Below are 57,671 nucleotides of genomic sequence, written 5' to 3'. Positions count from 1 at the left end.
CTTCGATCGGGAGCAGATCCTGGTGCAGAGTCCGGGCATGGCCCAATGGCTCAAGCTGGAGCTGGCCAAGGCCTTCGGCATCGCCGCCAATATCGACTTTCCGCTGCCCGCCAGCTTTATCTGGGAGATGTTCACCCGGGTGCTGGCGGATGTACCGCGCCAGAGTCCCTACAACAAGGGCTCCATGAGCTGGCAGCTGATGACCATTCTGCCCGCCTTGCTGGATCGCCCCGCCTTTGCCCCGCTCGCCGCCTATCTGGGCGGGGGAGATGAGGAGGATCCTGCCAAGGATCCCGAGCAGGTGCGGTTGTGGCAGCTCTGCCAGAAGGTGGCGGATCTCTTTGACCAGTATCTGGTCTATCGACCGGACTGGATCGCCCGTTGGGAAGAGGGGGAAGGATTGAGTCAGGAGCTGGCCGGGGTGAGCGGTCAGGATTGGCAGCCGGAGCTGTGGCGCGAGCTGGTGGCTCGCACTCTGGCACTCTCTCCGAGCGGTTACCACCGTGCCAACCTCTACGAGGAGTTTATCCACGAGCTGGCGCGTACCGCCGATCTGCCGGGCAAGCTGCCGCAGCGGGTCTTTGTGTTCGGCATCTCGGCGCTGCCGCCGCGCTATGTGGAGGCGCTGTTGGCCCTCGGCAGCCGGCCGGAGGTGGAGGTACACCTGTTCGTCACCAACCCCTGTCGCTACTACTGGGGGGATCTGCTGGATCGCAAGACCCTGGCGCGCCTCGAAAACAAGCTCAAACCCGGTACCGATATCGAGACGTTGCAAGGCCCCGCCAACCCGCTGCTCGCCTCCATGGGCAAGTTGGGGCGCGACTACCTGCATCAGCTGATGGAGCTGGAGGTGCCGCAAATCGAGGCCTTCGTCGATATCGACGAGATGGATGGCAAGGGCAATATCAAGCTGCTGCATGCCATCCAGAAGGATGTGCTGGAGCTGGCCGAGCGAGGCGCCGGTCAGTTCGATCTCGACAGCAGCCATCACAAGAGCCCCATCGATCCGGCGGATGGATCCCTGCAGATCCACGCCTGCCACGGCCCGATGCGCGAACTCGAGGTGCTGCATGACCGGCTGCTGGCGCTGTTCGAGCAGGACCCGTCCCTCACCCCGAAAGATGTGGTGGTGATGATGCCGGATGTGAACAGCTACGGCCCCTACATTCAGGCGGTGTTTGGCGCGCGCGGCCAGATCCCGTTTGCGGTCTCGGATCGGGCGGCGAGTCAGGAAAGCCCGCTGCTGCAGAGCTTCCTCGCCCTGCTCAGGCTGCCCAATGCCCGCTTCGGGGCTGGCGAGCTGCTCGCCATTCTCGAGGTGCCCGCCGTGCTGCGCCGTTTCGAACTGGATGACGACGAGTTCAACCAGCTGCGGGTCTGGGTGCAGGAGACCGGCATTCGCTGGGGGCTGGACGACGGCTATCCCGTCCGTTTCGATCTGCCGCCCATGTCCGGCAACAGCTGGCTGTTCGGTCTGCGCCGCATGTTGCTCGGCTTTGCCATGGGGGATGGCGAGCCGGTGGCGGGCATTCTGCCCTACGCCGATATCGAGGGTCAGCAGGGGCTGGCACTCGGCAAGCTCGCCTGGTTTGTCGACTCGCTGGCCGAATTCCTGCCCCGCCTGCAACAGGCACAGCCGCTGACCGAGTGGAACGCCTGCCTGCTGGCACTGCTGGAGCGCTTCTATCTGGCCGACGAAGATGAGGAGCGTCAGCTTCAGCTTATTCGCAGCCAGCTGGCCGAGTGGCAGACCCGGCTCGGCGAGGCTCGCTTCGAGCAGCCCATCACCGCCGATCTGTTGCAGGATTACCTCGGCAGCGTGCTGGGGGAGTCCCGCTCCAGCCAGCGTTTTCTCGCCGGTCAGGTCAACTTCTGTACCCTGATGCCGATGCGCTCCATCCCCTTCAAGCAGGTCTGCCTGCTCGGTATGAACGACGGCGTCTACCCGCGCACCCTGGCCCCCATGGGGTTCGACTTGATGGCGGTGGCGTCGCGGCGGGGGGATCGCTCCCGTCGTGATGATGACCGCTACCTCTTCCTCGAGGCGCTGCTCAGCGCCCAGCAGGGGCTCTATATCAGCTATCAGGGTTTCAGCGCCCAGGACAACAGCGACAAGGTGCCATCGGTGCTGCTGGCGGAGCTGATCGACTATGTGCGGCAGGGCTTTGTGCTGGCGGGGGATGAGGATCTGGACGACGAAACCTCCGGCAAGCGGCTGCTCAACCACCTGATGGTGGCGCATCAGCTCACCCCCTACAGCCGCAACTACTTCTACCCGGAGCCGGGTTCGCGCCTCTTTACCTATGCCGCCGACTGGTTGCCCGCCCTCAATCCGGTGCGCGGCGCGGCCAACTTCCAGAGCGGCGAGCTGCCTTTACCTCCCGAATGGGGCAAGGAGCAGGGTCTGGAGCTGGCGGAGCTGCTGCGCTTCTATCGCCAGCCCACCAAATATTTCCTCAATCGCCGCCTCAAGGTGTGGTTTGAGCTGAACGAGGCCAACATCGAGGACAGCGAGCCGTTCGAGCTGGATGGCCTGCAACATTATCAGCTGAAAGATCTGCTGCTCGATGCCCATCTGGCGGAAGGTGAAAGCACCGAGCGTCGCGAGCGGTTGCAGCTTACCGGCCTCTTGCCGCAAGGGTGGTTCGGCAGCCTGCTGCTGGACGATCTGGATGCCGAGATGGGCAAGCTGGCGGATCGGCTGCGGCCATGGGTTGCGGCCAATGAGTCAGAAAAGCAGGCGGTGGAGATCGATATCTCCCTCACTCAGGGTCAGCTGCAAGGGTGGATCGACACCCAGAAGGGGCGTTTGCTGGTGGTCAAACCCGGCAGCTTCAACGGCAAGGATCTGCTGCTGGGCTGGATCCAGCACCTCTGCCTCTCATTGAGCGGCGCCCCCGGCGACACCCTGCTGTTCGATGCCAAACAGAGTCTGCGGTTAGCCAAGCTCGCTGCCGACGAGGCGCGGCCCAAGCTGGCGGCGCTGGTGGCGTGCTGGGCGCAGGGGATGAAGCGGCCGCTGCCCTTCTTCCCCAACACCGCCTGGGATTGGCTCAAGGCGATCGAGAAGGATCCCGACAAGCCGGAGGCGGCCGACAAGGCGGCTCTCACCCGTTTCAACGGCGGCTGGATGATCAATGGGGAGGGGCAAGACGTTTACGTCGCCCGCTGCTTCCCCGAACTCGATGACGAGGTGCTGGGGCAGTTGCAGGCGCTGGCCCGCGAACACCTGACCCCGCTGCTCAAGACCCTGGAGGAGCTGAAATAATGGCTAACCCGCTCAATACCCTGCGTTTTCCCCTCCATGGTGAACGACTGATCGAAGCCTCCGCCGGTACCGGCAAGACCTACACCATCGCCGGTCTCTACCTGCGCCTGCTGCTGGGCCACGGCCCGCTCATTGAGGAGGGGGCCGATGCCGGTCAGCCGAGTGCCCACGAGCGGCCGCTCTCGGTGACCGAAATTCTGGTGGTGACCTTTACCGAAGCGGCCACTGCCGAGCTGCGCGGGCGGATCCGCGGGCGCATCCACGAGGCGCGGCTCGCCTTTATGCGCGGTGAGAGCAAGGACGCCCTGCTGAGCCAGCTGCTGGCCGAGGTGGAGGATCACGAATTGGCGGCCCGTCGCCTGCTGGCCGCCGAGCGGCAGATGGACGAGGCGGCGGTCTTTACCATCCACGGCTTCTGCCAGCGGATGCTGAAACAGAACGCCTTCGAGTCGGGCGCCCTCTTTGAAACCGAATTTCTTACCGATGACAGCCAGCTCAGGCTGCAGGCGGTGAGCGACTACTGGCGCGCCGAGTTCTATCCGGTGGATAAAGCCCTCGCCAGCGCCGTGCGCGCGCTCTGGCCAAGCCCCGCCGCCCTGCTGCGGGAGATGGGCAGCTGGCTCGACAACAGCGAGCTGGAGATCCACCCCGCGCTGGGGGATGAGACCCTCGCCGCCCGCCATCAGGCGGCCATGAGCCGCATCGCGGCGGTGAAGAGCGAATGGCTGGCGCAGATGGACGAGATCCGCCGCCAGACGGATGGGCAAGTAAGCCGCTACACCGGCAAGAACTACGAAGGGTGGCTTGCCAAGATAGCCGACTGGGCGCAGGACGAGAGCAGTGGCTACGCCATTCCCAAGGAGCTGGAGCGCTTCGGCCAGACAGTGCTGGAGGAGAACCTCAAGAAGGGGGGCGCGGTGCCGACCCTGCCGCTGTTCAGTCAGATAGACGAGCTTCTGGCCAGCCGCCCCGGTATTCGCGATCTCATCCTGCAACGGGCCGCCAAGGTGGTGCGCAGCCGGATGCAGGCGAGCAAGCGGCAGGCTCATCAGCTCTCGTTCGATGACCTGCTCAAAGATCTCGACGGAGCGCTTGGCTCCAGCTTGGGCGAGCGGCTGTGCGAGCGGATTCGCGCCACCTACCGGGTGGCGATGATCGATGAATTTCAGGATACCGATCCCCAGCAGTACCGCATCTTCCATCGGCTTTACGGTGGCCACACAGACACGGCGCTGTTGATGATCGGTGACCCCAAGCAGGCCATCTACGGCTTTCGCGGCGCCGACATCTTTACCTACATTCAGGCGCGGCGAAATGTGAGCGCCCACTACACCCTCGGGCGCAACTGGCGCTCCAGCAGTGCGCTGGTGGGGGCGGTCAACGGCCTGTTCGAGCGGGCCAAGGATCCCTTTATCTACGAGGCGGATATCCCCTTCCTGCCGGTGGAGGCGCAGGGCAAGAGCAAGGCGCTGCTGCTCGATGGTGCCACCGCGCCGGTGCTCCACTGCTGGCAGTTGACCGGCCAGCCCACCTTCAATCGGGGGGATTACCAGAGCAAGATGGCTCGTGCCACCGCCGCCGAGATCCACCGCCTGCTGACCCTGGCCCGCGAGGGCAAGGCGCAGATCGGTGACAAAGCGGTGAAGGCCGGGGATATCGCCGTGCTGGTGCGCACCGGCGCCGAGGGCAAGCTGGTGCAGCAGGAGCTGGCACGGCTTGCCATCGCCTCCGTCTACCTGTCGAACCGCGAGAGTGTGCTGGAGCAGGTGGAGGCGCGGGAGATTTTGCTGATTTTGCACGCCTGCCAGAACCCGAGCGAAGAGCGCAGCCTGCGGGCGGCGCTGGCCACCGGCCTGTTTGATCTCGACGCCAAGGCGCTCGATGGGCTGGCCAGCGACGAGCGGGCGTGGGAGAGCGCGGTGCAGGAGTTTATGGAGTACCGCAAGATCTGGCACCGCCGCGGCGTGCTGGCGATGCTGCGGGCCCTGCTGCACCGGCGCAATCTCGCCTCTTCGCTTTTGGCGAGCCCCTACGGCGAGCGGCGGCTGACCAACTTCCTCCATCTTGGCGAGCTGCTGCAACAGGTGAGCAGCGAGCTGGACGGGGAGTACGCCCTGCTGCGCTGGCTGGGGGAGGCGGTGAGCCGCCCCAACGGGCAAGATGCGGAGCAGGTACTGCGCCTCGAATCCGAGCGGAAATTGGTGCAGATCGTCACCATCCACAAATCCAAGGGGCTGGAGTACCCGCTGGTATTCCTGCCCTTTATCTGCAGCCACAGAACCGCCGAGACCCCGCTCTATCACGAGGCGGACGAGGCGGGCAATCGCACCATTCTCGATCTGACCGGCGCCGACTCGTCGCTCGCCGAAGCGGACAGGGAGCGCCTTGCCGAAGACCTGCGGCTGCTCTATGTGGCGCTGACCCGGGGCGTCTACGCCACCTGGCTGGGGCTGGCGCCGGTGCGGGCGGGAGCGGGCAAGTCGGAGAAGACCGACCTGCACCACACCGCCATCGGCTACCTGCTGCAAAAGGGCGAGGAGGGGGATGCCGAAACCTTGGCGACCGCCCTGACCGAGCTGGCACAGGCGCTGCCCGGGGTGGCCGTCGGTGAGCCCTCGCTCACCCGTCCGGCCCCGCTGCCGCCAGAGGAGGAGCAGCTGGGCGAGCCGCAGGTGCGCCACTTTACAGGTTCCCTTGAGCGGGACTGGTGGATCAGCTCCTACTCCGGGCTGGCGGCGCAGGGCCACGGTCACAGCAAGGGCGTACTCGCCAATCCTGGTTTCGATGACGAGGTAGTGACCGAGGCGGCTGCATTGGCTGCCGAGCAACCGGACGAGGCGCCCCAGCCCTCCATCTTCACCTTCCCGAAAGGGGCGCGCCCCGGCACCCTGCTGCACAGCCTGTTCGAGACCATCGACTTTCAAAGCGCCGCGGGCGAGCCGCTGGCGGAGCATATCGCCGCGCTGTTGGCGCAGGATGGTTTTGACGAGAGTTGGGCCCCAGTGCTGCAACAGCAGGTGGAGGCGGTGCTGGATACCCAGCTCGATACAGGCTTTGGCGAGCCGGTGCGGCTGCGGGATCTGGCCCCCGAGCGCAAGCAGGTGGAGCTGGAGTTCTTCCTGCCCATGGGGCGGGTGACGGCCCCGGCGCTGACCGCCCTCTGCCAGCAGCATGACCCGCTGTCGCGGGGCAACAAGCCGCTCAGCTTTGCCACTGTGCAGGGGATGCTCAAGGGCTTTATCGATCTGGTGTTCGAGTGGCAGGGGCGCTGGTATCTGCTCGACTACAAATCCAACCACCTCGGCATGAGCCCCGCCGATTACAGCCGTCCGGCGCTGGAGCGGGCGATGGCGGAGCATCGCTACGACCTGCAATACCAGCTCTACTCGGTGGCGCTGCACCGGCTGCTCACTTTGCGCCTGCCGGGCTACGACTTCGAGCAGCACTTTGGCGGCGTTTTCTATCTGTTCCTGCGCGGCATGCCGCAGGGGGGCATTTTCCATACCCGCCCGAGCCGTGAACTGGTGCTGGGGCTGGATAAGTTGTTTAGCGAAGGTTGTGAGACACCCACAGCAGGATCTCATCCATTGAACGAGGTAGAGACATGATCGGCACCATGATCAGCACCGCAGCCAGCACCGCAGCCAGCACAATGATGGTTGAACGGCTCAAAACACTGGCGCTGGCTGGCCGCATCCGCCAGCTGGATCTGCAATTTGCCAGGCTGGTGGCCGACCTTGGCGGCAGCCCCGAGCTGGTGCTGGGGGCGGCGCTCACCTGCTTCGAGCTGGGGCGCGGCCATGTCTGTTTGCCGCTTGAAATGTTGACTGCCGGATCCCTGCGCCCGTTCGGGCTGGATCCCCAGCAGAGCCGGGATCTGCTGGGGGATCTGGCGGATCCTGCCCGCTGGCCCGCCCTGTTTGCAGAGAGTCCCCTGGTTGGTACCGAACAGGATGAGGGGCCTGCCCCGCGCTGGCTGCTGCGGCTGTGGCGCGGGCGGCTCTACCTCACTCGCTACCACGATCATGAGCAGGGGGTGGCCCGCCATCTGCGCGCTTTGAGTGAACGTGCCGAATGGCCGGAGATAGCCCCGGCTCTGTCGCGGCTGTTTGCCCGCGACTACGGGCTGGTGTTCGCGGCGCTGCTCAAGGCCCGCCTCGCCCCCGACTTCTCGGCCCGCCACTTTATCGAGAAGTATCTCGATCTGGTGTTTCCCAATGAAGTGGATTGGCCCGCCATCGAGGCGCTGCTCGCCAGCGCCCAGGCGGCGAGCGACTTGAGCAAGCTGGATACGCTGGTGCCCGAGGCGCTCTGCTGCAACGGTCAGAAGCTGGCGGCGGCCACCGCGGCGGCGCGCCCCTTTGCGGTGATCTCCGGCGGCCCCGGCACCGGCAAGACCACGACTGTGGCCAAACTGCTCGCCATTCTGGTGGAGACCGGCCTGCAAGCGGGCAAGGCGCCAGCGATCCGGCTGGTGGCCCCCACCGGCAAGGCGGCGGCGCGCCTCACCGAGAGTATCGGTTCTGCCCTGCAGGCCCTCGATCTGCCCCCCGAGTGGGTGGAGGCGATCCCCACCGAAGCGGGCACCCTGCACCGGCTGCTCGGGGTCATTCCGGGGCGCAGCCAGTTCCGCCACCACGCGGGCAACCCGCTGCACCTCGACTTGCTGGTGGTGGATGAGGCCTCCATGGTCGATTTGCCGATGATGGCACGGCTGCTCGATGCACTGCCGAGCCACGCCCGCCTGATCCTGCTCGGCGACAAGGATCAGCTCGCCTCGGTGGAGGCGGGGGCCGTGCTCGGCGATATCTGCAGCTTTATCGAACAGGGCATCAGCCCGGCGCAGGCGGAGTGGCTCTCCCGCCAGACCGGCTACCGCCTGCAGGGCACGCCCGCAGGGGCTCCGGTGCGTGACAGCCTCTGCTTGCTGGCCAAGAGCTGGCGCTTTGATCAGCACTCCGGCATCGGCCAGCTGGCGCGCGCCTGCAACAGCGGCGATGCCACGGCGGTGGAATCAGTCTGGGGTATGGGCTTTGCCGATATCAGCCTGCATCCCTGGGCCGGGGAGGCCTACGACGCCCTGATTGCCCAGGGGGTGGCCGGCTACGGTGCCTATCTGAAGGCGGCCCGCGCGGGGGAAGCGCCCGCCGCCGTGTTCAAGGCATTCAACAGCTTCCAGATCCTCTGCGCCCTGCGCGATGGCCCGTTTGGCGTGTTGGGGCTAAACGAGCGGCTGGAACTGGCCCTGTCACGGGCAGGCCTCATTGCCCGCGATGGCGACTGGTATGCCGGTCGCCCGGTGATGGTGGTGCGCAATGACCACGGCGTTGGCCTCTATAACGGCGATATGGGGCTCTGCCTGCCCGACGAAACTGGCCGGTTAAAGGTATGGTTTGAGCAGCCGGATGGCTCTCTGCGCGCCCTGCTGCCAAGCCGATTGCCGCCCCACGAGACGGTCTACGCCATGACCATCCACAAATCCCAGGGTTCGGAGTTTGCCCATACCGTGCTGGTGTTGCCCGACAGCCCCAGCCCGCTGCTGACCCGCGAGCTGGTCTATACCGGCATCACCCGCGCCAAGGCCCGGCTCGATCTCTACGGCGATCGCGCCCTGCTGGCCCAAGCGGTGCGGAAAAAGACTGAGCGTTATTCCGGATTGGCGGAGAGGTTGGGGGAGTAAGCGATTGGATGGCGGTAAAGGGAGTTGCCGCCGTTTTAATGTCATTCACTAATTGAAAATTCAGAGGGAGGATTTATTTGCTCAAAAACCCACTCCGAAAAAACTTTTTCAACATCCCATCTATTATAATTTTCGTCAGGGTAACGCTTTCTCATTAAATCTGACTTACAGGAATTAAACTCATGATATTTTTCCATGAATTTCTTGGACAGTTCATTTAGTTCACTGTCACTGTTAATTATAAAAAATGGCAATTTTATTATGGGTGGTTTCAGTTGGGTTGTGATTGGTGTAGACAGTGTTTGATATGTATCACAATGCACTTCACTTTTTCTTATGTGTTGAAATAAACTATATTCAATAGTTCCTTTTTTATAATAGTAAATCTCACAGTAAAATTCGGCATTTAACCCATCTTGAGCTTCTGGATAGGTAATAAACTCAATGCTTGGGAATGGTATAGTCAAACCCTCATTGTAGTAATTAACAACAGGCAAGGTCTTAATAATTCTGTTCTTATATTTTAAGTGGTAGTCAAACTGTCTTGTATTCTCAAAATATTGGTTTTGCCACCAATAATTACCCCCCTCATGTTCTACATTTCCAATCTCAATAGTGAAATCAGGATCATTAGAATAGAAGGCTTGGCTAATACCGTCATAGTCCCAACATTTGGCATCTTCTAAAAGAATGGAGAATCTATCAGGGGCTTTTAGGTTGAGGCCGAATCTTTCACGCCACATCGTTCTGACGTCAATTGGATTGGCACATGAATCTAATGGCGTATTAGCATCATTTGTCCGTGAATAAACAACACCAGCTCGTATGGATTTACCTTGATAACTGTATTCTTTTGTCAGGTAATATGGTTTTAAAGGCTCATTAAATATTGTTAGGATTGCTAACTTGGCTTCATTAAATTGTAAAAATTCAAGCTGAATGTTTGGGATGTTATCTTCACTAAAACTTAGTCTTCTAAGCGCAGTGATAATATCTGCTTGAGTATATTTTTTATCACTGTCATTTAATCCAACTACTTCTAATGAATCAGATATTCCGAAAGCTATGTATCTATTCCCATTGTGAATTACATTAGCCATACATAGAATATCATGGACCATTGCAGCCATATTGTTGTGGAATTTTTGTTTGAAGTCCCACCAGAGACCTTCTTTACCTTTTGAGAGTAAGTCATTAATAATGCTGTTCATTTAATAAAACCATGAAGTAATGTAAATTGTATTTTGCAATTGTCGTCAGTTTACCTTCAAATATGACCGCAATGGAACTATTTACATGCTTATAAGCTGAACTCGCATGTTGGGCTTCGCAGGCTCAGCACCAACCTACCGATTGTGTAGGTTGTGGCTGAGCGTAATGAAGCCCAACGTTTACCGCGTAATCTCTTTTTCCTTCCCCTCATCCCCGACCCTTCTCCCGCAAGGGGAGAAGGGAGATTCGGCTTCGTGGATATACACGCGATTGCCAACCTCATATCCCCGATGCTGATTTATTCCCTCTCCCTCCGGGAGAGGGCGGGGTGAGGGGTAGGGTGCAAAGAACGAAGTGAATTGCACCGCTGCTATTTATCTGCCAAAAGGTGTAATGCGCTGCGCTTATTACACCCTACATCCAACCCACACATGACAGGATGTCATTGCTTGAAACTTGAATTTAACACCATCGATCTGGAGCGGGATTACGAGCTCTGTGTGCAGGCGCGCAGGGATGCCTATTTTTGCAGCTTTCATACCCATGATGGTTTTGCCGACTTTATCGACGGCTATCGGGAGCGGATCCGCGAAAGGCTGGGGCAAGCGCAATGGCACTACCTTCATGTCTGGGCGGGTGAACAACGGGTGGGCCAGCTGGAGTTTCGCAGCTTTTCCGATGAGCCCGAGACCGGTTATGTGCAGCTGATTTATCTGTTCCCCGAATATCGTGGCACCGGTTTGGCTGCCGTGTTGCAGGCCTATATTCGCCAGCAGTTGCTGGGGGCGGGTTGTAAATGGGCGATGCTCTCCGTGAGTCGCACCAATGTGCGGGCCTTGAATCATTACCGGCGCTGTGGCTGGGTATTTCTGCGCCCCAATCCGAAACATCAGGAGACGGATTTTTATCGACTGACTCTGGCCGAGTGACCTCTGTGGTTGCTCCAGCGTATCCCCTCATTTATTCCCATCCCCCAAATGACTGAATCGTGAGTTAAATCCGGTAAATGGGGCGCGCTTGAGCCACACTTATGGCCACCCTGATTCAGCCTGCGCCGTGAGTGGCCGATAACCGGGGAAACGGTGGTGCGGTGGGGTTCTGGCTGACAGTTCTGTTGCAATATGCCAAGGTAGCGCCTCACGACAACAGCACGATTCCCCGTGGTGGCGCGGGGCGGAAGAACAAGGATAACTGCTATGGTGCAGGACAGTGACACGATCAGGATCTCGGATGTCAGCGAGGCCGTGGTGCATGGCATTCTGGAGGTGACCAGCGATGGCATCTGGGATTGGCATGCCAATACCGGTTTTGTCTATCGCAACCCCGGCTGGTACCGGATGCTGGGTTACGAGCCTCACTCCCTCGGCAATACCGTCTTCACCTGGGAGAACGTGATCCACCCCGACGATCTGGCGGCAGTGATGGCGAAGTTCGATCTCTGTCTGAGCGGCAGCGCCCATGAGTATCGTGCCGAGTACCGTTGCCGCTGCCGGGATGGCAGTTACCTCTGGATTGAGGATTGCGGCCGCATCATTGAGCGCAATCCCGACGGGTCTGTAGCGCGGATGATCGGCGCCCATCGCGATATCCACGCCAGCAAGTTGTTGCTGGAACAGCTGGAGCGGCGCAATCAGTCGCTGGAGCAACAGGTTGCCGAGCGCACCGCCGAGCTGGTGCGACTCAACGAGGCACTGCAACAGAAAGCCGAGGAGAACCGTCTGCTGGCAGAGACCGATGCCCTGACTGGCGCCGCCAGCCGCTATCGGCTGGAGCGGGCGTTGCAGCTGGAGTGCGAGCGGGCGCGCCGCTTCCATCAGCCGTTTACGGTGATCGCCATGGATGTGGACAACTTCAAGCAGATCAACGACAGCTATGGCCACAACGCCGGGGATCAGACTCTGATCAACATAGTGGCGCTGGTGCGCCGCCATATCCGCGAGATCGATCTGCTGGCCCGCTGGGGCGGTGACGAGTTTATGGTGTTGCTGCCCAACACCGGCCGCGAGGATGCGCTGGTGGTGGCGAGCAAATTTCAGGCATTGATGGCGAGCGAGCCCATCAGCCCCCATGCGCCCGCTACCATGAGCTTCGGGCTGGCGGAGTATCAGCAGGATGAGCAGAAGGAGAGCCTGATGGTACGTGCCGATCGGGCGCTCTATCAGGCCAAGCAGCTGGGTAAAGACCAGATCTGCTAACGCGGGGTACGGAAAAAGAGCAGTAAAAAGGGCCGCAGGTTTGAAACCTGCGGCCCTTTTGTATTGTTACTGACTCGGCGCGACTTAGAAGTGGTAGCGCAGACCCAGCTTGAAGGTATCCAGAGAGTAGTGCTCGTCACCCAGGCTCAGGGCGTCGAACTGGCGCTCGTAACCGATACCGGCAGAGAAGTGGTCGTTGAAGGCGTAGTCCAGACCTACTTCCAGATTGGGGTGTACCTTGCTCTTGGTTGCGCTCTTGCTTCCCTGACCGCTGAAACCGAGGAGAGTGGCGTTGCCGACAACTTCCACTTCGGTGCGGGTGTAGGCGATACCCGGTTTGGCATAGGCGCTGAAGCCCCAGGCCAGCGGCTGGCTCAGCTTGGCGGCCAGGCTGATGCTGCGGGTTTCGATGGTGGTGTCGGCAAAGCCGGTTGCAATCGGGGAGGTCACCCAGACCAGCTGATCCATCTGTTGGGCGTGCAGGCCACCTTCAACGGCTAGCCAGGGTTTGAAGCTGTAACCCACGATCAGGCTGCCGCCGTCGAGTTGGTCATCGATGAGCTTGGCGTCATAGACGTCTTTGGCAGCACCATCGAGATCCATCTTGGAGGTGGTCAGATCCAGACCTGCATACCAGCCTTCGGCATGGGCGCCGCCATTCATGGCCAGAGCAAGCAGGGAGAAAGCGGCAATTTTATTAAACTTGTTCATGGATAAATAACCTTGTGTTGCGTGAACTGCGTGTGATTTATATTGCTCAATCCATGAAGCTTTTTATATTTCCGTCATCGCTCTGCTTTCACAGAGGGGCCGCAGTATAGTCAGCGAATTTCTGAATAACAAGAGAGTGATTTCCCCATTCTTCTAAATATGACTGGCTGCAAGCAGGGGCATTTTGTTTAATAAATGGTGTTATTAGAGTTTTAGCTTTATTGAGGTTTAAATAATTAACTGGTGAGGCAAATGACAGGCTGTGAGTTCGATTTTGATTCTATATGATTGATTTATATCGGCATTTAATTTTTATTCGAGAGTGACCATGATGAGCTGTCTAAAAATTGGCATCTCAGATGTCACTCACAGGCGTCAGGCTCTTTTCGATGATTTTTTGAACGCCTCACAAGGTGAAACCGTGAGAAAAAAATCTATCTTTTTGCCTGTTTTTTGCTCTTTTTGAGGTTTGGGATTGTTCCCATTGAGGGTTTTGGTGGTCTTTTGAGGCTGTTTTTACGTGGACCATGTTGCCCATCAGATACGCGAATGGGCGCTTGTGGGTGGCTTTTCTCTTCACCCGGCCGCAGTTGTTGGGGTGGGCATGAGGCGCGATAAGCAGATATGGGTCGTGCGGCCTGATTAATTTTGTTTGCTTATATACACAAGCCATTTAAAAGATAGGTTTTTGGAGTTTTAAATAACTTTATTATATTCGTTTTTATATTTAATGAAGCTTTCCAATCAAGCCATTTAAATATATTGAATGGCAATAACACGGTATTGATGGCCGTTTAGGATACCTTGCCAGAACGGTCGTGGTGACTGGCGCATCAGTGGGCGGCGGGTGGCCTGTGACACTTCCCCTTGCCGAGGCCCTTGACCTGACCTGCGAATTCAGGGAAAAGAAAAGGGCGGTGCTATCAGCGCCGCCCAATGCCAGGAAAGAGAAAAAACCTTACGGTTTAAAAGATAAAAATTTGGAAGCAAACAATCGATTTCTCAACCAGGAAGGGTCTTGAATTCGATACGTTTCGATTATGCGCGATGTTCTATGCAGCACTAGCAAAATGTTTGCGGGTTGAAAGATATGCACTGTCTGGTGTCAGATTTTGAGACCTCATCGTTCAACTGGTCTGTCCTGATGGGCGTTGTAGGCGATTTTTTCTCTAGGCTGTTTTTTCGGTGTCAATATCTGAGCCTTGAAGGTAAAAACAGGTCAGAAGCTGACTCGGCATAACCATGCAATGAAAGTGCGATAACAAGGAAGAGTGGCATGACCTACAGCCAGACCCTGGCCAACAATATTCTCGACACCCTGAAGAAGACCCTGACCGACAAGGGGATCCGCTATCAGACCCTGGCAGAAGCCATGGGTGTCTCCATCGCGACCGTGAAACGGATGATGAACAAGCCCTCGCTGCCGTTCGATACTCTGCTGGAGATCTGCCATTTGGTGGGGCTCTCGTTCGAGGAGTTGCTGGATCGCACTCAGGACGCCCAGAGCCGCCGCGCCGTCTTCACTCAGGAGCAGGACGAGGCGTTTCACAACGAGCCGGGGCTTTACGCCTTTCTCGCTAATATCTTCTGGCGCGACAAGACGCTGATCGATCTCAAGCGGGAGTACGGCCTGACCGATGCCTCCTGCTATCTCTATCTGCGCAAGCTGGAGAAGCTTGGCATTTTGCAGCTCGGTATCGACAACAGTTACCACTTCCTCATCAGCGAGCGGATCAGCTTCGAGCAGCACAGCCGTTTCGCCCGTCAGCAGGCGCGGCAGGCAATGTCGGTGCTGGGGGAGTATCTGGTGGAGAACATGCACAAGTCGAACAACTATATGGCGCTCTGCCAGCTGCACCTCAACGAGGGAGAGGCGATGGCGCTGATCGACCGGATGAAGGAGTACTGGCATCAGGAGATCAAGCTCAACCGCCCCGCCATCGGCCAGCAGGAGCACGCCAAGACCTACACCATGTCGCTGCAACTGGCCGACTGCGGCTACCAGAGCTTCGATGACATGATCCCCAATATCGACAACTGATCCCGGCGGATCCTGCGGGATCCGCTCTGTTGGCTGGAGTCTAATCGGCGACCCGGGTTTGTTGCAGCTTGCCTGCGAGCGGCTGCAATGCTCGCGTATCCAGACAGATGCGGATCGCATCCGGCCGCCAGTGCTCGATATCGCAATCCACCAGACCGCCTCGCTCGTCGTAATTGACCCGCACCAGCCGCAGTACCGCGCTCCCCTCCGCCAGATTGAGGGCGCGGGCGATGGCGCCCCGCGCCGCCGAGGGGGTGATCTCGAGACTCGCCCCGCCCTGGCCTATGCCATAGCGCTGCTGATAGAGCTCGGTGAGGGAGCTGGCCAGCGGCGCGCTGGCGATATCGGGAAAGCGGCTCGCCAGCAGGTGGTGGCTGACATGAAGCACCGGGCGGCCGTCGATCAGCCGCTGGCGGCGGATCTCATAAAGTGGAGTGAAGGGTTCCAGCCCCATCCAGCGGCACAGTTCGCTGCTGGCAAGTTCGCTGCCGTGGGCCAGCACCCGGGTTTCGGCGGTGCGCTGCTGCTCGCCGATCCACTGGTGAAAGTGGGTGTGGATGGCGGGATCGTAGGTGAGGCGGGGTGGCGCCACAAACCAGCCGCGCCGTTCGGCACGGTAGATAAGGCCGTCTGCTTCGAGGCTGGAGAGCGCCTCCTTGATGGTGATGCGGGTGGTGGCGAAGCGTTCGCTCAGAGCCCGTTCGGCGGGCAGCTGCTGCCCGGCCCCCAATTGGCCGCTGCCGATATAGCGGCGCAGGGTCTGGCAAATCTGTTCGCACTTGGAGGAGACGCGGCCATCGGCCATGCTCTGTTCGTTCACTCTCTGCTCGCTCAATCTCGGCTCGGTCACACTCTTGTCCCTGTTGCTTATTCAGAAGGCGGGTGGCTGGCCAATCCCTTACTGGAATAGTCCAGCCTCACTCGGGTTCAGAGTTGTAACCGCTGTGGATGACAGCGCCATGACAGGGTGATTGTCATCAAACTGCCATTAAAGCGCCCCGCCACCGTCACAATTCCCCTCTAGCATCCCTCTCGAACCTTAACTGACCTAGTCCAGAGGGATGGGATGATGAAAAGCGTGATCGCAAGTGCACTGGCCATGGTGGCCATCAGCCAACCGTTGTTTGCCACAAATAGCTATGCAGCCGAAAATATCGCGGATCTCGAAAAGGCCGCCCGTGGCGAAGGCCAGCTCCACAGCATCGGTATGCCCGACAGCTGGGCCAACTGGAAGGATACCTGGCAGCAGCTGGGCAGCATCTACGGCATCAAGCATCAGGATACCGACATGAGCTCGGCGCAGGAGATCGCCAAGTTCGCCGCCGAGAAGGCCAATGCCACCGCCGATATCGGCGACGTGGGTGGTGCCTTCGGCCCGGTTGCGGTCAAGCAGGGTGTTACCCAGCCCTACAAACCTTCCACCTGGGCTGATATTCCCAACTGGGCCAAGGATGCGGACGGTCACTGGATGCTGGCCTATACCGGCACCATCGCCTTCCTGATCAACAAGGATCTGGTCAAGGCAGCCCCCACCAGCTGGCAATCCCTGCTGGGTGGTGACTACAAGGTGACGCTGGGTGATGTGGGCGTTGCCTCCCAGGCCAACAACGGCGTGCTGGCGGCGGCCTATGCCACCGGTGGTAGCGAGAAGAATCTCAAGCCCGCGCTGGAGTTGTTCGGCCAGCTGGCCAAGCAGGGTCGTCTCTCCCTGAACGATCCCACCATCGCCAACATCGAGAAGGGTGAGGTGGAAGTGGGTGTGCTGTGGGACTTCAACGCCCTCAACTACCGCGACCAGATCGACCCCAAGAAGTTTGATGTGGTGATCCCGAGCGACGGCTCCGTCATCGCCGGTTACACCACCATCATCAACAAGTGGGCCAAGAACCCCAACGCCGCCAAACTGGCCCGTGAATACATCCTCTCCGATGCCGGTCAAATCAACCTGGCCCGCGGCTACGCCCGCCCGATCCGCAGCAACGTGACTCTGCCGGATGATGTGAAGGCCAAGCTGCTGCCAGCCGAGCAGTACGCCAATGCCAAGCCGGTGCAGGATCACGCCGCCTGGGAGCAGAGCTCCAAGGCCCTGCCGCGCCAATGGCAAGAAACCGTCATGATCAACATGCAGTAAGGGAATCCAGTGCAACACAAGGTGATAGTGGTACTTGTGGATGGTCTGGCAGCCGAGGTAGCTCACACCATGGGCTACCTCGGTGGCATGGTGGAGGCGGGGCGGGGCCTGCATACGACCCTGAATGCTGCCCTGCCGTCTCTCTCCCGACCCCTCTACGAGTGCATCCTGACCGGCGTGCCGCCGGTGGTGAGCGGCATCACCCACAACGGGGTGAGTCGCCTCAGTCTGCATGACTCCATCTTCCATCTGGCCCGCGCTGCGGGCAAACGCACCGCAGCGGCGGCCTACCATTGGGTGAGCGAACTCTACAACCGTAGCCCCTGGCTGGGTGCCCGTGATCGCTTTACTCATGACGAGCAGTTGCCGATCCAGCACGGCTGCTTCTACTGGGATGACAACTATCCCGACAGCCATCTGCTGATGGATGGCGAGTGGCTGCGCAGCCAGTACGATCCCGATTTTCTGCTGATCCATCCGATGGGGGTGGACGATGCAGGCCACAAGTTTGGCCTCGATTCCCGCCAGTACCGCAATCAGGCGTGCCGGATGGACAGCCTGTTGGCCGATCTGCTGCCCCAGTGGCTGGCGGAGGGGTATCAGGTGGTAGTCACCTCGGATCACGGCATGAACAACGACCTGAGCCACGGCGGCACCCTGCCGGAAGAGCGCACCGTGCCACTCTGGCTGTTTGGCGATGCCTTTATCGAGCGCTGGCCGGATGGAGTGGCGATTGCCCAGACCCAGCTCTGCGCCCTGATGGCGGATCTGCTGGGCATCCCCCACGACAAGCCGGCGGCGCCACCGCTGCTCAAGGCCGCTTTTATGCGCGAGGTGCACTGATGATGCCTGCCACCACCGAGATCCTCGCGGATCAACCCGTGGCCACCAAGCTCCGGGTGCGCCGCCACTGGCTGCCCGCACTGGTATTGCTGCCGTTTATCCTCTTGATGATCCTGTTCCAGCTTGCCCCCATGGTGTGGGTGCTGGTGGGCAGCTTTCAGACCCCCGATGGCTGGGGCCTCGACTACTACCGGGAGATTTTGAGCTCCCCCTTCTACCTGCAATCGTTCGGCAACTCGTTGCGCATTGCCGGTATCGCCAGTCTGGCGGGGCTTGCCATCGGCACCCTCGGGGCGGCGGCGCTGCGTCACAGCTGCGAGCGGGTCAAGCGGGTACTGTTGGCCTTCGTCACCATGACCGGCAACTTCAGTGGGGTGCCGCTGGCATTCGCCTTTATCATCATTCTCGGCATCAATGGTGCGGTGACCCTGCTGCTGAAATCATGGGGATTGATCGACGGCTTCAACCTCTACTCGGGTAGCGGCCTTATCCTCATCTACACCTACTTCCAGATCCCGCTCGCCCTGCTGCTGCTCTACCCGGCGTTCGATGCGCTGCAGGATGAGTGGCCACAGGCTGCCGCGCTGCTCGGCGCGAGCAAGCGCCAATATGTGTGGCACGTGGCGCTGCCTGTGCTGACGCCTGCGCTGCTCGGCACCCTGATCATCCTGTTTGCCAACGCGGTGGGGGCCTATGCCTCCGCCTACGCCCTCACCACCGGCAACTTCAATCTGGTGACCATCCGGGTGGCCAGTCTGGTCTCCGGAGATATCTTCCTCGAGCCCAATATGGCGGCGGCGCTGGCGGTGATCCTGATGGTGCTGCTGGGGGTGGTGACGGCCGCCAACCAGTGGCTGCTGAAAAAGAGCTATGTGAACAGGGGGCAATCCCATGCATGATTTGACGCCGCGCTGGCCCAAGTGGGTGCTGGGTGGGCTGGTCGCCACCCTGCTGCTGCCGCTGCTGGCTACCTTTCTCTACTCCATCTCCACCCGTTGGGGGGCGACCCTGCTGCCGGACGGCTTTACCCTCGACTGGTATCTCAAGCTGTGGGGCGATCCGCGCTTTCTCGCGGCGTTTGGCCGCAGCCTCCTGGTCTGCTTCGCCACCCTGCTGCTGGGGACCCTGGTGCTGGTGCCGACCGTGCTGGTGGTGGCCTACTACTTCCCCAAGCTGGATCCCTGGATGAACCTGCTGATCCTGCTCCCCTTCGCGGTGCCACCTGTGGTCTCGTCAGTGGGGCTGCTGCAGATCTACGCCGATGGTGTCCTGCCCATTATCGGCACACCGTGGATCCTGATCGGCACCTGGTTCACCGTGGTGCTCCCCTTCATGTACCGGGCACTGGCCAACAGCCTGCAAGGGGTACCGCTCAGGGATTTGATGGATGCTGCCCATCTGCTGGGGGCCAGTAGTCGGCGGGCCTTCCTGCTGGTGGTGATCCCTTGTCTGCGCAAGGGGTTGCTGGCTGCCCTGTTTCTCTCCCTCTCCTTCCTGCTCGGCGAGTTCGTGTTTGCCAACATGCTGGTGGGCACCCGTTACGAGACCCTGCAGGTCTATCTCTACAACATGCGCGCCACCTCGGGCCACTTCACCAGTGCGCTGGTGATGAGCTACTTCCTGCTGACCCTGCTGCTCACCTGGGCAGCCAACAGATTTCATCGGTGATCCAAGATGTTTCATTTAGAAGTCAATCAGTTGCACAAATCCTACGGCGATACGCCGGTGTTCGAGGGGATCGAATTCGGCATTCGCAAGGGGGAGCTGGTGACCCTGCTCGGCCCCTCCGGCTGCGGCAAGTCCACCCTGCTGCGGGCGCTGGCGGGGCTCACTCCGGTGGATGGCGGCCAGGTGCGGGTGGCCGGTGAAGAGATCACCTGGCAGGCGCCCCAGAAGCGGGGCATCGGCATGGTGTTCCAGAGTTATGCGCTCTTCCCCAACATGACGGTGTGGGACAACGTTGCCTTCGGCCTCAAGATGAAGCCCCAGCCGGGACGGGATCTCGCCGCCAGCGTGCAGGAGGCGCTGGAACTGGTGGAGCTGACCGGCTTCGAGCGCCGCTATCCGGCCGAGCTCTCCGGCGGTCAGCGCCAGCGGGTGGCACTGGCCCGGGCGCTGGTGGTGCAGCCGCGGATCCTCTTGCTGGATGAGCCGCTCTCGGCGCTGGATGCCCGCATCCGCCGCAGCCTGCGCCAGCAGATCCGCGAGATCCAGCAGCGCCTTGAGCTCACCACCATCTTCGTGACCCACGATCAGGAGGAGGCGCTTACCATATCGGATCGGATCTTCCTGATGAACAAGGGATCCATCGTGCAGAGCGGCACGCCGGAGCAGATCTATACCCGTCCCGCCAGCGAGTTTGTGGCAGGCTTTATCGGCAACTACAACCTGCTTGGCGCCGAGCAGGGCAAGTCGCTGTTCGGCCCCCGTTTTCAGGGCAAGCTGGCGCTGCGGCCTGAGTCCATCACCCTGCTGCCCGCAGGGGCGACCAGCAGCGAACCCAGCCTGCCCGGCATCGTTCGCCAGCAACAGCTGCTCGGCAACGTGATCCGCTATCAGGTGGAGTGCGAGGCGGGGCTGTTGACGGTGGATTGCCTCAACCGTTCGGCTGGCGATCTGCTGGCCACCGGCAGTGCTGTGACCCTGGCGGTGGCCCGGGATCAACTCTGTGAGGTAGCATGACGCCTCGTTTCATTTTTGTTGTTACCGCAAGGAGCCCTCATGGCACTGGCACTGTTTGATCTGGACGAGACCCTGATTGCGGGGGATTCCGCCAGCCTCTGGCTGGAGTACATGGTGGCCGAGGAGCTGGCGCCCGCCAGCATGATCGCTGAGGAGCAGGCCATGATGTCCCTCTACCATCAGGGCAAGATGGACATGCACCAGTATATGGCCTTCACCCTGCAACCGCTGGCGGGCAAGACGCGCCAGTGGCTCGACTCGCTCTGTGCCCGCTTTGCCGAGCAGGTGCTGCGCGAGCGCCTCTACCCCGAGGGGTTGGCGCGTATCGAATGGCATCGGGAGCGGGGCGACGAGCTGGTGCTCATCTCCGCCTCCGGCGAGCATCTGGTGGCCCCCATGGCGAAGATGCTGGGGATGGATCACTGCGTCGCCATTCTGCTCGATGAGGAGGAGTGGATGCTGACCGGCCAGACCCGCGGCACCCTCAGCTTTCGCGAAGGCAAGGTGGCCCGCATCAACCAGCTGTTTGCAGGCAGGGACCACCTCTGGCAGGGGAGCTTTGGCTACAGCGACTCTCACAATGATCTGCCCATGCTGCGGGCGGTGAGCCATCCCCATGCGGTCAATCCGGCCCCCGCGCTGCGCCAGCAAGCCGAGGAGCTGGGCTGGCCTGTGCTGGAGTGGCAGCGCTGAGCCGCGCGCCACACAGGCTTAACGTGCGGCAAGAAGCACGAAAAACAAAGAGAGAGGCTGGAGCCTCTCTCTTTGTTCTTGCTGACGGCGTTGTGGTTGGTGATGGCAGCTGTAGCTACCCCTCGTTGGTTTGTTGTCGGGGCTCGCCAAAGGCGGGAATATCCTCCTCGGCACTCTGGTGAGGGGTGTGGCGCAGCGGGAAGCAGATACGGTTTTTCCCCTCCCGCTTGGCCTGATAGACCCCCTTGTCGGCCAGCTCCACCAGCTCTTTGGCCGAGAGCCCGGAGCGGCTGAAAGCCACCCCGCCGCTGATGGTGATGGTGAGATCGGGTTCGCGCCACTCCAGCTGCTCCACCCCGAGCCGGAACGCTTCCAGCAGGGAGGGGAGCATCGGCTGCTCTTCGCCGTAACGGAAGATCAGCACCAGCTCCTCGCCGCCATAGCGGCAGAACCAGCCCCACTCGTGGAACAGATTCATGCCCAGCTTGCTCACCCGCTTGAGCACCACATCCCCCGCCTGATGGCCGTGGGTATCGTTGACCCGTTTGAAGTCATCCAGATCGAACATCACCACCCCGAAGGGAGCGCCACTGTTGAGCTGCTTCTGCAGGCACTCGTCGAAGAAGCGACGGTTGTAGAGCCCGGTGAGTTTGTCCTGATGGGCTTGCAGGCGGATCTGGGCAAAGTCCTGGCTGGCGGCATCCATCTCTTCATAGACCTTGGCCAGCTCCAGCATACGGCGGCCGTTGTAGGCGATACCGCCGGAGCGGCTGGCGCGGATCAGCAGGGTGATCTCCCCCAGCATGCGGCGGAAGTAGCGGGACCAGAGCAGGGCCAGCAGCAGATAGAGAATGCAGGCGACGGCAATCATCAGCTGGACGTTGATGGAGACGCTGTCGATCACCTGCTGCATGCTGGCAGTCGGCTCGACGCTGAGCAGGATCCAGCGCTGCTCGGGGATGCGGTAGTAGGAGACCATCATGCCGCTGGCATCATCGAGGAAAAAGCCCTGCGGCTGTTGCATCCGGGCCAGCCAGTCGGGGTGGGCGAGGGGTTTGAATACCCGTTCGCGATCCGGATGGGCCAGCACCAGCCCGTCATGGTTGAGCAGGATCTGATAACCATTGCCCAGATGGTGACTCTGATCATGCCGACTGTTTAGCCAGCTGGCGAGGGGGGTGAGCTGGGTATCCAGCGAGAGTACGCCAACCCGCTTGCCGTCAGGATCTTCAATCACCCTGGCCAGCGCCATAGTGAGGGTGCCCAAGGTGTAGTCGTAATAAGGAGCGGTCCAGACAATCTGTCCGGGATGGCTGGCGGCCAGCAGATACCAGGGGCGGGTTCTGGGATCGAACTTCTCGTCGGCCTGCCAGGAGGGGTGGATCAGCATCTTGCGATGCTCGGTGCCCACGTAGACGTAATCGAGCTCCATCACCTTGTGATAGGCCTGCCACTGTTGCAGGTAGCGCTCGCCGTTGCGGATCTCCGGGCCGCTGAAATCCCGATAATTTACCTGCTGATAAATGAGCGTAAACTGGCGTTTGAGGGTCGCCAGATAGGGTTCGATCAGGGTATGGAAATACTGGGTGTTGCGAGCAATCAGATATTGTTGCTGCTCGTGGCGCAGGGTGCGCTCCATATGCAGGTAGTAGATGCTGCCGAGCAGCAACACAGGGATAAAGAGCAAGAGGAGGCCCAGCCGCATGCGGGTGATCAAAGACCAAGTGTTCTTGGGCTTGGCGGGGGACATGAACAGATCCTTTTCGTCTCGGGTGACACCAGCATATATGATGCTGTGCGGCTCGTCTAAAGGCAGAAAATGAGATGTTTCCGATGCTGAACCACACTCTGCTCTCAATGATTCATTATGGCAGCATAGCGGTGCTAATCCTTGCCCTCTGTGTCGAGTATCTGATCTTTCGGCGCGGCCTGAACATGCTGCGAGTGCGCCGTCTGCTGCTGGCAGATGGGGTGGCTGCGCTGGCGCTCTTCTCCATCTTTGCCACCGGGTGTCTGCTGGCCCTCGAGCATGCCAGCTCGGTGGCAGAGATCTTTGCCCATCCTGCTCACGGCCTCAAGATGGGGCTGTTTCTGCTGATTGTTGGCTCCCTCGTTTATCCCAGCCGCCTCTTCTATCGCTGGCGTCGCGCCCTGCGTCTGGGCAAGGCGCCGATGATCTCCATCCAGCAGCACTTCCGGGTGGTGTGGATCCTGCGGGGCAATCTGCTACTGATTGCCCTGTTGGCCGTGTTCACCAAGCCCTCGCTGCTGTAACACTCGCTGTGCTCAAAAGCAGTGCGATGCAGCGCGTGGAGAGCGAAGACAAAGAGTGGAGACAAGAGGATAGGGAGGCGGGTATCTTAGATCGGATAACCCGTCACGCGCCGATTTAAGGAAGAATCGCCATGCGCTCCAATCTGATGTTGCTGATGGCTGCCACCATCTGGGGTATGGGCTTTGTCGCCCAGCGCCTCGGGATGGATCACATGGGGCCCTATACCTTCAATGGCCTGCGCTTTCTGCTCGGTGCCCTCTCCCTGCTGCCGCTGCTCTGGTGGCTCAAATCCCGACAACCTGTTGCCATCGCGAGCGACCATCGCCAACTGCTGATCGGTGGTGTGCTGGCCGGGCTGGTGCTGTTCTGTGCCGCCTCCCTGCAGCAAGTGGGGCTGCTCTATACCACTGCCGCCAAGGCCGGTTTCATCACCGGGCTCTACATCATTCTGGTGCCGGTACTGGGGCTACTGCTGCGCCACAAGAGCGGCCTCAATACCTGGATCGGCGCCATCATCGCGCTGGCCGGTCTCTATGTGTTGAGCGTCACCGACGAGTTCACCATCGGCTTTGGCGATCTGTTGCAGGTAGTTGGTGCCCTGTTCTGGGCTGTGCATCTGCTGCTGGTGGATCACTACTCCAACCGGGTTGCTCCCATCAAGCTCGCCGGGGTGCAGTTCGTAGTCTGCGGCCTGCTCAGCCTCGCCACCGCCTTTGTCATCGAAACCCCGACTGTGGCTGGTGCCGTGGCCGGTTGGCAGGCACTGCTCTATGCCGGGCTGGTATCGGTCGGGGTGGGTTATACCCTGCAGGTGGTGGGGCAGCGGGGTGCTCATCCTGCCCATGCCGCCATCATCCTCAGTCTGGAGACCGTCTTTGCCGCCGTGGGTGGCGTGTTGCTGTTGGGTGAGACGCTGGATGAGCGCGCCATCGCCGGTTGCGCCCTGATGCTGGCGGGGATGCTTATCTCTCAAATCCGGCTGCGCTGGTGGTGGAAGTCGCGCCGGGACAAGGTGCCCGCTACCAAGTAAACCGCGGCCCGCTGCATAACAAAAACGCCCCGACAGTCGGGGCGTTTTGCATGGTGGCTGTTCGGATCAGGGGCGCTGATCCAGCTCGCGCTCCAGCTCTACCGCCTTTTGACGGGCCGGATGGGTATTGAGGCGTTCCCAATAGGCTTGCAGATGCGGGAAGTGGGCAAGCTGGCCGCTTTGCGCCAGCAGATCCACCAGGAAGGAGTTCATGATGTCGGCGCCGGATAGGCGATCCCCCACCAGATAGTGGCGATTCGCCAGTACCTCGTTGAGGTAGCCCAGCACCTTGGCACACTCCGCCTTGGCGTAGTCCGGCAGGAAGCGCATCGGGCTGCCATCCTTGCGCACGAACATGTCGAGCAGCAGCGGCAGAATGCCGGAGCTCTCGGCAAAGTGGAGCCACTGCAGATATTCGGCATACTCCGGGCTGTCTGTGGCCGGCGCCAGCCGATCCGGGGCGTAGCGGGCAATCAGGTACTCGGTGATGGCGCCCGATTCCGCCAGCACCCGGCCGTCGAACTCGATGACCGGCGACTTGCCGAGGGGGTGGATGGCTTTGAGCTCGGGCGGTGCCAGAAAGGTGGTGGCATCGCGCTGATACGCCTTGATCTCATAGGGCTGGCCCAGCTCTTCGAGCAGCCAGATGATGCGTTGGGAGCGGGATTTGTTCAGGTGGTGCAGGACTATCATAACGACCTCGATTCGGTGGCAGGATGGTGTATACGAGCAGGCGAGGGGGGCGGTTCACCGATGGCTAAAAAAGAGCGGGCTGATGCCCGCTCCCTCGTTGACTGACTCAGGCCTCCAGCGCCTGATCCAGATCCGCCAGAATGTCCTCGATCGCCTCGATCCCCACCGACAGCCGGATCATCTCCGGTTTCACGCCTGCCTTGGCCTGCTCCTCCTCGCTCAACTGGCGATGGGTGGTGGAGGCGGGATGGCAGGCCAGCGACTTGGCGTCGCCGATATTGACCAGCCGCTTGAAGATCTTCAGCGCATCGTAGAAGCGCACGCCCGCCTCGTAACCCTCTTTCAGGCCGAACGAGAGAATGGCCGAGGGGCGACCGGCCATGTACTTCTCCGCCAGCAGATAGTGCGGGTGACCCGGCAGACCGGCATAGCTGACCCAGGCAACCTTGGGGTGATGCTTGAGGTGGTTGGCGACCCGCAGGGCGTTGTCGACGTGGCGCTCCATGCGCAGGCTCAGGGTCTCCAGCCCTTGCAGCAGCAGGAAGGCGTTCATCGGCGCCAGCGCCGCGCCGGTATTGCGCAGGGGCACTGTGCGTACCCGCCCGATAAAGGCGGCCGGGCCAAAGGCCTCGGTATAGACCACCCCGTGGTAGGAGGGTTCGGGTTTGGTCAGCTGGGGGAAGCGCTCGGCGTGATCCGCCCAGGGGAACTTGCCCGAGTCGACCACCACGCCACCCAGCGAGTTGCCGTGGCCGCCGACATATTTGGTCAGGCTGTGTACGACTATGTCAGCGCCGTGTTCGATGGGCTTGCAGAGTACCGGGGTGGCGACCGTGTTGTCGACGATGAGCGGCACACCACGGGCGTGGGCGGCCTTGGCCAGCGCGGCCAGATCGACGATGTTGCCTGCTGGGTTGCCGATGCTCTCGCAGTAGACTGCCTTGGTCTTGTCGTCGATAAGGGCGGCGATGGCCTCGGCGCTGTCATCCCTGGCGAAGCGCACCTCGACCCCGAAACTCGGCAGCATGTGGGCGAACAAGGTATAGGTGCCGCCATAGAGCTGAGGGGTGGAGACAATGTTGTCACCGGCGGCGGTCAGCGCCTGAATGGCGTAGGTGATGGCGGCGGAACCTGCCGAGACCACGAGCGCGGCAATCCCCCCTTCCAGCGCGGCCATCCGCTGCTCCAGCACATCGTTGGTGGGGTTCATGATGCGGGTGTAGATGTTGCCCGGCACCGCCAGATTGAACAGATCCGCCCCGTGCTGGGCGCTCTCGAACTCGTAGGCCACCGTCTGGTAGATGGGCACGGCGACCGCTTTGGTGGTGGGGTCGTTGGAAAAGCCGTGGTGCAAGGCCAGGGTCGCATCTTTCATCACACACTCCTTGTTGGATGTTGCTTATGGCAGTTATAGATGGATAGACGTCCAATCTATCAGGCCCGTGGCCGATGTAAACAGCAAGATCCGGCAAAGCAATGTCGCCCACAGGGGATGCGTGTCCCGAGTGGTTGGTATGGCCTGCACTCAGAGACGACGGCGATACTCCTTGTCATCGATCTGGTTCATGTCCCACTGCATCAGGCGGTTGAGCTGCTGCATGGGATCTTCGATAAGTGGCAAGGGGCGCGGCAGGATCCGCTTGAAGTAACGGCGCAAGGTCTGCTGGATCCGGTTCGGTTTGAGGGGGTTGGCGTGGCTCATGATGGTGTTCCTCTGCTGTGGTTCTCACGTTCGCCAGCAGTATTGAGCTAAAATACGGAAGTAAAAACTGATGACTTATAGCAACAGGATTTCCTCTTTTATGCCGACCGGTCGCCTCTACCAGCAATTTCAACGACTCGCCCAGCTGCTTGGCAGCGACGAGCGGGAGATCAGCCTCGCCGAGGTGGCGGATCTGCTCTGCTGCACCCCGCGCAACGCTCGCCTGCTGCTGCGGCGGATGCAGGATCAGGGCTGGCTCAGCTGGTCGGCAGAAGCGGGGCGGGGGCGGCGCTCCCGACTCACCCTGCTCGATAGTCAGGAGAGCCTGACCCGGCGCTGCTTGCGGGAGCTGCTCAGTCAGGGCCAGCTGGCACAGGCGGTGCGGCTGGCCGAAGATCGCCTCGATCTGCTCACTCCGTTGCTGATAGAGCAGCTCGGTCAGGCCACCCGCGAGGGGCGCCAGATCCTGCGGGTGCCCTACTACCGGCCGCTGCCGCAGTTGCTGCCCACCGGCCCGATGCGCCGCTCCGAAATTCACCTGAGCCGCCAGATCTTCAACGGCCTCACCCGGCGAAATGAGGAAAATGGGGAAATCGAAGGGGATCTGGCCCACCACTGGGAGTGTCTAGGCCCCTGTCACTGGCGCTTCTATCTGCGCCCGGCGGTGCGTTTTCACCACGGTCGCGAGCTGGTGGTGGAAGATGTGATGGAGAGTCTGCTGGCCCTGCGGGATCGCCCGCTGTTCGCCCATCTGGATCGGCTGGAGAGCCCCTGGCCGCGTACCCTGGATCTCTATCTCGACAGCCCGGATCCCTGGCTGCCCCACCTGCTGGCGGAGCCGGTGGCGACCATTTTGCCGCGAGAGCTCAAGGGGGAGGCGGGCTTTGCCCTGCGACCTGTGGGCACCGGCCCTTACCGGGTGGCTGTGAACGATCCCCTGCATCTTTGCCTTGCGGCGTTTGACGACTACTTCGGCCTGCGCGCCCTGCTCGACGAGATCGACATCTGGATGCTACCGGAATTGGCGGAGCGGCTGGAGACCCACCTGCAGCTGGGGCGCGACAGCCCTGAGCTCGGTACCATGCGCGGCGAATCGGAGCTGGAGTCGGGCTGCTACTTCCTGCTGCAGGACGATCGTTCCGGATCCTTGCAGGATCCCGCCCTGCGCCAGTGGCTCGGCCAACTGCTCAATCCGGTGGCCCTGATGGGGCGGGTCGCCCCCGAGTTGCAACGGGGCTGGACCAGCGCCCTCGGCCTGTTGCCCCACTGGCGCGAAGCGCTGCCCGCGCCCTTGCCTACGCCTGCGCAGTTGCCGACGACCTTGGTGCTGGCCTGTTTCAACCAGCATCTGGAGTTCAACGAGTGCGCCAACGCCATGAGTAGCCTGCTGACCGAACAGGGGATCAGGCTGGAGGTGCGCACCCTGGATTACGGTCGCTGGGTGAGTGGCGAGGATGAGGATGTGGATCTCTGGCTCGGCACCCTCAACCTCGAACATGCCGGCCCCTTTGCCCCCTACGCCTGGTTGCAGGGGACCCCGTTACTGCGCAAGGTGTGGAGCAGTCAGCATGAGTTGTGGCAAGGATTGATGCAGTGGCGCGCCAGCGGTGAGGAGCCAGGCCCCCGCGCCCTGCTGGCAAGGGTGCAGCAGCAGAGCTGGTTTGTGCCGCTGTTTCACCACTGGCTGGAGCTGGAGAGCCGGATCGGCGTGCACGGGGTGCGGATGACAGCGCTCGGCTGGTTCGATTTTCGCAGTGCCTGGCTGCGGCCAGAGCCGCCCCATCAGCCCGCAGAGGCGCCATAGTTCGTCCAATTTCTGTCGCGGCTGACGGGCGCTCCGTGGCCGCTTGCGTGAAAGATCCGTAAATCGGCCGCTGCTGCACAGTTTGTGTCACGCCTCTGTGCCATGCTGTTTCAGGTTATGGACAGCAGAGCAAATGAGGAAAACGATGAGCAACAATTCAGACAGTTCCGCAGGAAAATGCCCGGTCATGCACGGGGGAACCACCTCCGTCGAGACGTCCAGAATGGAGTGGTGGCCGAAGAGCCTCAACCTCGACATTCTTCACCAACACGATACCAAGACCAATCCGCTGGGGGCCGGTTTCAACTATCGGGAAGCCTTGAAGGGGCTCGATATGGCGGCCCTCAAGCAGGATGTGACCGCCCTGATGACCGACAGTCAGGAGTGGTGGCCCGCCGACTGGGGCCACTACGGCGGCCTGATGATCCGCATGGCTTGGCACTCGGCCGGGACTTACCGCATCGCCGATGGCCGTGGTGGTGGCGGCAGCGGTAACCAGCGCTTTGCCCCCCTCAACTCCTGGCCGGATAACGCCAACCTCGACAAGGCCCGTCGCCTGCTGTGGCCCATCAAGAAGAAGTACGGCAACAAGATCAGCTGGGCCGATTTGATTATTCTGGCGGGCACCGTGGCTTATGAGTCCATGGGGCTCAAGACCTTCGGCTTCGCCTTTGGCCGCGAGGATATCTGGCATCCGGAGAAGGATATCTACTGGGGATCGGAGAAGGAGTGGCTGGCGCCCAGCGGCAAGCCGGGCGGTCGTTACTCCGGCGAGCGGGATCTGGAAAATCCGCTGGCGGCGGTGATGATGGGGCTTATCTACGTCAACCCGGAAGGGGTGGATGGCCAGCCCGATCCGCTGAAAACTGCGCAGGATATGCGGGTCACCTTCGCCCGCATGGCGATGGATGATGAAGAGACGGTAGCGTTGACCGCCGGTGGCCACACAGTCGGCAAGGCTCACGGCAACGGCGATGCCAAACAGCTTGGCCCCGAGCCGGAAGGGGCCAGCCTCGAGGAGCAGGGGCTCGGCTGGATCAATCACCACAGCCGCGGCATCGGCCGCAACACAGTGACCAGCGGCATAGAGGGGGCCTGGACCACCCACCCGACCCAATGGGACAACGGCTATTTCGATCTGCTGTTCAAGTACGACTGGTGGTTGCAAAAATCTCCGGCAGGGGCCCATCAGTGGGAACCGATCAATATCGCCGAAGAGGATATGCCGGTGGATGTGGAGGACCCGTCGATCCGCTGCAAACCCATGATGACGGATGCCGATATGGCGCTCAAATTCGACCCCGAGTATCGCAAGATTGCCGAGCGCTTCCGCGATGATCCGGCGGCCTTCTCCGACGCCTTCGCCCGCGCCTGGTTCAAGCTGACCCACAGGGATATGGGGCCGAAGAGCCGCTATGTCGGCCCCTATGTGCCGACAGAAGATCTGATCTGGCAGGATCCGGTGCCTGCCGGACGCGCCGATTATGACGTGGCGGCGGTGAAGACCAGGATTGCCGCCAGCGGCCTCTCCATCAGCGAGCGGGTGAGTACCGCCTGGGATAGTGCCCGTACCTTCCGAGGCTCCGACAAGCGGGGCGGTGCCAACGGCGCCCGCATCCGGCTGGCGCCCCAGAAGGATTGGCCGGGCAACGAACCGGCGAAGTTGGCGAAGGTGCTGGCGGTCTATGACAAGCTGGCGGCCGAGTGTGGCGTCAGCGTCGCGGATCTCATCGTGCTGGGGGGCAACCTCGCCATCGAGCAGGCTGCGCTGGCCGCCGGGGTGACGGTGAGCGTGCCGTTTGCGCCGGGCCGGGGGGACGCCACTCAGGCCCAGACCGATGTGGCCTCGTTCGAGGTGCTGGAGCCGCTGGCCGACGGCTTCCGCAACTGGCTGAAGCAGGACTATGTGGTGACGGCGGAGGAGCTGCTGCTGGATCGCGCCCAGCTGATGGGACTCACCGCCTGCGAGATGACGGCGCTGGTCGGCGGGATGCGGGTGCTCGGCACCAACCACGGCGGTACCGGGCACGGGGTCTTTACCGACCGAGTCGGGGTGCTCAGCAACGACTTCTTCGTCAACCTGACCGACATGGGCTACCAGTGGCTGCCGAAAGCGAGCAATCTCTACGAGATCCGAGATCGCCGCAGCGGCGCCCTGAAATGGACGGCCACCCGGGTGGATCTGGTGTTCGGCTCCAACTCGGTGTTGCGCGCCTATGCCGAGGTCTATGCCCAGGATGACAACAAGGAGAAGTTTGTCTGTGACTTCATCACCGCCTGGAACAAGGTGATGAATGCGGATCGCTTCGATCTGTTGGGCTAGTCCCCGAGCCGTTTGGTTATCTGCACCAGCCCCGCACACCCAAGATGTGCGGGGCTTTTTACTGCCCGCTTTTCTGTGCAGCCCTACAATCCGCCGCACTGCGACACCTGCTGGCCGGTCGCGCAGGGGCGCTGGCATCCCTGTGCTTGGGCCAGCAGTATCATGTAACATGCTGATCCGCTGGTGATGCCCGGCGGCCACCCATTGGCCACTGATGTCCAATCAACAGGACAAGGACAGAACAAAGAGACAAGGAGTCAACTCATGCTGGAAATGCAGATCCAACCCCGCTTTCAGGAGACGGATGCCCTCGGTCATATCAACAATACGGTGCCGGCGGTCTGGTTCGAATCGGCGCGGGATCCCCTGTTCCGGATCTTCTCCCCCGATCTGGATGTGCATAACTGGCATCTGATCATCGCGGGCTATACGGTGCAGTTCAAACGGGAGCTGTTCTACGGCCAGCCGGTCACCATCAAGACTGGCGTGCGCCGCATCGGCACCAGTTCCTTTACGGTCTGGCAGGAGGCCTGGCAGGGCGGCGAACTGGCCGTCACCGCCGAAACGACCCTGATCCATTTTGACTACCGGGCCCGCCAATCCCTGCCCCTGAGCGATGCTCACCGGGAAGGTCTGCGGGCCTGGCTGACAGAGAGTTAACCACGGGCCGGATGGCCCATCACAGGAGTGTTATGTACAACTCAATGCGCAACACAGCGATCGCGCTGACCCTGGGATTCTGCTCCCTCCCTTCTCTGGCCGCTTCTCTCGCCGAGCAGTTTACCCTGATGGAGAAGGGGGCCGAGAGCGCTCTCGATACCCGTCAATTCAGCTATGACGGCGTCGATATCAAGGCCTGGATGGATGGCGCCCCGGTCATCATCGCCGTGCCCATTATGAACGAGCTGGGCAAGCTGGAAGGGGAGAGCCGCTACTACTTCAAGGGCGGCAAGCTGTTCGGGGTCAAAGAGCCCGCCGCCCAGTTTGCCTTTGATGACAGCGGCAAGCTGACCCAATGGCTGGACGAGAAGGGGCAGCCCGCCGAGTTCGTCAGCAAGATGAGCATGCAGCAGCGTCAGGAGTGGCTCACCAAGCGGGCCGCCGAGCTGAGCAAGCTGTTTGTGGTGAGCGCGGCCGAGCAGAAGGCGGCCAATGGGGGCGTCAAGCTGAAGGGGGCGGATCTCGCTCACTGGCTCTGCAACGGCAAACTGATGGATCTCGCCCACGGCGACAAGGTGATCTTCGAGCAGGATAAGCTGAAGATTGGTGAGCAGGGGATGGAAGGGGAGGTCTCCCTGCGTCAGGATAAGGGGTGGCAGGAGCTGAGCCTCAAGTGCGAGGTGCAGGGCACTCAGGTAACCCGCCTCACCTGGCAGCCGCTGCCGGGGGCCAACAAGCCGCAATAAGCGCAATAGCAAGGGGGCCCATCACGGGCCCCCTTCTCATTCGGTGTGTGGCTCCCCCAGCTTGAGGCGGGTGAGTGCCTCGACCCGGCGCCACTGTCCGGGCTCGAACCAGCGGGCCAGCAGCTCCTGCTGCTGTTCGGCCCGGGCCTCGTTCGGCAGTTGTCTGAACTCGGCCAGAAAGCCGCTGAGCTGCTCCTCGAACCCTTGCCGGTTCTGCTCCAGCTGGCGCATCCGATCCACCGCTTCCGCCCCCCCCGTCTCCAGCAGCAGAGCCTCCCGTTTGGCCGGGTCCATCTGCGCCAGCTCTTGCAACTCCTCAAGCAGACGGCTGTTGGCCTCCGCCTCGCGAAACCAGTCCGGTTGCTCCGCCAGCCAGAGATCCAGCTCGCTGGCCAGCTGCGACTTGTCGCTGTCTCTCGCCTCCGCCAGCGCCCTGCGGCGCAGGGTCAGCTGCTCCATCAGCCGATCCTCGGCAAACAGCTGGGCCTGCTCCGCCGGGGTAAAGCTCTGCTGGCGCAGCTGCTCCCGCTCGTCAAACAGGATCTGCAAGCTGGCGAGGGAGATCTCGGTGGGCACCGTCAGGCTGCTCTGGGCGGAGACAAAGGTGCGATAGCGCGCCTGCAGGGCATCGGCGGCCTCCTGCTCGGGATCGTGCGGGTGGCTCTGTGCATGCTGGCTGGCTTGAGCGGGGGATGAGTCTGCCGTCGGTGCCGTGGGCCAGAGCAACACCCCGCCAACCAGCAGGGTGATGGCGCAGGGCACGACGAGCAGGGTGGCGATCTTCATAGTCCCAGCTCCTTGAGACGGTTGGCATGCTGGCGATAGAGGGTGACCGGATCGGTCTCGAACAGATGGTGGATGCCGAAGGACTGGTTCACTTCGTCCAGATGGTTCATCCGGTAGCCGGTGCCGATCACCTTGCCGAGGTGACTGCTGCAGACCCCGACCAGTCCGTCATTGGGCTCCTTGAAGAAGGCGCCGGTCAGCGCCAGCGCAGGATCCACCGGATCCAGCAGATTGGTCAGGTTGCCGCGTCCGCTCCAGGAGAAGTAGTAGACGCCGTTGCTGGCCTGCATCGGCCCCTCGCCGCAATAGCGGCTGGGCAGCCCCTCCGGGTAGCGCTGGTTGAACTGGCTGGCCCCCTTGCTGGTGAGGGCATCGAGGGCGGCGACCGGATCTTGCGGTAGCTGGCTCCCGCCCGAGAGCAGTGAAATCATGCCGGAGAGGGCGTGGGCCGCGGCGGCAGCCAGCTTCTCGGCGGCCGAGCCGGGCGCGGCATTGGCCCGCACCAGATCGGCAATCTCTGAGCCGTAGTTGACCCCGCCGACGCTGGTGGCGGAGGCGACCAGCTCGGGGGCGACCGAGGCGACATAGCGGATGGTAGGGCCGCCGTGGGAGTGGCCGATCAGGTTGACCTTCTCGGCGCCGGTGGCCGCCAGCAGCAGCTCAACCTGGGCGAGCAGCTGCTCCCCCCGTTGTTCCGAACTGGCGGTGGCCGACACCTGAGCCACGTAGACTTTGGCACCATCCCGGCTCAGGGCCTGGGGAATGCCGTAGAAGTAATCGACCCCGAGCAGCTTGTCGAAACCGAACAGGCCGTGCACCAGCACTATGGGGTAGCGGGTCTGGGTGTATCCGCTGGCGTGTGCCAGCATGGGCAGGGTGCAGAGCAGCACCAGAAGCCATCTCTTCATCATCAGCATCCTTGTTGATTCGTGAGGAACAGATTGTGTGGCGTACTCCATGTTCGCCGGTGCCAGTATGGTGGCTGCTGACGGGAGAGGCTGTGAGGGGAATCGCAACTCGGGATTCAAAAGGGATTCAGGATGCGGGCGGGGAAGCTGAGCTCCCCGCCCTGCGGCTTATTGCCACGCCACCAGGTGATACTGCTTCTTGCCTCGGCGCAGCAGCAGGTAGCGACCAAACAGCCGATCAGTGGCGCTCAGCTGATCATCTTGCTTGAGCACACCATTGAGGCTGATGGCGCCTGCCGCCAGCAGTTCGCGGGCGATACGCCTGGAGTTAGCCAGACCGCAGCTGACCAGCAGGCTGACCAGATCCGTCTCGCCGCTGACGGTGCTGCTCGGCATGCCATCCTGCGCCAGCTGGGCCAGATCGCTCTCGCCGAGGCGGGCCACATCGCCGCTAAACAGCAGCTCGCTGATGCGCTGCACTGCCGCCAGCGCCGCCTTGCCGTGTACCAGCTCGGTCAGCTCGTTCGCCAACACCTGCTGGGCCTGCTTGCGCCCCTGTCGCTTCGCATCTTCCGCCTCCAGTGCATCAATCTCGCTCAGCGACATAAAGCTGTAGTAGCGCAGGAAGCGGTAGACATCCTCATCCGCGGTGCCGAGCCAGAACTGGTAGAAGGCGTAAGGGGAGGTGAGCGCCGGATCGAGCCAGACCGCGCCCCCTTCGGTCTTGCCGAACTTGGTGCCGTCTGCCTTGGTGATAAGGGGCAGGGTCATGCCGTGTACCTGCGCCTGATGGAGGCGGCGGGTGAGATCCATGCCGCTGGTGATATTGCCCCACTGGTCGTTGCCGCCAATCTGCAGGGTGCAACCGAGCCGCTGGTGCAGCACCGCAAAGTCGTAGGATTGCAGCAGAGCGTAGGAGAACTCGGTGAACGAGATGCCCTGATCCGGGCGAGACAGCCGCTGGCGCACCGATTCCCGCGCCAGCATGGCATTGACCGAAAAGTGCTTGCCGATATCCCGCAGAAAATCGAGGGCGGACATCTGCCCCATCCAGTCGCCATTGTTGACCAGTTGCGGGGCCGACAGGCCATCATCGGCGGGCAGCAGCGCCCTGATTTGGGCCGACAGGCTGGCTACCCAACCCTGCACGGTATCGGCACTGTTGAGGCTGCGCTCGGTCGCCTTGAAGCTGGGATCGCCGATAAGGCCGGTTGCCCCGCCCACCAGTGCCACCGGGGTGTGCCCAGCCAGCTGGAAGCGGCGCAGCATCAAGAGCGGCACCAGATGACCGATATGCAGGCTGCCGGCGGTGGGATCGAACCCGCAATAGACGGTGCGCGGGGTGGAGAGATGATCGGCCAGGGCCGCCGGGTCGGAATTCTGGGCCACAAGGCCGCGCTGGCTCAGTTCATCGAGCAGGTGGGGGTTGATCATGGGTTCTCCAACAGCAGGGGGAAAAGTCGTCATCCTCGCTGTTCTGGCTGGTGGCGGATATGTCCCCTGAGGGACAGTTTTGCCACTCTCGTGCTAGCATTCAGCCATAGCGGGGAATCGCTCCCCGTCACCGGAAACGTGCCACCATGACCCAGCCATTCACCACAGATGCCTTGACCCGCAGCATGACCGAGGTGGTCGATGCCCTGCACAGCAGCGCCTTTGCGGCGGCGCTGGTGCAGCTGATCCAGCAACAGGTGGCGTTTGATTGCGCCCTGCTGCTCGGGGTGGGGCAGCGGCCCGTCTACCTCTACGACAACCTCAATCATCAGCGGGCCCTGCTGTTTGACCGCTACCTCACCAGCCACTTCAGTCAGGATCCCTTTATGCAGGCGCTGGAGCAGGGCTTGCCTGCCGGCGTCTGGACGCTGGCGCAGGTCTCCCAAGGGCGGCTCGATCCCGAATATCGCCACCACTTCTATCAGGCTACCGGCTGGCAGGAGGAGGTGGGGCTGATCCTGCCGGTGCGGGACGGGCTGACGCTGATGCTGTTTCTGGGGCGACTCGACAAGCGCAGTACCCTCAGCCGTGACGAGCTGGCGAGGCTGGAGCAGCTGTTCCCGCTGGTGCATTCGCTCTGTCGTCAGCAGTGGCGGCAGAGCCAGCCGCTGTTGGCCCAGAGCACTGCGCTGCCAGACAGCGCCAGCCTCCGGAGTGCGGTGGAGCAGGCTATGTCGAGTGTCGGGGGGGATTTGCTCACCCGGCGCGAGCGGCAGGTGGCGGAGTTGCTGCTGCAGGGATTGGATACCGAGGCGATTGCCGCAGCGCTCGGGATTGGCAGCGGCACGGTGAAGAATCACCGCAAGCATCTCTATGGCAAGCTGCGGCTCGGCTCGCGGGCCGAGCTGTTCAATCTCTTTCTGAACCACCTCATTACTGCTCCGGTGGCGGCATCGCAGGCGTCATCGGCGGGAGATAGAGAGAGCCCGCCATAGGGTGGGCCGGAGTTACTCGATGCTCGGGATGGTGGGAGTTGTTTCGGGCAGGATACTGAGCAACTGGTAGCGCTTCATCAGCTGCTTGTATTCATCCCCCTGTTTGACCTTGTCCAGCGCCTGTTGCAGGCGGGCAACCTGTTGCTTGTCTGCCCTCAGGTTGAAGGCGAAGCAGTTATCCTGCTCTTCAATGATCGCGACGGTGACAAAATCCTCGCTGGGAAAACCCAGCTCCTTGGCCTGATGGCGCAGCATCACCTCGTTGCCCGCCACCAGATCGGTGCGTGCCATGATGAGCTGGCGCACCACCTGATCCATGCGCTCTACCGACATCATATTGCCAGGGCTGATCCCGCGGTTGAGCAGCAACTGCTCCCCGACATCCGCCTGCATCACACCAATCTGCAGCTTGGCGAGATCCGCTTTGCTGGCCACTTTGGGGGCATCCTGCTTGCGGCCGACCAGCGCGACCCTGGAGTGGCTGATGGGGCAGACCCAGAGGAAGTGGGGATCCCGCTCCTTGGTATGTGCCGTGGTAAAGAGCACGGCCTCTTGCTGCTGGGTCAGCAGATACCAGCCGCGGGCCCAGGGCAGAAAGTGGATGGGTTGCTCCGGCTCCCCCATTTCGCGCCACATCAGGCGCAGCAACTCGACTGCTAACCCCACAGGCTGACCATTTTTATCCTGGCCATTGAGTGGCATGTTCTGCTCCGAATAGTAGATAAGTGCCGGAGCCGGGAGCGCGATAAACAGGGCGAGAGAAGCGAGAGCAGGGAGCAGACGACGCATGATGCACTCCTTGTGCGGGTAGTTACCTAACAGTCTATGTGGCCTTTTCCATAACGTCATGATCCGGTAGCGGGATAAAAAACAGGCCACCTTGCGGTGGCCTGTCGGTTTATTTGAGCAGGGCTTCCATCTCCGCCTCTGCCTTGGCGCGCGCCTTGGCTTCCGCCGCTCTGGCGGCATCGGCGACGCTCTCTCCGGCCGTATGGGATGCGGCACTGACAGCCTGTTTGGCCGGATCGGTAACGGCCTTGGTTGCCTCTTGCGTCACGGTAGCGGCAGCACTGCTGACTGCCTGTTTGGCAGGCGCGGCAAAGGCTTTGGTGGCTTCTTGCGTCGCGGTCGCAGCGGCACTGCTGACGGCCTGTTTGGCAGGAGCGGTAACAGCCTTGGTGGCTTCTTGGGTCACGGTCGCAGCGGCGCTGCTGATGGCCTGTTTGGCCGGAGCGGCAACGGCCTTGGTGGCTTCTTGGGCCGCGGTTGCAGTGGCGCTGCTGACGGCCTGTTTGGCCGGATCGGTAACAGCCTTGGTGGCTTCTTGGGTCGCGGTCGCAGCGGCGCTGTTGACGGCTTGTTTGGCAGGAGCAGCAACGGCCTTGGTAGCTTCTTGCGCCGCGGTCGCAGTGGCGCTGCTGACTACTTGCTTGGCAGGAACGGCAACAGCCTTGGTCGCTTCTTGAGTTGCAGTCGCAGCGGCACTGCTCACCGCTTGCTTAGCTGGCGCAGTGACAGCGGTGGTTGCACTACGGGTCAGATCGGTCGCGCTTTGGCTTACCGCTTGGGTGGCCTGCCCTGTGGCGTTGGCGGCTGCGCCGCTGATAGCCTGACTTGCACTGTTGGTCAGCGAGCCGGTGACGCCGCGGGTCACTGTGCCCAGCGCGTTGCCAAGGGAGAAGGGGGAGGTGCCACTCTGACTGGTTGCCGTACCGGTCAGGGCATTGGCCGCCGGGGTGAGCTGGCTGGTGGGGGTCTGCCAGCCCTGCATGGCGGTTGGCCAGGTCGGTGCCGTACCCGCCAGATTTTCGCCGAAGGTCAGGGTGGTGCCATCCCCTTTTTGCAGCAATACCGATATCTGGTTGGTTTGCGAGTTCCACACCATCCCCGCCTGCTTGGCGATATCCGGCACCGGCGCATACTCGGAGACCACATAGAAAAGCGGCCCCTCCTGCTGTAACTTGTCGGCAGTCTTGAGCAATTGCATGGTGCTGTCGTAGTTGGGGCCAAGGATGGCGGTCATCCGATCCTTGATCAGGGGTTGTTCGAACAGATTGACCTCGTTCGGGTCAAAGCCGACCAGCGGCTTGAGCAGGGCCCACATCAGCTGGCTGGTGGGGCTCATCATCAGCAATGGGGCAACGCAGGCGGACAACATCAGGCTCAGGCAGGCCGCCTGAAGCAACGGCATGATACGCATTGGGATAATATCCAAATAACGATTTGATAAATAAGGTTATATTTTGTCAGGACGTGACAAATTCACCGGAAGTTTGCGCGTGGCAGCGAGAGACTGCCCGCAGGCGCTGGCAGGCTACCATATTGGTTCCACAATGCCAGCAGGCAGTATGATTGTCAGTCAAGTAAACCACGGGGCTGGTCGACTCTTCGAGAGTGCCTCCCATCGCAACAGGATCCCCCTCATGAAAAATGTACTGCTCTGCCTGCTGGCCTCCCTCTGGCTCACCCCCGCTCTGGCTGCGTCCAAAACCACTGTGGTGGGCGAGTCTGCCAGTCCCGAGCTGGTGTTGCCGCTGGGCTCATTGCCCGAGCGGGTCTGCTGGTTTGCGGATCAGAAATATTCCGAAGGGGCCCGCATTCTGCAGGGAGATATCTGGCTGGAGTGCGGCCCGCAGAACGACCTCGAGAGCAATGGCCCGTTGGCCTGGCGCTCTCCTGCGGTGGTGTTGCCTGCCACCCGGGGGGCAAAAGATCAGAAGACGATTTCCGTGGGTCAGTGAGGCTTTTCTTGATCCAGCTAAAGACATGGACGTGATCCCTGTCGCATAATGCAGCTCCTTTCTTCTCTTGGCTGGAACCTAAGAAATGGCTCGTCGCTCTTCCAATGCACAACGTCGTCGCAGTAGCTGGTGGTACAAACGCCTGTTGGCAAGGGAGCGGGAAGAGCGCGAAGCGCGTTCCGTCCGGGATTGATACAGCAGTGAAAACAGAGCCTTGGGCTCTGTTTTTTTATTTATCAAATACCGTCATGACGAGAACGGGGGCCATCAGGCCCCCGTTTTGTTTTTGCAGATGTTGCCTGCTTGCGGCTTAGCGCTGCAAGGCGGCCAGTGCCAGTTCGACTCGTTTGGCGTACTCGGGGTCGGCCTGCTCGAAGTGTTTGAGCTGGGCCGCGACGATGGCGTCATCCTCCACATTGATGAGGGAACGGGCCAGGTTGGCGGCGAGGCGCGAGCGCTGCCCCTCGTCCATGATGCGGAACAGGTTGCCCGGCTGGCTGTAGTAGTCGCTGTCGTAGTCGCGAAAATCGTAGTGCAGGGCAGCCCCTTCCAGACTCAGCGCCGGCTCGTGCTGCTCGCTCGGCTGCTGGGTGCCGAAGCGGTTCGGCTGGTAGTTAGGACTGGCGCCGCCGTTGCTGTCGGCCCGCATGGCACCGTCACGATGGGCACCGTGATGGAACGGGCAGCGCGGGGCGTTGACCGGCAGCAGACCGTGGTTGACGCCGAGGCGATAGCGCTGGGTGTCGCCGTAGGAGAAGAGTCGCCCTTGCAACATGCGATCCGGCGAGAAGCCGATACCGGGCACCACGTTGGCCGGGGTGAACGCCGCCTGCTCCACATGGGCAAAGTAGTTGTCCGGGTTCTGGTTGAGCTCCAGCACGCCGACCGGGATCAACGGGTAGTCGCTGTGCGGCCACACCTTGGTGAGGTCGAACGGGTGGATGTTGTAAGTCTGGGCGTCGGCCTCCGGCATCACCTGCACATAGACCTTCCAGCGCGGGAAGTCGCCCCGCTCGATGGCATTGAACAGATCCGCCTGACTGGTCTCCCGATCCTGCCCGACGGCGGTGGCGGCCTCTTCATCGGTGTAGAAGCTGTGGCCCTGCTCGGTCTTGAAGTGGAACTTGACCCAGAAGCGCTCGTTGGCATCGTTGATAAAGCTGAAGGTGTGGCTGCCGTAGCCGTTCATCTCCCGCAGGCTCTTGGGGATGCCGCGATCGCTGAACAGTATGGTGACCTGATGCAGGGATTCCGGATGGCGTGACCAGAAGTCCCAGGCTGCGGTGGCGCTGCGCAGGTTGGTGCGCGGATCCCGCTTCTGGGTGTGGATGAAGTCAGGGAATTTCAGCGGATCGCGGATGAAAAAGACCGGGGTGTTGTTGCCCACCAGATCCCAGTTGCCCTGCTCGGTATAGAACTTGAGGGCGAAGCCGCGCACATCGCGTTCGGCATCGGCGGCCCCTTTCTCACCGGCCACGGTGGAGAAGCGCAGGAAGACCGGGGTCTGCTTGCCGATGGCGCTGAACAGATCGGCCTTGCTGAACTGGCTGATGTCGTGGGTCACGGTAAAGGTGCCGTAGGCGCCCGAGCCCTTAGCGTGAACCACCCGCTCGGGAATGCGCTCGCGGTCGAAGTGGGCGAGTTTCTCCATCAACCAGATATCTTGCATCAGGATGGGGCCGCGCGGACCGGCGGTGAGGCTGTTGTTGTTGTCGACGACGGGGGCGCCGTTGGCGCTGTGCAGGGTCTTGTCAGTCATGGCTTCTCTCCTTGTTGATATGGGGTCAGCCTACGGATCTGCGCCGTGCTCGGCCAATGGGCCTTTCCTCGTCCTTTGATAGGCAAGACAAATGGGTGTGGGTAGGGGATGTGTAACCGCGCCGGATATTGCATGATGGTGGCTTCGAGAAGGAGCCTCATATGCAGATTACTATCCGTCATGCCGAACCCGCCGATGCCCCCGCCTTGCGGGATCTCTACGCCATGCCCAATGCCCAGGCGGGCACTCTGCACCTGCCCACACCTCCCCTTAGCCAGTGGCAAAAGCGGTTGGAGAACGGTGATGTGGTCGCCTTGGTGGCGGAGGCCGATGGGAGGCTGGTGGGTCAGATCTCATTGCATGTGGAGCCCAATCCCAGACGCAAGCATGTGGCCGGGATTGGCATGGGAGTGCGGGATGACTGGGCCGGCAAGGGGGTTGGCTCTGCCCTGATGGCCGCGGCGCTGGATCTGGCCGATAACTGGCTCAACCTGCACCGGATTGAACTGACGGTTTTTGTCGATAACGAAGCGGCGCTGGCGCTCTATCGCAAGTTTGGCTTTGTGGAGGAGGGGCGGGCTCGCGACTATGCCTTCCGCCAGGGGCGCTATGTGGATGTGTTCTATATGGCCAGAGTCGCGGGGGGCGCCAGTCGCTAACGGCATGGTCGATTATCAGGCCAGATTGCGTCCGGTGATCCGGGCGCTGGAGCAGAATCCCGATCTCTCCATCGAAACGCTGGCAAGCAGTGCCTGCTTGTCTTTCTACCATTTTCACCGGGTGTTTACGGCTGTGGCGGGGGAGACGCCCGGGGAGATGTGTCGTCGTCTGCGCATCCAGCGGGCTGCTTGGCAGCTCTGCTATACCGATGCCAGTGTCACGGCCATTGCGTTGGGGGCGGGGCTCGCCAGCTCCCAGGCGTTTGCCAAGGTATTTCGCCGTTACTATGGTTGCACGCCGGGAGAGTTTCGCCGCGACAAGAGCAAGAATGGACACTTGATGAGCAAGGATGGACACGCATTTGTGAAGCTGAATCCTTATGCTGAGGGTCACTCATCTGCAAGGAGCAATACCATGAAAATCATCGAGATGGACGCCCGTACTCTGGCCTATATGCGTGTCACCGGCCCCTATGGCGAGGGGTATGACCCCGTCTGCAGCCAGCTGCATCAGTGGGCCAGCGCCCGCGGTCTGGAAGGTGGGGAGTGGATCTTCATCTATCACGATAACCCCGAGGTGACTCCGCCAGCCCAGTGTCGCACTGACATCGGGGTGACGGTGCCTGCGGGGACGGTGGGGATGGGAGCGGTCGAGATCCAGCTTATTCCCGCCGGTCGTTACGCCCAGTCCCGTTATCTTATTACCGACCGCAGTCAGTATGGCCCGCGTTGGCAGGAACATATCGGCGACATCGTTGCTGCCGGGCTGGAGTTTGGCAATGGTCCCTGCTTCGAGCTCTATCACAGCATGAGCGATGATCCGGTGCAGGACGATGTCAGCTTTTGCTCCAGTCTGAAGGGGTAGGGCACAACAAGACGTAAGGGATGGTACAGAACGTCGCGCAGAAATTAGAGAGCCGGACAGTGTCCGGCTCTTTTGCATCTGGCGGATAGGGCGGCGGTTAGCGCTGGAACCCCTTCTGGGCGAACTTGGGACGGGCGTTCATGATCTGTTCCACCTGCTCGTCGCTCATCTTGCCGCGCGACAGCCCCAGCACCTTGTAGGTGAGCAGCGGTCGGGCGGGCAGGGCGATCATCAGGGCGCGGATCTGGTTCTCGTCATCCTTCTCCCGGGTCGGCTTGCCGTAGGCGTAGGTGAGGACGCCGGCATCCATCAGGTTTTTGACGGCGGGCTCGGTGATCGGCAAGTTTATGACGCTTTTACGCTGCAGCACGAACTCGCGCAGCACCGCCTTCTCGTTGAAGTCGAGGAAGCCGATCATCTGGGCCAGCTGGTCCTGCTGACGGCGCGCCTGCCACTCTTCGCATGCCCACTCCCAGGCGATCAGGAAGCCCTGACTGCAGAAGTAGGAGATGGCGATCAGCATGCCGACTCCCAGCCAGGCCGCATGATCCGCAGCCCACTGGCTGACGGCCCCCTTCATCAGCCCGGCCGGAAACAGCAGAATGATGCTGCAGCAGAGCAACAACCAGACCATCAGCCAATTGAGGCGGTTCAGTTGATAGAAATGTTGGATCCACCGTTTCATTGTTCATCCTTCCCAAACTGTTGTGGATAGTGAACTACCTAGAGCAATCAGTGTGCCAACAGCGCAATGGCGGTGGGGAGGAGGGGCTGGCGAGGTTACATTCCCTTACAACTTATTGAATGAGTTGTCATTAATTTGCCTTGTGAGACGGCGGTCGAGTTGCTAAAACGTCCCCTCAGTCATTGGGGAGTAGCAACCCGCCCGCATTCCGGGCCGGGCCCATGTCAACACTCTTGGATCCTCGCATCCATGGCATGGGCGGCGATAGGCGCTATCGCTCTGCAAGACCTTTGGCCTCGATATGCACGCCAGCCGGGCGAGCCATGTCGGGTCCATCGGTTATTCTGCTCGCCTGGCGGTATCTATTATGTTGATTATCCTGCTGTTATTTCTCGTCTCTGCGGTCACCATCTACCTTGCCTGCGAATATTTCGTCAATGGCATCGAGTGGACCGGCCACCACTTCAAACTCTCCCAAAGCGCCACCGGTTCCCTGCTGGCGGCACTGGGTACGGCGCTGCCCGAGTGTATCGTCACCCTGACCGCTCTGCTGATGGGCAACACAACCGCCCAGCAGGAGATCGGCATCGGTGCCGCCCTTGGCGGGCCGCTGGTGTTGGCCACCATCGGCTATGCAGCGGTCGGCCTCACCCTGCTGCTTTGCATGAGCCGTACCGAACGGGCCATCGACGGCGAGGTGCAGCGCGAGATTGGCCGGGATCAGCGCTGGTTTATGGGTATCTTTCTGGTGGCCACTGTACTGGGTCTGATCGCCTTTACCGGCAAGAGCTGGCTGGCCCCGCTCTTCCTGCTGGTCTACCTCGTCTATGTAAGGCGTGAGCTGAAACAGAGTGACAGTCACGAAGTCGAGCTGCCGGAGCCCCTCAAATTGGCACCCGATGCGGGGATCCCGCCCCTTGGCAAGGTGTTGCTGCAGACGCTGGCTGCGTTGGTGGTGGTAGCGCTGGCGGCCCAGCTGTTTGTCCATCAGCTGGAGAGCATGGGCGAGCTGTTTGGCCTCTCGCCGGTGCTGGCGGCCCTGCTGCTGAGTCCGGTGGCGACCGAGATGCCGGAGCTGATGAACGTGCTGATCTGGGTGCGACAGGGCAAGAATCGGCTGGCGCTGGCCAATATCTCCGGGGCCATGATGATCCAGGGCACTATCCCCAAGGCCTTCTGCTTGCTCTTCACCCCCTGGTTGCTGGATGGTGCCATGATGGCCTCCTCGCTGGTGACCCTGCTGGCGGTGGGGTTGCTCTGGTGGGGGTTCAGAAAGGGAACCATGACCGCCGGACGGCTGGCGCGGGTTGGTCTGTTCTATCTCGGTTTTTGCGGCTGGTTGCTGATGAGCTGAAGCGGGGAGCGCGGATATGAAAAAGCCCCCTTGGCAGGGGGCTTTGTTGTATCGGTTGAGGCGGTGCTTACAGCGCGGCGATTTCGGCCTGCTGGGCTTCCAGCTTGGTCAGCTGAAGACGGTAATCTTCCAGCTTCTCGCGCTCTTTGGCGATGACCGCTTCCGGCGCCTTGGCGACGAAGGCTTCGTTGCCAAGCTTGCCTTCGATGCGGCCGCACTCGCCCACCAGACGGGCAACCTCTTTGGCCAGACGGGCCAGTTCGGCATCCTTGTCGATGAGACCGGCCATCGGGATCATCAGCTCGGTAGCGCCGATCAGCTTCTTCACTGACAGGGGAGCCACTTCACCTTCGCTAAGTACGCGGATAGACTCCAGACGGGCCAGCGACTTGAGGAAGGCCTCGTTGTCGGCGGCGCGCTGGGCATCCTTGGCATCGCACTGGAGCAGCACGTTCAGGGGCACGCTCGGGGCCACGTTCATCTCGGCACGGATGTTGCGGATGCTGACGATGAACTCCTTCACCCACTCCTGATCCGCCATCGCGGCTTCGTCCACCTTGGCGGCGTCGAACTCCGGGAAAGCCTGAATCATGATGGTGTCGGCGTGTACGCCAGCCAGCGGGGCGACCGATTTCCAGATGGTCTCGGTGATGAACGGGATGATCGGGTGTGCCAGACGCAGCAGGGTTTCCAGCACGGTCACCAGGGTATGGCGGGCAGCGCGCTGCTCGGCCTCGGAACCCTTGGTCAGCACCGGCTTGGTCAGCTCCAGATACCAGTCACAGAACTGGTTCCAGATAAATTCGTACAGCACGCCAGCCGCGATGTCGAAGCGGTAGGTATCGAGGGCGGTACGGAAGTCACGGATGGCCACTTGTAGCTGAGACTGGATCCAGCGGTCCGCCAGACTGAACTGCATCTCGCCGCCATTCCCTTGCGAAGAGAAGCCGCAATCCTGATCTTCGGTGTTCATCAGCACATAGCGGGAGGCGTTCCACAACTTGTTGCAGAAGTTGTTGTAGCCATCCAGGCGCTTCATGTCCCAGTTGATGTCACGACCGGTAGAGGCCAGCGCGGCCAGAGTGAAGCGCAGGGCGTCGGTACCGTGGGCATCGATCCCTTCCGGGAACTGCTTGGCAGTACGCTTGGCGATCTTCTCGGCCATCTGCGGCTGCATCATGTTGCCGGTGCGCTTCTCCAGCAGATCTTCCAGCGAGATACCGTCGATCATGTCGAGGGGGTCCAGCACGTTGCCCTTGGACTTGGACATCTTCTGGCCCTCTTCGTCACGGATAAGGCCAGTGATGTAGACGGTCTTGAACGGGACTTGCGGCTGGCCGTTTTCGTCCTTGATGAAGTGCATGGTCATCATGATCATCCGGGCAATCCAGAAGAAGATGATGTCGAAGCCGCTCATCAGCACGTCGGTCGGGTGGAAGGTCTTGAGTGCCTCGGTGTTGTTCGGCCAGCCCAGGGTGGAGAAGGTCCACAGGGCGGAGCTGAACCAGGTGTCGAGCACGTCTTCGTCCTGACGCAGTACGGTTACGGCCGGGATGCTGTGCTTGGCGCGCACTTCGTCTTCGCTGCGGCCAACGTAGACGTTGCCGGCGTCGTCATACCATGCCGGGATACGGTGACCCCACCACAGTTGACGGGAAACGCACCAGTCCTGAATGTCGCGCATCCAGGAGAAGTACATGTTTTCGTACTGCTTCGGCACGAACTGGATGCGGCCATCTTCCACCGCCTCGATGGCGGTCTTGGCCATCGGAGCCACGCGCACGTACCACTGGTCGGTCAGCATCGGCTCGATGGGCACGCCACCGCGATCGCCGTACGGCTGTTGCAGCACGTGATCCTTGATCTCGTCCAGCAGACCCAGCTCTTCGAGCTTGGCCAGAATCGCCTTGCGGGCGGCGAAGCGCTCCAGACCGGCGAATTCGCTCGGCAGGGCTGCATCGTAGGCGGTGCTCGGGTTGCCGTTGGTGTCGACAACTTCGGCCTCGGCACGCACGTGGGCGTCCAGGGTGAAGATGTTGATCATCGGCAAGCTGTGGCGCTTGCCCACTTCGTTATCGTTGAAGTCGTGGGCAGGGGTGATCTTCACGCAACCTGTGCCCTTCTCCATGTCGGCGTGTTCGTCGGCGACGATGGGGATCAGACGGTTCACCAGCGGCAGCAGGATGTGCTGGCCGATCAGCGCCTTGTAACGCGGGTCTTCCGGGTTCACGGCCACGGCGGTATCGCCCAGCATGGTCTCCGGACGGGTGGTGGCGACGATCAGGTAATCCTTGCCTTCGGCGGTCTTGGCGCCGTTGGCCAGCGGATAGCGCAGGTGCCACATGTGGCCCTTGATCTCGCGGTTTTCCACTTCCAGATCGGAGATGGCGGTGTTGAGTTTCGGATCCCAGTTAACCAGACGCTTGCCGCGGTACATCAGGCCATCTTCGTAAAGACGAACAAACACTTCCTGCACGGCGGCGGAGAGACCCTCATCCATGGTGAAGCGCTCGCGCTCCCAATCCACGGAGTCGCCCAGACGGCGCATCTGGCGGGTGATGGTGCCACCGGACTCTTCCTTCCACTGCCAAATCTTGTCGATGAAGGCATCACGGCCGTAATCGTGGCGAGTCTTGCCCTCTTCTGCGGCGATCTTGCGCTCGACTACCATCTGGGTGGCGATACCGGCGTGGTCGGTACCTGCCTGCCACAGGGTGTTCTTGCCCTGCATGCGGTTGTAGCGGATCAGGGTATCCATCAGGGTTTGCTGGAAGGCGTGACCCATGTGCAGGCTGCCGGTGACGTTCGGCGGCGGGATCATGATGCAGAAGGAGTCTTTGCTGGTGTCGCCGTGGGGCTTGAAGTAACCCTGGGCTTCCCAGTGCTGATAGAGCGCCTGTTCGATGGCGTTGTGATTAAAAGTCTTTTCCATGGTCTCGCCGTAATCTGGATGGATGGAGTCTGGTGTTGATTCTTTATGGATCAATTGGTTGCAGTCAGGGCTGCGCCGGATCCGGTGCGGCAAGGACGGGCTGGTCCCTCATTTCGAGGGTATGGCCTGCCTGGCGATAGTGCTTGTAGCGCTCGCGGGCTTGCTGCTTTTGTGTTTCGTCAGTGGGGACAAAATCTACCACTTGAGCGAAGTGTCCTGCAAACAAAGGTGTCGCAGTGGCCAGATTGATGAGGCGGGCGTAGCGCCGTTTCGGTGGCTGATAGCCGATCTCCACCGGGGCCATGCCGCTTTCGCCTTGCAGCTGGTGCGGCACGAAGCGCTCCGGCGGCAGCTGCCACAACAGCTCGTCGAGGCGCAGGGCCTGCGCTTCATCGTCGCAGAACAGGTAGATATGGCCCGCGCCCCACGACTCGGCCGCAAGAGTGCAGGCCAGTCGCTCGACCGCAGCGGCCTGCGCGTCATCCTGTTCGCTCATCAGGTAAAAGGTCACTTGGCTCATCAGGTTGATCCCGTTTTGCGGTGACGGACTGTTGACCGCCTCATGAGGCTGACGGGGCGTTTCCCGTCCGCAGCTCACTGATTCAAGAATGAAACAAGGAAGAGGCGGGCCTCTTCCTTGTGGTTCAGGGTAGCGCCAACCCTTCCGATGCAGCCATCGGCAGGGGCCGGAGAGTTACTCTTTCTCTTCGATATCCACGCCAGCCCGGTTCAGCAGGAACTGGGTCAGCAGGGGCACCGGACGACCGGTGGAGCCTTTGTCCTTGCCACTCTTCCAGGCGGTCCCGGCGATATCTAGGTGGGCCCAGTTGTACTTCTTGGTGAAGCGTGACAGGAAGGCGGCAGCGGTGATGGTACCAGCAGGACGACCGCCGATGTTGGCCATGTCGGCGAACGGGCTGTCGATCTGCTCCTGATACTCGTCGAACAGCGGCAGACGCCAGGCGCGATCACCCGCCTGCTCGGAGGCGTTGAGCAGCTCGTGGGCCAGCGGGTTGTGGTTGGCCAGCAGACCCGAGGTGTGATGGCCCAGCGCGATGACGCAGGCACCGGTCAGGGTCGCCACGTCGATCACGGTTTCCGGATCGAAGCGGTCCACATAGGTCAGTGCATCACACAGCACCAGTCGACCTTCCGCATCGGTGTTGAGCACTTCGATGGTCTGGCCGGACATGGAGGTGAGGATGTCACCCGGGCGATAGGCGTTGCCACCCGGCATGTTCTCGCAGCCTGCCAGCACGCCGATGACGTTGATCGGCAGTTGCAACTGGGCCAGCGCATGCATGGTACCGAGCACAGAGGCGGCGCCACCCATGTCGTACTTCATCTCGTCCATGCCATCGGCCGGCTTGATGGAGATGCCGCCGGAGTCAAAGGTCAGACCCTTGCCGACCAGCACGATGGGCTTGGCATCCGGATGACCCTTGTATTCGATGATGGCCATCATGGCTTCGTTGTCGGAGCCGCGGGCCACCGCCAGATAGGAGTTCATGCCGAGCTCGGCCATCTCCTGCTCGCCCACCACCTTGGTGGTGATGTTCTCGTAGGCATCGGCCAGACGACGGGCCTGGGAGGCCAGATAGGCCGGGTTGCAGACGTTGGGCGGCATGTTCGCCACGTCGCGGCAGACCCGCACACCCTTGGCCACGGCCAGACCGTGAGCGATGGCTTTTTCACCAATGGTCAGTTCCCGACGCGTCGGCACGTTGAATACCAGCTTGCGCAGTGGGCGACGTGGCTCGGCCTTGTTGGTCTTGAACTGATCGAAGCTGTAGAGGCCCGCCTTGGTGGTTTCTACCGCCTGGCGCACCTTCCAATAGGTATCCCGACCCTTGACGTGCAGCTCGGTGAGGAAGCAAACCGCTTCCATGGAGCCGGTTTCGTTCAGGGTGGTGATGGTCTTGTTGATGATCTGCTTGTACTGGCGTTCGTCGAGTTCCCGCTCCTTGCCGCATCCGACCAGCAGTACGCGCTCGCTGAGTACGCCCGGTACTTGATGCAGCAGCAGCATCTGGCCTGGTTTCCCTTCCAGGTCGCCCCGGCGCAGCAGCGAACTGATATAGCCATCGCTGATCTTGTCCAGTTGTTCGGCAACCGGAGAGAGGCGACGAGGCTCAAATACGCCGACTACGACGCAGGCGCTCCGTTGCTTCTCTGGACTGCCACTCTTTACACTGAACTCCATGGAATCTCCTACATCCTAAAGACAAAAGGCACCTTTTATTGAATAATGCGGTGCTTGTTGGGGTATCAGAGGCGGAGCGAACAGCCACAGGCTCCGCAGTTCAAACTGGTAAAAATCCAATATACGGCCCTATTTTTCAGGCATTCGACTAAAAACACAAGTTTACTTGGGAATGACTGTGATCGTTTTCCGATATTTGTTCAGGGAAACCCTGAAAACCCAGCTGGCAGTGTTATTCGTATTGCTGCTTATCTTTGTCAGCCAACAATTTATCAAGATCATCGGTGACGCCGCCGATGGCGAGGTGCCGACACGTCTGGTCTCCACCCTGCTGCTGCTCAACTTGCCCAATATGGCGTTGTTGATGCTGCCTATCAGTCTCTTTTTAGCCATTTTGTTTGCCCATGGTCGCCTCTACGCCGAAAGCGAGATGACGGTGATGCATGCGGTCGGCTTCAGCCACCGTTTCGTGATGCGCAGCGCCATGTTGCTGGCCTTGCTGACGGCGGTGGTTGCGGCGTTCAACACCGGCTGGATCGCCCCGCAGGCGAAGGAGCGCGAGTATCAGGTGATCGACGAGTTCAAGGCGGACCCGGGTATCTCCTTCCTGCAGGCTGGCCGCTTTATGGAGCTCGACAAGGGGCGTCTGGTTGCCTATATCCAGGATTTGAACGACAACGGCTCAAAACTGCAAAAGATCTTCGTGCTGCAGCGGGCGGAGGGGAACAATCCTCCCTCGGTGGTGGTGGCGACCGAAGGGGTGGTGACGGTCGATGAGAACGGTCTGCAGTGGCTGACCCTGATGGATGGCTCCCGCTACGAAGGGAACTTCTCCGGCAAGCAGTTCCAGATCTCCGATTTTCGCGAATATGGTCTGGTGATCCGTCAGCAGGAGATGGAGCGTTCCAACCGCAAGGCGGCGGCCAAGCCGACTATGGAACTGTTCGGTACCCAGGACAACGCCATGATGGCGGAATTGCAGTGGCGTATCTCGCTGCCCCTCTCCATTCCGGTGCTCACCCTGCTGGTGGTACCGCTGGCGCGGGTCAATCCCCGTCAGGGGCGCTACGCCAAGCTGTTGCCGGCCATCATGCTCTATCTCTCCTACTTCCTGCTGCTCAGCGCCGCCCGTTCGGCCATTGACAGCGGTCGGCTGCCCTACTGGCCGGGGATGTTCCTGGTGCCGCTCGGTTACCTGCTGTTTATCGGCCTGCCCCTCAATCTGCAGGGCACCAGCTGGTGGAACGGGGTGAAAGGGCGCTATTTCAACAGAAAATCAGCATGATGCTGCAACATAGGAACTTCTGCTGATGTTTGGCATTCTCGATAGATATATCGGTAGGGTCATTTTCATGTCGATCCTGCTGTGTGAAATCACGCTGGTTGGCCTGGCGGCGCTCATCAAGTATGTGGAGCAGCTCAAGTCGGTCGGTGACGGCAATTACGACATGATCAACGCCCTCTACTATGTGCTGCTCTCCATGCCCAAGGAGGCGGTGCTCTTCTTCCCGCTGGCCGCGCTGCTAGGTGGCCTGATTGGTCTGGGTCAGCTGGCGACCAGCTCCGAGCTGGTGGTGATGCAGGCAGCGGGTCGCTCCAAGATCAGTATTGTAATGGCGGCGCTCAAGACGGCGATCCCGCTGATGATCATGGTGGGGCTGATGGGGGAATATGTGGCCCCCATCGCCAAGCGGATGGCAGATGACATCAAGGCGGGCGCGCTCTCCGAAGGTCGTTTGACGGTTTCCGCCTACGGGGTGTGGGCTCGCGATGGCAACAACTTCGTCAATATCAACGGGGTGCGTAACGATGGCGCCCTCACCGGCATCACCCTCTATCGCTTCACCCCCGAGCGCAAGCTGATCGACGTGGTGCAGGCGCAGGAGGGGGTGTTTGAGCGTCACCACTGGCTGCTCAAGCAGACCCAGGTTACCCGCTTCGACGATCCCGCGCAGATCCGCAGCGAGCAGCATGACAAGATGGAGTGGAGCTCGGAGCTGACGCCCAAGCAGCTGGGGGTGGTAAGTATCGACCCTGAGAACCTCTCGGTCTCCGGTCTGCTCGACTACATCGGCTATCTCGATGCCAACAAGCAGGATGCAGGTCGCTACAAGCTGGAGATGTGGCGCAAATTACTGTCACCGCTCTCGGTGGTGGCGATGATCCTGCTGGCATCCTCCTTCATCTTCGGCCCGCTACGCTCGGTGAGCATGGGGGCACGGATGCTGATGGGGATCATGACCGGCTTTGCCGTCTATGTGAGTGATCGGGTGTTTGGCCCCATCAGTCTGGTCTATGCGGTACCGCCCATTCTGGCGGCTATTGCGCCCAGCCTGCTGTTTGGCGGCATCTCCTTCTACATCCTCAGCCGCAAGCAGTAACCCGCACGAGGTTATGAGGAAATGCAAAGAGGGCACCTGTTGGTGCCCTCTTTCGTTGCTGCATTGCTTCGGTATTACTTGTTAAGCAATTCCAGATTCTCCTGCTTGCTCAGCACGATCACTTCGCACTCGGCCCAGATATCCTGAAACGCCCGCGGACGCTGGCGGTTGAACAGGCACATCAGGTTGCCCAGACCAAAGGCGGCGGTGGCGAGACGGATCAGCGCCTGGGTAACGCGGATGTGGCTGCCATCCTCGTTCTGAATGCGCAGCCGCCAGGCGCGCATGCCGACGGTCTGGCCAGCACGGGTCCAGAACCAGGTGTAGAAACCGCAGATGACGAAGGCGAGCCACAGGGTGTAGATCAGGCTCAGGTGGTGGCGGGTAAGCAACCAGACGGTATCTTCACCCGCCGGTACGCTGGCCATGCCGGTGACCAGCAACAGCTTGGCGACACCCATGCCGATAAAGCCGGCGATGATCAGCAGCGAAGTCACCACCAGCGCATCATAAATCAGAGCGCCGAGGCGACGCAGCAGACCTGCTGACGGGTATGGCTGAGTGGCGGGAGAGGGGGATTTTTGTTGGACTTTTTTAGGCTTGGCCATCGTTTTTATTCCATTAAGATGATGGCGGCATTCTATGTAACTGGCCCCGCATCGGCAAGGCGTTGAATAAATGAACAAACGGGAGTGTTCAATCGAAAAACACCTTGCATGGCATCGCGCCATTCGTATAATCCCTCGCAGTTGCCCGGGTGGCGAAATCGGTAGACGCAGCGGATTCAAAATCCGCCGGTGAATAACCGTGTCGGTTCGAGTCCGACCCCGGGCACCATCAAATTCATGACAAAAGGCCATCAGCAATGATGGCCTTTTGTTTTTTGGCGTTCCTGCGCATTGGCAGCGTTGCTGCTGAGCAGGCAGTACTTCCCGTTACCTCTTGGTATCCCTTCTCTTTTCCCGCTCTCCGTTATTTCATTTCCTTGATATAGCCGCTGACGGCATCACCGCCAGCGGTCTGTTTCTATTGCGGTTTTTTTCCAAACCTTGCTGCATCAGAACATGGTTGCCGTGCTATCCCAGCAGGGCAAACAGCAGGGTACCGAGGCTGCCAGCGAGTGTCAGCGCGATGATGGCTCTGGGTGTGCCGTGCAGCTTGGTCCACATAAACAGGCTGGTGAGGGCGAGCAGCAGCAGGGCCAGGGCGGCGATATCGCCAAACAGCTGCCAGCCGAGGCCGGTACCCATGCCGCGGTGCAGCCGGTTGAGGCTGGCGGCAAAGTTGGCTTGCTGCAGGTCGGTACGTACCAGCAAGGTACCCTCGACATAGCTGGCGGCCACGCTTTGGCTGAGGGTGACGCCGCGCATTTCCCACTTGGCGGGCAGGGTGAGCGGGCCGTTCGGGGTGGGCAGGGTCTGGGCCGGGGTGATCATGGTTCGCCCGTCGGCAAAGGTTTCGGGATAGCGCTGTTGCAACAGGCTTTTCAGCTGCTCCGGGCTGGCGAGCGGTGCCTCCAGCACTATCTCTTCACTCGATTTATCGGTGTGGGGGCCGGGGATGGGCAACACGGCACGGTGTTGCAGCCAGAGACCGGTGATGCCGTACATCAGCATCAGGGCGAGGGTAAAAAAACCGGCCCAGGCATGGAGGCGGCGTACCCATTTGTTGTTGTGAAGGGGAACTCTTCTGCGTTTCATCTGGGTTATTTCATAAAAGAACTGGCCAGCAAGGGCTGGCCAGTCGGGGTGGTTGTCACAGAGATCAGAAGCGGTAGGTACCGGTCAGACTCAGCTGACGGGGTGTGCCCGGCATGATCTGGTTGGCACTGGTGGCGCTGACGAAGTACTCGTGGTCAGTCAGGTTCTCGGCGCTCAGCTCGGCTTCCCACTGTTGCCAGCGATAACCGGCGCGCGCATCGAAGCGGGCGTAACCGGGCAGTGTGGTGGTGTTGGCGTTGTCGGCGAAGCGATCGCCCACCGCCGTCACGCCGGTTTCACCGAACCAGCCCTGCTCGCCACTCTTGTAGCCGAGATAGAACTGGCCATTCTGGCGGGAAACGTTCATCGGGCGCTTGCCCTGCAGATCCGCATCCGCCTTGACCTGCTCCGCATCCTGAATGGCAAAGCCGCCACGCAGATAGATCTCGTCGGTCAGCTCGGCGCGGGCGCTCAGTTCGACCCCTTCGGTACGCTGCAGGCCGGTGAGGATCACCTTGGTGGGATCCAGCGGATCCTTGGTGCGCTTGTTGTACATCTCCAGTCGATAGAGGGAGAGAGTGGTCGCCAGCTTGCCGTTCAGCCAGTCACTCTTCACCCCACCTTCGTAGAGGCGGGTGTGCTGGGGTTCCAGCCCGTTGTTTTTGTCGCCCGGGGTGATGCCGATCAGCTCGCCGCCCACCGGAGTGAAGGTCTTGCTGTAGGAGGTGTAGAAGGCGTGATCCTCGAGGGGATTCCACACCAGACCGAGGCGCGGGCTCAGGCTGTTGACCGAGACGCTCTCCTCCTTGTTGAGGTCGTAGCGGCGACTGGTGACGGTGAAGTCGTCACGGCGCAGCCCGCCCACCAGATGCCAGTCACCCAGGGTGAGCTGATCCTGCAGATAGAGGCCATTGCCGCGCACCTTGTGTTTGGCGTCGCTGGAGAGCTTCATGGCGCCATTGTAGGTAGGCAGTGAGCCCGGATCGTAGAGATTGCCAGACGGGATGGCGGTGGCGTTCTGGTAGAGCTTGGGTGTGCGCTCCTGCCAGTTCTGCTCGAAGCCAACCAGCAGGCGATGTTCCACCGGGCCGGTCTGGAACAGACCCTCGGCCTCGGTGTTGCTGATCAGGTTCTTCGCTTTCAGATCCTGCTGCCAGCGGGAGCGGGTCACCTGATCCCCTTTGACGCTGGTGACATAGGTGTTGTCAAACTGGCTGTCGAGGGTGGAGTAACCGAGCTGCTGGCGCAACTGCCACTGATCATTGATATCCCAGGAGAGGCGTGAGCGGGTGGATTGTGCCACGTCATCGATGAAGTCGCGGCTGGTATCGCTGTAGACATACTCTCGCGGCACATCGGCCGGACGGCCATTGACCCCGGGAATGCCGCGATCCGGGGTGCGGTCATGTTCGTTGCGCTCGTACTGCACCAGCCAGTTGAGGTTGTCGCTGATCTCCCAGTTGGCGGAGGGGGCCAGCAGGGTGCGCTTGCTCTTCACGCCGTTGCGGAAGCTATCTTTGTCCTCTTGCGCCATGTTGAGGCGCAGTTGCACCTGCTCACTCGCCTCGCCATTGAGGTCGGCGGTTAGCCGCTGGCTGTCAAAGCTGCCGACCCGGGCGGTGACGCTGGACTCCTGCCCTTTTTGCGGTTTTTTGCTGATGCGGTTGATGATGCCGCCGCTGCTACCACGTCCGTAGAGTACTGCTGCCGGGCCCTTTAGCACTTCTACCCGTTCGATATTGCCGAGATCCCGGGTGTACTGCATGTCGTCGCGGAACCCGTCGAGATAGAAGTCGTTGCTGGCGCTGAAGCCGCGGATATTGACCCCGTCGAAGCGGGTATCACCGCTGGCGTTAACACCGGGAATGCCGCTCAGGGCTTCACTCAGCGTTGGTTGGCCGAAGGCGGTCAGCTCGCTGACCTTGACGCTGTCGATGGTCTGGGGAACCAGCTTGGCTGGCGTATTGGTCCGGGTAGCGGTGGCAACTTCCTGATGCTGGGAGCGTTTGCCAACCACAGTCATGGTTTCATCGGTGGCCTGGGCAGTGAAGCCGGTGCCCAGCAGTGCCAGCGAGACCAGCGTTCTGCGAAAGTGAGGGTGCTGCATATTCAATATTGACTCTTTGGATGTCGACCTGACGGCTCGAACATATTGATTTAATTATAATTAGCCTGACCCGCCAAAGCGGGATGCCAATGATATTGATTTTCATTTGTCTGGCAAGGTGAAAATGGATAGGGGCATTGGAGGAGGGTTGTGCGGTCGGGGGAGCTCGGCTGAAAAGCAGAGCCATTGCAGCAAACCGCGCGAACGAAGCAAGGGAAAAAGGGCGTAGCGGAAGAGAAAGGGACAAAACGTGAAGAGGCATCCGGCCCGATGTGTCGGGCCGGATGGAGGGTTCAGTGGGTACGCAGCAGTCGGCGGGCGAGGGGGAGGGCCGCCATCAGGCGATAGGCCAGCAGAGACGCTCCCAGCAGCAGCGGCACCTTGGTGATCTCCCACAGGATGGATGCGCCCTGCGGGCCGAATACGAAGAGCCAGACCACCAGCATCATGTGCAGGCAGTAGATCCCGAGCACTTTGGGGGCCTGGCGCTCAAGCCAGCTGCCCTTGCCCCACTCGGGGTTGGCCAGCAGTAGTCCAAACAGACCGATAGCCCAGGGAAGGGAGCCAAGCAGGAAGTCGTGGCGGGTGAGCGGCACTGCGGCGAAGTGCTGCAGCGCCCAGGCTTCACAGCCATAGAGCGCCACGCCCGCCAGCAACAGTTGCCAGCCGGTGCGGGCATCGGGCTGCCACTGACGCTGGCGCAGCAGGGCCCCGAGCGCCACAAACAGCAGGGAGAAGAAGGGGCCGTTACGGGTGAGTAGTGGCCACTCGGTGCCCAGCAGCGGCTTGGCATAGGAGCCCCCCAGCAGCGCCAGCAGGTAAAGGCCAAGACCCAGCCAGAGGGCGAGCGATGGTCTGCCAAGCCGATAGCAGAGTGCCAGCAGGGCCACCGCCATCACCAGGGCTGGCAGAAACCAGAGGTGGATCATGCCGCCCACCAGCCAGCCATTGAGGGGGTCGCCGAGCTGGAATTGCCACTGCCCGCACAGGGAGGCCAGATAGCCCTGTTGCACGGCATCCAGCGGATTGAACGGCACTAGCAGGTAGACCAGACTCCATACCAGCCAGAGCAGCAGCAAGGGGTGGCAGTAGCTCCAGGCCACGGTCAGCGGCGCTTCGCGGCTCAGTCTCGGCTGCAGAAAGTAACCGGCATAGAGGAAAAACAGCGGCACGGCAAAGCGGCATAACTGGTTGATGGTGCCGCTCAGCCAGAGCCAGGATCCACTTCCCCACAGGGCGGGATTGAACGGATTGGCGAAGGGGGATACGTGAATGGTCATCACGGCCAGAATGGCCAGTACCCGCCCGCACTCGATACTGGAAATACGCATGGTGGCTCGTCGTTACAGGGGTTGTGATAGCACGCTAAAATTCTTGCTGCCAGGTTACAACCAATTGATTCTATTAGTGTGAATCACGCTGTTGAGTAGTTACGTTTTGTAACGGGATGGCGGAAGGTGTTACCTGTAACGG

Annotated in this window: 46 protein-coding genes, 1 tRNA gene and 1 riboswitch (1 of these 48 cut by a window edge); of the genes, 26 read left to right on the top strand and 21 right to left on the bottom strand. The window is 61.0% G+C overall.

From position 1 onward, the window contains the following. The 3 genes in view from recC to recD are tightly spaced (each overlapping or abutting the next) and all read left to right on the top strand, a layout consistent with a single transcriptional unit that may run on beyond the window. Window positions 1–3,268: the 3' portion of an exodeoxyribonuclease V subunit gamma gene (gene recC, locus AB5Y67_RS17240; RefSeq protein ID WP_199428348.1), read on the top strand. Its footprint begins 86 nt before the window's first position; 3,268 of the gene's 3,354 nt are visible here — the last part of the coding sequence; its start codon lies beyond the left edge, outside the window; the stop codon is at window positions 3,266–3,268. After that, window positions 3,268–6,876, top strand: coding sequence for an exodeoxyribonuclease V subunit beta (gene recB / locus AB5Y67_RS17235; RefSeq protein WP_325793988.1), 3,609 nt, complete (start codon window positions 3,268–3,270; stop codon window positions 6,874–6,876). Before recC ends, recB begins: the two co-directional genes overlap by 1 nt. Beyond that, window positions 6,873–8,948, top strand: coding sequence for an exodeoxyribonuclease V subunit alpha (gene recD / locus AB5Y67_RS17230; protein ID WP_325793987.1), 2,076 nt, complete (start codon window positions 6,873–6,875; stop codon window positions 8,946–8,948). Before recB ends, recD begins: the two co-directional genes overlap by 4 nt. A gap of 41 nt (window positions 8,949–8,989) precedes the next feature. On the opposite strand, the gene AB5Y67_RS17225 is transcribed toward recD, so the two are convergent. Continuing rightward, entirely contained in the window at window positions 8,990–10,159 is a 1,170-nt protein-coding gene (locus AB5Y67_RS17225) for a helix-turn-helix domain-containing protein (RefSeq protein WP_199428345.1), read from the bottom strand. A gap of 450 nt (window positions 10,160–10,609) precedes the next feature. Between AB5Y67_RS17225 and AB5Y67_RS17220 the strand changes: the two genes are divergently transcribed. Together AB5Y67_RS17220 and AB5Y67_RS17215 are read left to right on the top strand one after the other, a co-directional pair. Continuing rightward, on the top strand, window positions 10,610–11,089 hold the full coding sequence (locus tag AB5Y67_RS17220; RefSeq protein WP_199428344.1) for an N-acetyltransferase: 480 nt from the start codon (window positions 10,610–10,612) through the stop codon (window positions 11,087–11,089). 267 nt (window positions 11,090–11,356) lie between these two features. Beyond that, on the top strand, window positions 11,357–12,355 hold the full coding sequence (locus AB5Y67_RS17215; protein ID WP_199428343.1) for a sensor domain-containing diguanylate cyclase: 999 nt from the start codon (window positions 11,357–11,359) through the stop codon (window positions 12,353–12,355). 84 nt (window positions 12,356–12,439) lie between these two features. On the opposite strand, the gene AB5Y67_RS17210 is transcribed toward AB5Y67_RS17215, so the two are convergent. Beyond that, window positions 12,440–13,066, bottom strand: coding sequence for a porin family protein (locus tag AB5Y67_RS17210; RefSeq protein WP_040068735.1), 627 nt, complete (start codon window positions 13,064–13,066; stop codon window positions 12,440–12,442). A 1,276-nt stretch (window positions 13,067–14,342) separates the two neighbouring features. Here AB5Y67_RS17210 and AB5Y67_RS17205 point away from each other — a divergent pair. Further along, window positions 14,343–15,107 (top strand): helix-turn-helix transcriptional regulator, encoded by a 765-nt coding sequence (locus AB5Y67_RS17205; protein ID WP_005336490.1) that lies wholly within the window; start codon window positions 14,343–14,345, stop codon window positions 15,105–15,107. A gap of 40 nt (window positions 15,108–15,147) precedes the next feature. On the opposite strand, the gene AB5Y67_RS17200 is transcribed toward AB5Y67_RS17205, so the two are convergent. Beyond that, entirely contained in the window at window positions 15,148–15,978 is an 831-nt protein-coding gene (locus tag AB5Y67_RS17200; protein ID WP_031227931.1) for a UTRA domain-containing protein, read from the bottom strand. A gap of 198 nt (window positions 15,979–16,176) precedes the next feature. Between AB5Y67_RS17200 and AB5Y67_RS17195 the strand changes: the two genes are divergently transcribed. The 6 genes from AB5Y67_RS17195 to AB5Y67_RS17170 are packed head-to-tail and all read left to right on the top strand — an operon-like array spanning window position 16,177 to window position 21,456. After that, entirely contained in the window at window positions 16,177–17,238 is a 1,062-nt protein-coding gene (locus AB5Y67_RS17195; protein WP_005355254.1) for an ABC transporter substrate-binding protein, read from the top strand. Between the two features lie 9 nt (window positions 17,239–17,247). After that, on the top strand, window positions 17,248–18,081 hold the full coding sequence (locus AB5Y67_RS17190) for an alkaline phosphatase family protein (protein ID WP_199428342.1): 834 nt from the start codon (window positions 17,248–17,250) through the stop codon (window positions 18,079–18,081). After that, window positions 18,081–18,980 carry an ABC transporter permease subunit gene (locus tag AB5Y67_RS17185; protein ID WP_199428341.1) on the top strand — a complete coding sequence of 300 codons (900 nt, stop codon included), beginning with the start codon at window positions 18,081–18,083 and terminating at the stop codon, window positions 18,978–18,980. Before AB5Y67_RS17190 ends, AB5Y67_RS17185 begins: the two co-directional genes overlap by 1 nt. Next, complete coding sequence (locus AB5Y67_RS17180; RefSeq protein ID WP_005355251.1) at window positions 18,973–19,749, top strand: ABC transporter permease; 777 nt, start codon at window positions 18,973–18,975, stop codon at window positions 19,747–19,749. Before AB5Y67_RS17185 ends, AB5Y67_RS17180 begins: the two co-directional genes overlap by 8 nt. 6 nt (window positions 19,750–19,755) lie before the next feature. After that, window positions 19,756–20,763, top strand: a complete 1,008-nt coding sequence (locus AB5Y67_RS17175) for an ABC transporter ATP-binding protein (protein ID WP_199428340.1) — start codon at window positions 19,756–19,758, stop codon at window positions 20,761–20,763. A 39-nt stretch (window positions 20,764–20,802) separates the two neighbouring features. After that, window positions 20,803–21,456 (top strand): HAD family phosphatase, encoded by a 654-nt coding sequence (locus tag AB5Y67_RS17170; RefSeq protein WP_199428339.1) that lies wholly within the window; start codon window positions 20,803–20,805, stop codon window positions 21,454–21,456. Between the two features lie 115 nt (window positions 21,457–21,571). Here AB5Y67_RS17170 and AB5Y67_RS17165 read toward each other — a convergent pair whose 3' ends face one another. Next, the gene (locus tag AB5Y67_RS17165; protein ID WP_199428338.1) at window positions 21,572–23,206 is read right to left on the bottom strand and encodes a sensor domain-containing diguanylate cyclase; all 1,635 of its coding nucleotides are present in this window, start codon (window positions 23,204–23,206) and stop codon (window positions 21,572–21,574) included. Between the two features lie 83 nt (window positions 23,207–23,289). On the opposite strand from AB5Y67_RS17165, the gene AB5Y67_RS17160 reads away from it, so the two are divergent. Together AB5Y67_RS17160 and AB5Y67_RS17155 are read left to right on the top strand one after the other, a co-directional pair. Beyond that, window positions 23,290–23,730: a DUF2214 family protein gene (locus tag AB5Y67_RS17160; protein WP_005355246.1), complete on the top strand. Its 441-nt coding sequence runs from the start codon at window positions 23,290–23,292 to the stop codon at window positions 23,728–23,730. 131 nt (window positions 23,731–23,861) lie between these two features. Beyond that, window positions 23,862–24,761, top strand: coding sequence for a DMT family transporter (locus tag AB5Y67_RS17155; RefSeq protein WP_136501654.1), 900 nt, complete (start codon window positions 23,862–23,864; stop codon window positions 24,759–24,761). A gap of 66 nt (window positions 24,762–24,827) precedes the next feature. Here the strand turns inward: AB5Y67_RS17155 and AB5Y67_RS17150 are convergent, their stop codons facing one another. The 3 genes from AB5Y67_RS17150 to AB5Y67_RS17140 form a co-directional block, all read right to left on the bottom strand. Next, window positions 24,828–25,454 (bottom strand): glutathione S-transferase family protein, encoded by a 627-nt coding sequence (locus AB5Y67_RS17150; RefSeq protein ID WP_190973190.1) that lies wholly within the window; start codon window positions 25,452–25,454, stop codon window positions 24,828–24,830. A 106-nt stretch (window positions 25,455–25,560) separates the two neighbouring features. Further along, window positions 25,561–26,829: an O-acetylhomoserine aminocarboxypropyltransferase/cysteine synthase family protein gene (locus tag AB5Y67_RS17145; protein WP_150389888.1), complete on the bottom strand. Its 1,269-nt coding sequence runs from the start codon at window positions 26,827–26,829 to the stop codon at window positions 25,561–25,563. Window positions 26,830–26,979: 150 nt separating this feature from the next. Then, window positions 26,980–27,156 (bottom strand): hypothetical protein, encoded by a 177-nt coding sequence (locus AB5Y67_RS17140; protein WP_005336463.1) that lies wholly within the window; start codon window positions 27,154–27,156, stop codon window positions 26,980–26,982. A gap of 100 nt (window positions 27,157–27,256) precedes the next feature. Here AB5Y67_RS17140 and sgrR point away from each other — a divergent pair, with 100 nt between their 5' ends. From sgrR to AB5Y67_RS17120, 4 genes are all read left to right on the top strand, one after another. Continuing rightward, window positions 27,257–28,960 carry an HTH-type transcriptional regulator SgrR gene (gene sgrR / locus AB5Y67_RS17135; protein WP_190973189.1) on the top strand — a complete coding sequence of 568 codons (1,704 nt, stop codon included), beginning with the start codon at window positions 27,257–27,259 and terminating at the stop codon, window positions 28,958–28,960. Between the two features lie 145 nt (window positions 28,961–29,105). Continuing rightward, window positions 29,106–31,283 (top strand): catalase/peroxidase HPI, encoded by a 2,178-nt coding sequence (katG, locus tag AB5Y67_RS17130; protein WP_150389885.1) that lies wholly within the window; start codon window positions 29,106–29,108, stop codon window positions 31,281–31,283. A gap of 264 nt (window positions 31,284–31,547) precedes the next feature. Continuing rightward, entirely contained in the window at window positions 31,548–31,943 is a 396-nt protein-coding gene (locus AB5Y67_RS17125; protein WP_005336457.1) for a thioesterase family protein, read from the top strand. A 44-nt stretch (window positions 31,944–31,987) separates the two neighbouring features. Next, window positions 31,988–32,689 carry a hypothetical protein gene (locus AB5Y67_RS17120; protein ID WP_150390572.1) on the top strand — a complete coding sequence of 234 codons (702 nt, stop codon included), beginning with the start codon at window positions 31,988–31,990 and terminating at the stop codon, window positions 32,687–32,689. 36 nt (window positions 32,690–32,725) lie between these two features. On the opposite strand, the gene AB5Y67_RS17115 is transcribed toward AB5Y67_RS17120, so the two are convergent. From AB5Y67_RS17115 to tyrS, 3 genes are all read right to left on the bottom strand, one after another. Further along, window positions 32,726–33,475, bottom strand: a complete 750-nt coding sequence (locus AB5Y67_RS17115; RefSeq protein WP_199428337.1) for a lipase secretion chaperone — start codon at window positions 33,473–33,475, stop codon at window positions 32,726–32,728. Further along, complete coding sequence (locus tag AB5Y67_RS17110; protein WP_136501650.1) at window positions 33,472–34,383, bottom strand: triacylglycerol lipase; 912 nt, start codon at window positions 34,381–34,383, stop codon at window positions 33,472–33,474. The genes AB5Y67_RS17115 and AB5Y67_RS17110 overlap by 4 nt, the downstream gene beginning before the upstream one ends. Window positions 34,384–34,551: 168 nt before the next feature. After that, window positions 34,552–35,817, bottom strand: a complete 1,266-nt coding sequence (gene tyrS / locus AB5Y67_RS17105) for a tyrosine--tRNA ligase (protein WP_199428336.1) — start codon at window positions 35,815–35,817, stop codon at window positions 34,552–34,554. A 146-nt stretch (window positions 35,818–35,963) separates the two neighbouring features. Between tyrS and AB5Y67_RS17100 the strand changes: the two genes are divergently transcribed. Then, window positions 35,964–36,812, top strand: coding sequence for a helix-turn-helix transcriptional regulator (locus AB5Y67_RS17100; RefSeq protein WP_199428335.1), 849 nt, complete (start codon window positions 35,964–35,966; stop codon window positions 36,810–36,812). A 12-nt stretch (window positions 36,813–36,824) separates the two neighbouring features. Here the strand turns inward: AB5Y67_RS17100 and AB5Y67_RS17095 are convergent, their stop codons facing one another. Continuing rightward, window positions 36,825–37,601, bottom strand: a complete 777-nt coding sequence (locus tag AB5Y67_RS17095; RefSeq protein ID WP_069528510.1) for an ABC transporter substrate-binding protein — start codon at window positions 37,599–37,601, stop codon at window positions 36,825–36,827. A 109-nt stretch (window positions 37,602–37,710) separates the two neighbouring features. Continuing rightward, the gene (locus AB5Y67_RS17090) at window positions 37,711–39,012 is read right to left on the bottom strand and encodes a hypothetical protein (protein WP_199428334.1); all 1,302 of its coding nucleotides are present in this window, start codon (window positions 39,010–39,012) and stop codon (window positions 37,711–37,713) included. A 223-nt stretch (window positions 39,013–39,235) separates the two neighbouring features. Between AB5Y67_RS17090 and AB5Y67_RS17085 the strand changes: the two genes are divergently transcribed. Then, window positions 39,236–39,553, top strand: coding sequence for a YnjH family protein (locus AB5Y67_RS17085; RefSeq protein WP_150389878.1), 318 nt, complete (start codon window positions 39,236–39,238; stop codon window positions 39,551–39,553). A gap of 310 nt (window positions 39,554–39,863) precedes the next feature. Here the strand turns inward: AB5Y67_RS17085 and AB5Y67_RS17080 are convergent, their stop codons facing one another. Next, window positions 39,864–41,312: a catalase gene (locus AB5Y67_RS17080; protein WP_076494647.1), complete on the bottom strand. Its 1,449-nt coding sequence runs from the start codon at window positions 41,310–41,312 to the stop codon at window positions 39,864–39,866. 161 nt (window positions 41,313–41,473) lie between these two features. Here AB5Y67_RS17080 and AB5Y67_RS17075 point away from each other — a divergent pair, with 161 nt between their 5' ends. Next, window positions 41,474–41,971: a GNAT family N-acetyltransferase gene (locus AB5Y67_RS17075; RefSeq protein ID WP_139748323.1), complete on the top strand. Its 498-nt coding sequence runs from the start codon at window positions 41,474–41,476 to the stop codon at window positions 41,969–41,971. A gap of 4 nt (window positions 41,972–41,975) precedes the next feature. Further along, a complete protein-coding gene (locus AB5Y67_RS17070; RefSeq protein WP_139748331.1) occupies window positions 41,976–42,836 on the top strand; it encodes a GyrI-like domain-containing protein in 861 nt (286 codons plus the stop codon). A gap of 97 nt (window positions 42,837–42,933) precedes the next feature. Here AB5Y67_RS17070 and AB5Y67_RS17065 read toward each other — a convergent pair whose 3' ends face one another. Then, entirely contained in the window at window positions 42,934–43,521 is a 588-nt protein-coding gene (locus tag AB5Y67_RS17065; RefSeq protein WP_005336432.1) for a superinfection exclusion B family protein, read from the bottom strand. Window positions 43,522–43,693: 172 nt separating this feature from the next. Further along, window positions 43,694–43,800: riboswitch (yybP-ykoY riboswitch) on the top strand. Between the two features lie 88 nt (window positions 43,801–43,888). Here AB5Y67_RS17065 and AB5Y67_RS17060 point away from each other — a divergent pair. Next, window positions 43,889–44,875, top strand: a complete 987-nt coding sequence (locus AB5Y67_RS17060; protein ID WP_199428333.1) for a sodium:calcium antiporter — start codon at window positions 43,889–43,891, stop codon at window positions 44,873–44,875. A 67-nt stretch (window positions 44,876–44,942) separates the two neighbouring features. On the opposite strand, the gene AB5Y67_RS17055 is transcribed toward AB5Y67_RS17060, so the two are convergent. The 3 genes from AB5Y67_RS17055 to pepA all read right to left on the bottom strand — a co-directional run bounded on the left by AB5Y67_RS17055 (window position 44,943) and on the right by pepA (window position 50,010). Beyond that, window positions 44,943–47,807: a valine--tRNA ligase gene (locus AB5Y67_RS17055; RefSeq protein ID WP_199428332.1), complete on the bottom strand. Its 2,865-nt coding sequence runs from the start codon at window positions 47,805–47,807 to the stop codon at window positions 44,943–44,945. Window positions 47,808–47,871: 64 nt separating this feature from the next. Next, window positions 47,872–48,327, bottom strand: a complete 456-nt coding sequence (locus AB5Y67_RS17050) for a DNA polymerase III subunit chi (protein WP_199428331.1) — start codon at window positions 48,325–48,327, stop codon at window positions 47,872–47,874. Between the two features lie 174 nt (window positions 48,328–48,501). After that, the gene (gene pepA, locus AB5Y67_RS17045) at window positions 48,502–50,010 is read right to left on the bottom strand and encodes a leucyl aminopeptidase (protein ID WP_199428330.1); all 1,509 of its coding nucleotides are present in this window, start codon (window positions 50,008–50,010) and stop codon (window positions 48,502–48,504) included. A 172-nt stretch (window positions 50,011–50,182) separates the two neighbouring features. Here pepA and lptF point away from each other — a divergent pair, with 172 nt between their 5' ends. Together lptF and lptG are read left to right on the top strand one after the other, a co-directional pair. Beyond that, complete coding sequence (lptF, locus tag AB5Y67_RS17040) at window positions 50,183–51,295, top strand: LPS export ABC transporter permease LptF (protein ID WP_043821844.1); 1,113 nt, start codon at window positions 50,183–50,185, stop codon at window positions 51,293–51,295. A gap of 25 nt (window positions 51,296–51,320) precedes the next feature. Further along, on the top strand, window positions 51,321–52,391 hold the full coding sequence (gene lptG / locus AB5Y67_RS17035; RefSeq protein ID WP_021231808.1) for an LPS export ABC transporter permease LptG: 1,071 nt from the start codon (window positions 51,321–51,323) through the stop codon (window positions 52,389–52,391). Between the two features lie 74 nt (window positions 52,392–52,465). Here the strand turns inward: lptG and AB5Y67_RS17030 are convergent, their stop codons facing one another. After that, window positions 52,466–52,999: an RDD family protein gene (locus tag AB5Y67_RS17030; protein ID WP_005336420.1), complete on the bottom strand. Its 534-nt coding sequence runs from the start codon at window positions 52,997–52,999 to the stop codon at window positions 52,466–52,468. Window positions 53,000–53,142: 143 nt separating this feature from the next. Here AB5Y67_RS17030 and AB5Y67_RS17025 point away from each other — a divergent pair. After that, window positions 53,143–53,228, top strand: a tRNA-Leu gene (locus AB5Y67_RS17025). Window positions 53,229–53,467: 239 nt separating this feature from the next. On the opposite strand, the gene AB5Y67_RS17020 is transcribed toward AB5Y67_RS17025, so the two are convergent. From AB5Y67_RS17020 to AB5Y67_RS17010, 3 genes are all read right to left on the bottom strand, one after another. Beyond that, complete coding sequence (locus AB5Y67_RS17020) at window positions 53,468–54,091, bottom strand: PepSY-associated TM helix domain-containing protein (protein ID WP_158113310.1); 624 nt, start codon at window positions 54,089–54,091, stop codon at window positions 53,468–53,470. A 64-nt stretch (window positions 54,092–54,155) separates the two neighbouring features. Further along, window positions 54,156–56,198 carry a TonB-dependent siderophore receptor gene (locus tag AB5Y67_RS17015; protein WP_199428742.1) on the bottom strand — a complete coding sequence of 681 codons (2,043 nt, stop codon included), beginning with the start codon at window positions 56,196–56,198 and terminating at the stop codon, window positions 54,156–54,158. 293 nt (window positions 56,199–56,491) lie between these two features. Further along, window positions 56,492–57,529: an acyltransferase gene (locus tag AB5Y67_RS17010; RefSeq protein WP_199428743.1), complete on the bottom strand. Its 1,038-nt coding sequence runs from the start codon at window positions 57,527–57,529 to the stop codon at window positions 56,492–56,494. Window positions 57,530–57,671: the final 142 nt, after the last annotated feature.

The organism is Aeromonas sp. s12 (assembly GCF_040907925.1).
Classification (GTDB): Bacteria; Pseudomonadota; Gammaproteobacteria; order Enterobacterales; family Aeromonadaceae; genus Aeromonas; species Aeromonas veronii.
Note: the sequence above shows the minus strand (reverse complement) of the source record. Positions and strands in the feature narration are given on the sequence as shown.

Coding starts and splice junctions, on each gene's coding strand:
- AB5Y67_RS17180 (WP_005355251.1), top strand. CDS start 18,973: ATGCATGATTTGACGCCGCGCTGGCCCAAGTGGGTGCTGGGTGGGCTG.
- AB5Y67_RS17060 (WP_199428333.1), top strand. CDS start 43,889: ATGTTGATTATCCTGCTGTTATTTCTCGTCTCTGCGGTCACCATCTAC.
- AB5Y67_RS17065 (WP_005336432.1), bottom strand. CDS start 43,521: ATGAAACGGTGGATCCAACATTTCTATCAACTGAACCGCCTCAATTGG.
- katG (WP_150389885.1), top strand. CDS start 29,106: ATGAGCAACAATTCAGACAGTTCCGCAGGAAAATGCCCGGTCATGCAC.
- AB5Y67_RS17050 (WP_199428331.1), bottom strand. CDS start 48,327: ATGAGCCAAGTGACCTTTTACCTGATGAGCGAACAGGATGACGCGCAG.
- AB5Y67_RS17055 (WP_199428332.1), bottom strand. CDS start 47,807: ATGGAAAAGACTTTTAATCACAACGCCATCGAACAGGCGCTCTATCAG.
- AB5Y67_RS17085 (WP_150389878.1), top strand. CDS start 39,236: ATGAAAAATGTACTGCTCTGCCTGCTGGCCTCCCTCTGGCTCACCCCC.
- AB5Y67_RS17175 (WP_199428340.1), top strand. CDS start 19,756: ATGTTTCATTTAGAAGTCAATCAGTTGCACAAATCCTACGGCGATACG.
- AB5Y67_RS17030 (WP_005336420.1), bottom strand. CDS start 52,999: ATGGCCAAGCCTAAAAAAGTCCAACAAAAATCCCCCTCTCCCGCCACT.
- AB5Y67_RS17150 (WP_190973190.1), bottom strand. CDS start 25,454: ATGATAGTCCTGCACCACCTGAACAAATCCCGCTCCCAACGCATCATC.
- AB5Y67_RS17170 (WP_199428339.1), top strand. CDS start 20,803: ATGGCACTGGCACTGTTTGATCTGGACGAGACCCTGATTGCGGGGGAT.
- pepA (WP_199428330.1), bottom strand. CDS start 50,010: ATGGAGTTCAGTGTAAAGAGTGGCAGTCCAGAGAAGCAACGGAGCGCC.
- AB5Y67_RS17075 (WP_139748323.1), top strand. CDS start 41,474: ATGCAGATTACTATCCGTCATGCCGAACCCGCCGATGCCCCCGCCTTG.
- AB5Y67_RS17165 (WP_199428338.1), bottom strand. CDS start 23,206: ATGTCCCCCGCCAAGCCCAAGAACACTTGGTCTTTGATCACCCGCATG.
- AB5Y67_RS17205 (WP_005336490.1), top strand. CDS start 14,343: ATGACCTACAGCCAGACCCTGGCCAACAATATTCTCGACACCCTGAAG.
- AB5Y67_RS17080 (WP_076494647.1), bottom strand. CDS start 41,312: ATGACTGACAAGACCCTGCACAGCGCCAACGGCGCCCCCGTCGTCGAC.
- AB5Y67_RS17195 (WP_005355254.1), top strand. CDS start 16,177: ATGAAAAGCGTGATCGCAAGTGCACTGGCCATGGTGGCCATCAGCCAA.
- AB5Y67_RS17020 (WP_158113310.1), bottom strand. CDS start 54,091: ATGAAACGCAGAAGAGTTCCCCTTCACAACAACAAATGGGTACGCCGC.
- AB5Y67_RS17090 (WP_199428334.1), bottom strand. CDS start 39,012: ATGCGTATCATGCCGTTGCTTCAGGCGGCCTGCCTGAGCCTGATGTTG.
- AB5Y67_RS17095 (WP_069528510.1), bottom strand. CDS start 37,601: ATGCGTCGTCTGCTCCCTGCTCTCGCTTCTCTCGCCCTGTTTATCGCG.
- lptG (WP_021231808.1), top strand. CDS start 51,321: ATGTTTGGCATTCTCGATAGATATATCGGTAGGGTCATTTTCATGTCG.
- AB5Y67_RS17185 (WP_199428341.1), top strand. CDS start 18,081: ATGATGCCTGCCACCACCGAGATCCTCGCGGATCAACCCGTGGCCACC.
- AB5Y67_RS17225 (WP_199428345.1), bottom strand. CDS start 10,159: ATGAACAGCATTATTAATGACTTACTCTCAAAAGGTAAAGAAGGTCTC.
- sgrR (WP_190973189.1), top strand. CDS start 27,257: ATGCCGACCGGTCGCCTCTACCAGCAATTTCAACGACTCGCCCAGCTG.
- AB5Y67_RS17140 (WP_005336463.1), bottom strand. CDS start 27,156: ATGAGCCACGCCAACCCCCTCAAACCGAACCGGATCCAGCAGACCTTG.
- recB (WP_325793988.1), top strand. CDS start 3,268: ATGGCTAACCCGCTCAATACCCTGCGTTTTCCCCTCCATGGTGAACGA.
- AB5Y67_RS17115 (WP_199428337.1), bottom strand. CDS start 33,475: ATGAAGATCGCCACCCTGCTCGTCGTGCCCTGCGCCATCACCCTGCTG.
- AB5Y67_RS17145 (WP_150389888.1), bottom strand. CDS start 26,829: ATGAAAGATGCGACCCTGGCCTTGCACCACGGCTTTTCCAACGACCCC.
- tyrS (WP_199428336.1), bottom strand. CDS start 35,817: ATGATCAACCCCCACCTGCTCGATGAACTGAGCCAGCGCGGCCTTGTG.
- AB5Y67_RS17015 (WP_199428742.1), bottom strand. CDS start 56,198: ATGCAGCACCCTCACTTTCGCAGAACGCTGGTCTCGCTGGCACTGCTG.
- AB5Y67_RS17125 (WP_005336457.1), top strand. CDS start 31,548: ATGCTGGAAATGCAGATCCAACCCCGCTTTCAGGAGACGGATGCCCTC.
- AB5Y67_RS17155 (WP_136501654.1), top strand. CDS start 23,862: ATGCGCTCCAATCTGATGTTGCTGATGGCTGCCACCATCTGGGGTATG.
- AB5Y67_RS17010 (WP_199428743.1), bottom strand. CDS start 57,529: ATGCGTATTTCCAGTATCGAGTGCGGGCGGGTACTGGCCATTCTGGCC.
- AB5Y67_RS17120 (WP_150390572.1), top strand. CDS start 31,988: ATGCGCAACACAGCGATCGCGCTGACCCTGGGATTCTGCTCCCTCCCT.
- AB5Y67_RS17160 (WP_005355246.1), top strand. CDS start 23,290: ATGCTGAACCACACTCTGCTCTCAATGATTCATTATGGCAGCATAGCG.
- AB5Y67_RS17215 (WP_199428343.1), top strand. CDS start 11,357: ATGGTGCAGGACAGTGACACGATCAGGATCTCGGATGTCAGCGAGGCC.
- AB5Y67_RS17070 (WP_139748331.1), top strand. CDS start 41,976: ATGGTCGATTATCAGGCCAGATTGCGTCCGGTGATCCGGGCGCTGGAG.
- AB5Y67_RS17100 (WP_199428335.1), top strand. CDS start 35,964: ATGACCCAGCCATTCACCACAGATGCCTTGACCCGCAGCATGACCGAG.
- AB5Y67_RS17110 (WP_136501650.1), bottom strand. CDS start 34,383: ATGAAGAGATGGCTTCTGGTGCTGCTCTGCACCCTGCCCATGCTGGCA.
- recD (WP_325793987.1), top strand. CDS start 6,873: ATGATCGGCACCATGATCAGCACCGCAGCCAGCACCGCAGCCAGCACA.
- lptF (WP_043821844.1), top strand. CDS start 50,183: ATGACTGTGATCGTTTTCCGATATTTGTTCAGGGAAACCCTGAAAACC.
- AB5Y67_RS17210 (WP_040068735.1), bottom strand. CDS start 13,066: ATGAACAAGTTTAATAAAATTGCCGCTTTCTCCCTGCTTGCTCTGGCC.